This window comes from Rubricoccus marinus, from assembly GCF_002257665.1.
Classification (GTDB): domain Bacteria; phylum Bacteroidota; class Rhodothermia; order Rhodothermales; family Rubricoccaceae; genus Rubricoccus; species Rubricoccus marinus.
The window spans coordinates 1716478-1772207 of record NZ_MQWB01000001.1 but is presented as its reverse complement, the minus strand read 5'-3'; the positions used below and the strand labels follow the sequence as shown (position 1 = coordinate 1772207).

Below are 55730 nucleotides of genomic sequence, written 5' to 3'. Positions count from 1 at the left end.
CGGTGCCTCGGGTGCCCTGCCGCCGTCGAAATCGAAACGTCGGTACGTGATGTCGAACGTGGTCCCGTACTCGTGGCTGGAGCGGCCGCGAACGGCGTTGACGTTGGTGCCGCTCAGGTTGGCCTGATCCTCGCCGGACCGGAGCAGCGACGAGACGGTAAAGCGGAACTGCGGCAAACCGCGCGCCTCCAACTCGCGCCCGAACCGAGCCGAGATGGAATCCAGCGCGACCCCCACGCCGGGCGTGGCTCGGTAAATGGAGTGCGTGGCGTCTAGGAGATTCACGCTCGCGTTCGACGCCAGAGGCACGAGGCCGCCCGCGTCGGCGGAGTCGGCCAGGGCTGCGCGCTGGGTGACGGGCGGAATGCCGCGCGCCTGCGCCTCCTCCACGTGCGTCGCGTTGCGCGATCGGCGGAGGTCTGCGATCTCCTCGTCGCTGAGGTCGGTCACGCGCGAAAGCCTGGATTCGATCTCGCTCAAAAACGCCTCATGGGCGTCGGCTGCGTCGCTTACCAGCGCGGCCTGCTGCGTCGTAAATGCCACGATGCCCACGCCGACGAGAGCGAGAAACACAGCGGCCCATCGCTTCTTGAACCGGCGCCGAGAGGCCGCCTCTGGCGAGAGATCGTCGGGTGGTGCGGGAGGAGAGGCGCCAGAGGGTTCGGCGGGCGCCAAAGGCGCGCTAGTCGGAGTCGGGGTCGGATCGGTCGAGGTCACCAGGGATTCGATGCGTGACGTGAAAGACGGGCTGCTCGGCTTCGAGCAGGACCACCAAGCGTTCGTCGCGCTGCATGGAGCCCAGCGCGCGAGCGAGCGCGCCGTACAGGTGGTCCCAGCGGGAACGCGCGGCCTCCGTATAGGTGTCCACGAGCAACCGATTCGCCCGATCTAGATGCGGATCGGCAACGTCTACCGTGATGGAATCCTGAGGCGAAGACGCGTACGCATAGCGGAACGTTACGATGTCGACACTTGCGCCGTACTCGTGGGAGGACGTGCCCGAGGTCGCGTTGCGGTTGCGCCGGCCGAGGTCGGCCTGCAGGTCCGCTGTTCGCAGCGCGGACGACACGCTAAACCGATAGGGGGGGAGTCCAGACCGGGCGAGCTCAGCCTGGAAGCGCCGGCCCGCTTCGGCCAGGCTTTCGCGCAGTGCTGGGGTGGTAAATGGCTTGGAATGCTCCAGCGTGCGCACCACGTAGAACTCGGTGTCAACGAGCGGCACGAGCGCGCCAGAGGCCAGGTGACGCCCCAACTCAGCCTCGCTCGCCAGCGGCTGCACGCCGAGCGAGTCCGCCCAGCCGAGGTGCACGCGGTAGTTCGGCGTCCGTGGGCGGCGCAGGCTGTTCTCCTCCTCTGGCGAAGGCGGCGCGAGCCGCTCCAGCGCGCCACGAAGCCGAGCCGCGCGGGCATCCAGTGAGTCCAGCGCCGGGGAGTCCGCAGCCTCTGGCGGAGGCGGGGGAGGCACGCGCTGATCTCGCTGGTTCCAGCCCAGCGCGAATGCGAGGCCGCTGGCGAGAAGGAGAAGCAGGACGAAACCGAGCGTGCGCATCATCTCGTTGGAGTCAGGACGCCGCATCCGATCACCTCGCCGCCGCCAGAGGCCCACCCATCGTCCTGGCTGGCGCGGACGACGACGGCGCGGCCAACGGCGGACACGTACCCGTCCAGCGAAACGACGGGGTCGATCCGGTCGAACCGGCCGCGGCGGCGATCATCGCCCTTGATGTTGCCGAGGTCGCCCGCGTGGCGCCGGCCTGTCGTGGCATCGTACGGGCCGTGCGTCGCGCGTCCATCGCCGAGGTGACGCGCAGGGTCGAGGTCATCGCAGGAGCGCGCCGAGAGGATCTGCACGCCGTGGAAACGGTCGCGACCGAGACCGTCCAGGCTCATCAGGACGCGCGTGCCGCCGCCAACGCGCCGCAGCGTGACCGTCCCTGTCACGTCACCCTCTACCTGAGCCCGGGCCGCCGAGACCCCTTGCACGTCTACAGTATCGGCGCTGATCGCGCGAGGGGCGGACGCCTCTGGCGCCAGAGGCGTCGGGTCGTCTTGCGCGCAGGCAGCGAGGCCGAGAAGCAAGAAGGGGAGGAGGCGCACGGGGTCAGGTAGCTTAGCCCCATGAACGGAGAAACCCGCCCAAAGGTCCGTCTCAGAGGGCGAGACATCACGATGCACTACGGCTTCCGCGCGATCCTCCGCGGGATCTCGCTCGAGGTGCGCGAGGGTACGCCTCTGTCGGTGACAGGGCCGAACGGGTCGGGGAAGTCCACCTTGGTCAAGGTCTTGGCAGGCGTCCTCACCCCGACCGGCGGAAGCGTCGACCTCACGGTGGGTGAGACGCTCGTGAGCGCCGACGAGCGTGCGCACCGTGTCGGCCTCGTCACGCCGGACCTCGCGCTCTACCCCCAACTCAGCGCCCGCGAGACGCTGGACTTTCTCGCCCGCGTCCGAGGGCTCACGCCAGAGGCCGACGTGCTGAGCACGCTCGCCCGGGTCGGCCTGGGGGACCGCGCCGACGATTACGTGTCCACCTTCTCGACCGGCATGCGCCAGCGGCTCCGCATCGCCACGGCGCTGCTGCACGACCCGCCCGTTTTGCTCCTGGACGAGCCCGGCGCCACGCTCGACGCCAGCGGCCGGGATCTCGTGGCATCGCTCGTGCGCGAACCATCGCGCGCCGTTGTCCTCGCCACGAACGACCCGGAGGAGGCCGCGCTCTGTGCCGATCAGATCAGCGTGGTGTGAGGGTGTGAGATGGGTTGTCCCGCCAGAGGCCGCGTTCGCGCGCCCTAGCTCTGTCACCCTCTAGCCTCTGGCGCTGGGGCGGGCTCAGCGTTCTACCGACACACCCACCGCGCCCAATCCCTCGCGCTCTCTATCCGTCCGCCATCGCGAGGGCTGCAACCGTGACCTCCGCGCCGGCGTCAAGCAGCGGCTGCGCCGCCGCAAGAAGCGTCGCGCCCGTCGTCACCACGTCGTCCACGAGGAGGACGCGGACGCCCGCGAGAGGCCGAGCCTCTGGCGAGCGCGCGAACGCACCGGCGACGTTTTGCCACCGCTCGCTAAACGCGAGCGTGGTCTGCGTCCGCGTGCTGCGGGTGCGAACGAGCAGGTCCTCGGTCTCACACGCGAGCGCGTCGGCTGCGCCAGAGGCCAGCCCGGCGGACTGGTTGTAACCGCGCTCCAACTCGCGGATGGGCGCCAACGGGACCGGGCACACAACGTCCGGGGCCCAGCCTCTGGCGTGACGCTGCGTTGCGTCGCCTAGAAGGCGCCCCAAGGGGATCCCGAGGCTGGGGCGGCGCCCGTACTTGAGCGCATGCTGCACGCGCTGGACCGTCCCGCCGGGATCGAACCGCCACAGGGCGACGCTGCGGCGCGCCAGAGGCTCGGCGCAGTCCCGCGCGAGGAGTTGGCCGGCCAAAGCCTCGGGCGCCGGTCGCGGTAGCATCCGCACGCACGAAGCGCATATCGGCGCGGCGTCCGCCAGAGGCCCGCCGCAGCCCAGGCAGAGGCTCGGAAAGACGAGGCCGCTGGCGGCACGGACGGCAGAACGGAAGGCGCGGAACACGAACATCGCGAGGGTGCGGGAGGGAATATCTTCCGGCTCCCTCACGCATCCAACCCTCCTATGGCCGAACGTCGCGGCATGGTCGTCAAAAACGTCACCGAAGGCCCCCTCACGGTGCGCCTCGCCTCGCGCTCGTTCTCGCTGGAGTCGCAGGAAGAAACCGTCGTCAACGCCACCGAGGTGCGCGATGTCACCCTGCGCGACTGCTTGCAGCGTCGCACGCTCGCGGTCGTCCGCCCGGCCTCGGCCGAGGAGACGGAGGGGATCGGGGAGGACGCCAGTGGCGAATAGCCGGTGCGCGTCCTCGCGCTCGAACCCTGGCACGGCGGCTCTCACCGCCGGTTTCTAGACGATCTGGTGCGCCACAGCGCGCACGACGTGCGGCCGGTCACCATGGCCGCGCGCTATTGGAAGTGGCGGATGCAGGGCGGCGCCGTCACGCTCGCCGAAAAGGCCCGCGAGGCGTGCGCCGACGGCTGGACGCCAGAGGTCATCTTCGCCTCGGACATGGTCAACGTCCCGGCCTTTCTCGCGCTCACGCGCGACGTGTTCGCGGACGTGCCGGTGGTGCTGTACTTCCACGAGAACCAACTCACGTACCCGCTTCGCGAGGGAGAAGACCGGGACTACACCTACGCATACCTCAACATCCTGTCCGCTCTCGCGGCCGACCGTGTGGTCTTCAACTCCGAATTCCACCGCTCGGAGTTTTTCAGCGCGTTGCCGGACCTCTTGAGGCGCTTCCCAGATTACACGCACGTAGGCACGCTGCCGGCGCTGCGCGAGAAGTCGTCAGTCCTGCATCTGGGATTGGACCTTGCCGGGCTGGACGCCGCGCGGCCTCTGGCGGAGAAGCGGCGCGTGCTGGAGCCCGGCCCGCCGATCCTGCTCTGGAACCACCGCTGGGAGTACGACAAAGACCCCGAGGCCTTTTTCCGCGTCGTCAACCGATTGGACGACTCCGGCCACCGATTCCGGCTCATCCTGGCCGGGCAGTCGTTCGAGGAGACGCCGCCGGCGTTCGAGAAGGGGTTCCGGCGCTACGCCGAGCGCGTGATGCACTACGGCTACGCCGAAAGCTTCGAGGCCTACGCCTCGCTGCTGCACCGGGCGGATATCGTCGTGTCCACGTCGAAGCACGAGTTTTTCGGCATCGCCATGATGGAGGCGATCCACTGCGGGTGCCACCCGCTGTTGCCCAACCGCCTGACGTACCCTGAACTGATCCCCGCTCAGCTCCATTCGCCGTTATTGCACGCGCCCGTTCTCTACGAGGACGAGAACGACCTCTTCGAAACCCTCAAGCGCTTGCTTTCAGGCAGCGACAGGCGCCTCCCCGCCGAGGTGCTCCGCGAGATCCCTGCGCACCTCGCCTGGCGGGAGCACATCGCGCACTATGACGCGCTGTTCAGCGAGGCCGCTGGCGCCAGAGGCAGATCCTCTGGCGCGGCAACCGACGAGGGGTAAGGCCCGGGGCGGTCGCTACTGATCCTCGCCGAGAAGGCCGCCCAGGAGGCCGCCAGCGGCGAGCCCTCCCAGTGCGCCGAGGGCGCCGCCGTTGCCGCCCGTCTCACCCCGGTTGCTGAAAGACCGGCTCGCCGCCACAATCCGGTCTGCGAGGCGGGAGAACGGGAGGCTCTGGAGGTAGACCTTGCCGGGGCCCTGGATTTTGGCGAGGAACAGCCCTTCGCCGCCAAACAGCGCGTTTTTGAACCCGCCCTGGAACTCGATGTCGTAATCCACGCTCGTCTCGAAGGCGACGAGGCAGCCGGTGTCCACTCGGAGCGTTTCGCCTCTTGCGAGATCGCGTTCGATCACCGTCCCACCCGCGTGCGCGAACGCGAGGCCGTCGCCCGTCAGCTTCTGAAGGATGAAGCCCTCGCCGCCAAACAAGCCTGCGCCGATCTTCTTGGTGAACGCCACCTCTATTTCGATGCCCTGAGCCGCGCACAGGAACGTGTCCTTCTGGCAGAGGAACGTGCCGCCGAAATCGGACAACTCGATGGGGATCACTTTCCCTGGATACGGAGCGCTGAACGCGACGCGGGCCATGTCACGGCCGCCATTCGTGAACGAGGGGATAAAGAAGCTCTCGCCGGCGATCCGGCGCTTGAGTCCCTTCATGAACCCGCCGCCGGTGCCGGTGTCCATCTGGATCGGGCCATCCATGTACAACATCGCGCCCGCCTCGGCGCGTACGGCCTCGCCGGGATCGAGTTCGATCTCGACGATTTGCATGTCGTCGCCGTGGAGCGTGTAATCGATGTCGTGGGCCATGGGTGCGTGCAGGGGTGTGATCTCGGATACGGGAAACCGCCGCCGCCCCCGTCATGCGCGCGTGGCAGTGGCGCCTCTGGCGTGGCGGCGGCGCCAGAGGCTACCGCTGGGCTTCGAAGGCGCGGATCAGCCGCTTCGCCGCGGCCTCGTCGAAGGCCATCCCGCTGTTGGTTTCGCCCTCTTCCTCGAAGCTGAACGTCGGACCGTCGCCTTCGCCGTCGATGATCAGACGGCCGCTTTCGTAGCGCAAGGCCTGGACATCTTCGTGGGGCAGTTGCACCGTCGAGGCGAGCGCCTTGGCAATGACTCCGCCGGCGAGGCCCTTGACCATCTCGTCGATGCTGTCGTCGCCGCTTTCGGCTTCAAACCCTTCTTGGGCCTTGGCCTGGGCTTTCTTCGTAAAGCGGAAAAACACGACCTCGTCCGTGACGCCGACCTCCACCTTGCCGTCTGCACTCTGCTCAAGCGCAGCGATCTCGCCCCGGATAGGGTCGCTGAAGCCAACGTCCGCACCGGCAGAGTCTTCCGCTTCGCCCAAGGCCTCGGCTGGAGGCGCCTCTGGCGCACCCGCGTCGGTGTCGTAGTCGGAGCCGCAAGCAGAAAGGACGAGAAGGGTGAGGGAGAGGGCAGCGGTTCGCATGAGGGCGATTGTGTGGTGGTCGTGCGGCTACGCGGGCCTCTGGCGCATGGTTACGCCAGAGGCCCGCACGGAGAGGGGATGCGCCAGAGGCTAGCGGCCCGCTTCGGAGGCGCGGCGGGTTTCGGCAAACGCCTCGCTGGGTCGCCACTGGGGACGGAGGTCGCTTGTCGCGATGCCGTAGCCGATGCGGAAGGCGACGCGGGTTTGCTGGAGGATGCCGCCAAACGAGAGGTCGTCGGTCATCTCGTCCCCCGGCTGGTGGTAGCGCTTGCCGCGGTAGTCGGCGCGGACCTGGGCGGCGTAGTCGGCAGGGCGGCCGCGGTACGACTCACCCGTGTTGATAAAGACCGCCGGGACGCCGCCTCTGGCGAAGGCGAGTTGGTCGGAGCGGAAAAAGAGCCCCTGGTTGGGCGCCACGTCCATCGTAACGCGCAAGCCCTCGGCACGGGCGGCCTCGGTGAGGTAGCCGAACATCTCGCTCCGCTCGGCGCCGATGCCTACGATGTCGTCGGTCTCGCCGTAGAGGTTGCCGGAGTCCACGTTGACGTTCGCGATGATGTCGCGCAGCGGGACCGGCGAGTTGGCCGCGAAGTGGGCCGAGCCCAACAGGCCGGACTCCTCAGCCGAAACCGTCACGAAGTACACGCTGCGGCGCGGCGGCGGGCCAGAGGCCACGAACGCCTCGGCGATCTCCAGCAGCATCGCCACGCCAGAGGCGTTGTCGATCGCGCCGTTGTAAATCCCGTCCTCGCCGCGGGCCTCGGCTTCGCGGTCGATGCCGAGGTGGTCGTGGTGGGCGGTGTAGACCACGGCCTCTTGCGCTGCGTCGGCGCCGGGCAGCTTGCCGACGACGTTGGTGCCGGTCACGCCTTCAGCGTGCGCAAAGGCCATCGACGCTTCGAACGTGGCCGGGACGCTCACGGGCTGGAAGGACCGGCTTCCGGCCATCCGAAACCAGTCCTCGAGCGACATGCCGCCCATGCGTGCCAGGCCTCTGGCGGCCTGTTCGGAGATCCACCCGGCGAGCGCGAGCGCTCCTTCGGGGACCTCGACGTTTTTGTAGTGCTCGCCGTAGGCGTCGCCGTTCAGGACGGAGAACGGGTAGCCGGCCGTCGCCTCGGTGTGGACGAGGAGCATCCCCAAAGCGCCGCGGCGTCGCGCTTCCTCGTACTTGTAGGTCCACCGACCGTTGTACGTCAGCGTATCGGCCTGGAAAAGCGTGGGCTCCGAACTTGTCGCGGGCGGGTCGTTGACAAAGCTGACAACGATTTTGCCGCGCACGTCCGTGTCTTTGTAGTCGTCCCAGTCGTAGCCGGGGTTGGTGATTCCGTAGCCCACGAACACGATCTCGGCGCCCGCAAGGTCGAGGTTCGAGATCGTGCCGCCGGGTGTGCCGATGATGTCCGGGCCGTACGCCAGAGGCATCGGGGTGCCGCCCGCCTCTGGCGCGAAGGCGATGTTCTCGGCCTCGGTCGTGCGGACGCTTCGCAGCGGCACCGGCTGGCGGAAGGAGCCGTCTGGCATCCCGCCCTCCAGGCCGATCTCGCGCATCTGCGCGATGATGTAGTCCACAGTTTTGCGCTCGCCCGCCGTACCGGTCCCGCGCCCTTCGAAGGCGTCCGACGAGAGCGTGGCGGTGTGCGCGCGAAGGTCCACGCTATCGAGCGCGGCCAGGGCAGCCTCTGGCGGCTCGGGGAGCACGCGCGGCGCGGTGCTGCCGGCGTCTACCGTGGCCGGCGAGCCGGAGCACGCGGCAAAGGTGAGGCTGAGCGGAAGGACGAGGAGAAGTCGTGTCATGTCGGGAGATGGGAGCAGCAGGTGCAGGCGGAGCCTCTGGCGCCAGAGGCCGCTGGGGATCACGCGGGAACGAGGCGGAGCGTCCAAACGGGACGGCCGGGCAGGAACGGGAGCGGGCGGCCTTCGACCCAGGCGTCGTGGCCAGCGCCCCAATACGGGGACAGCGGGTGGCCGGCCTGCCCGCCGGGCATGTGTAGGATGCCCTCATCCTCGCGGCCGGGCGAGACCACCATGCGCTCGCTGGAGCCAAACGACGCGGCCGCGACCCGCGGCGTCCAGGCGTCGCCTGGGATCGGGTCCGCCGGCATCCGCAAAAGCCGCCCGACAAGCGGGAGCGCGTCCGCCAAAGGGTGCTCGATCTCGGCCTTGTTCTCCAGTCCCCAGGTTTGCGGCGTGGCGGCGGCGGCCTCATCCGCTGCACTGAGCAGGAGGGCTTCCCACGAGTCCCAGTCCGGCGGCAGGAGGTGGGCGGGGCGCTCGCTCGCGAGCTGCCAGATAGCGGCTTCGCTGAGCGCGCCCGGGTCGTCGTACATCGCCAGAGGCAGCGCCATCAGTGACGCCGCGATGCGGCTGCCCACCTCGGCGCGGAACCGCTTGACGACGCCGTAGCTGGGCGAGTCGGTCGAGGCGCGGCCGGTCCACCCATCCAGCCTCTGGCGCAGGGCCGAGCGGTCCACGCCGTCGCTCGCGTCGGTGACGATGCCGCTAAGCAGATCGCGCCAGCGGCTCATAAACACCGCCCGGTCGTCGAGTTGGATCGCGAGGAGGTCGGCGGGCACAATGGGCCGAGTCAGGGCGCGGAGCCCGTCGCGGATCTGCTGCGCGCGCGCGCCAGAGGCGTACCCGCCATCGCCGATGAGCCGGAGCGCGTCGCCGCTCACAACGCGGGCGTTGGCGGTCCACAGCTGCCCATCTGCCGGGTCCACGATGCGCGGCACGGCCTCTGGCGCCAGAAGCCCGGTCCACAGCGCGTCGGGATCGGTGGAGGCGGTGGGCTCCTGGCCGCTTCGGCCTACGCGCTCGGGGATGCGTCCCGCGATGGTCCAGCCGATCCGCCCACTCCGGTCGCCTGCCACGAAGTTCTGCGCCGGGATGCCCGAGCGGTTCGCGATGTCCAGTGCCTCGTCCAGTGACTGCGCCCCTTCGAGTTCGATCAGCCGCAGGTTGGTCGCCTCGGGGCGGTGCGCCGCCCATTGCACGGCGTAGCGGTCGCCACGGCCGTCCTCTAGCAACACGGGGCCCCATGGGCTGATCTCGACATCCAGCAAGACGGAGTCGGCGCCGGCCACGTACAGCGTCTCGCGCTGCGTGCTCAGCTCTACCGTGCCCGTGTCGGTCCGCACGAGGTTGGTCATCCCCGGCTCCATCTCCAGCCGGACGAGGTCCACGTAGTCCCCGTACGAGTTCGTAAAGCCCCACGCGACGCTCCCGTTGGAGCCCACGATGACGAGCGGCGTGCCGGGCAACGTGACACCCGAAACGGTCATCGCCGCGCCGGCCTCTGGCGTGACGGTCATCGACGCGCGGAACCAGATGTTCGGGAGGCTGATTCCGAGGTGCATGTCGTTGGCCACCATCGCAGCGCCGCTGGCAGTGCGCGCACCCGAGACGGCCCAGTTGTTGGAACCCACGCGAAGCGCGTCCCGCTGCAACTCCGAGAGAAAGCTGTCCTCAATGCCCGAGTCTCCGACGGGACTGGGAAGGAACCCGCCGAGCGAGTCGGCCTCTGGCGGCGGCGGCGGGGAGACGGCTTCTCCCGCCAGAGGCGCGTCCCACTGGTCGCCTCCGGGGTCGAGAAAGCGGGCTAGCGCCGGAGGGAGCACTTCGGTCCGGGCAAAGACCGCCAACTCGTCGTCCAGGTCCGACCGCTGGAGGTCGATGGTCATGGCGTACGCGGCCAGCAGCGCGTCCTCCGGACGCCAGGCGTCGGGCGATTGCCGGAGCACGAGGTATTCGAACGGACGCGCGCCGAGAGCATCGGTCCCGGCGTTGACGCCAGAGGCGTACGCGTCCAGAATCGCGCGGTGGTCGTTGGGCAAAGCGTCGTAGGCCGCCCGTGCGCGTTCGCGGAAGAGGTGCGGGCGGAGCACGCTGTCCGCGCTCAGGAGCGTGGGGCCGAGCAGTGCCGAGAGCTCGCCGCTGGCGGCACGGCGCAAAAGGTCCATTTGGAAGCGGCGCTCCTGCGCGTGGACGTATCCCAGTGCCCGCGCGGCATCGGCGCGGGTGGTGGCCTGGATGTGGACCACACCCAGGCTGTCACGGTCTACAACGACCTCACCCTGGAGTCCCGCCAGAGGCTCCTCGCCGTCCAAGTCTGGTAGGGACGCACGGACGGCCAGCCATGCGCCGAGGCAAACCAGGGCTACAACGACCAAGAGGACGGCGGCGAGACGAGCGAGCAGTTTCACAGATCACGAGGGGAAGGGCCAGAAGGTATCTCCGCCCTGCACCGCGCCCGTGGCGTCTCCAATTGGCCCGCGTGCGCCGCCGCGCTACTTTTGTCCTCCCCGCCTCTGCTCCCTATGTCCGATCACAACGTCTACCACATCGTCCCCCGCAACGGTCGCTGGGCGGCACGCCTGCAGGGCTCGCCTACGGTATCGCTTGAGGCCGACTCCCGCTCGGCTGCGCTGGAAGGCACTGAGGCGATCGTGCGCCAGTTGGGGGATGGGCGCATCGTGCTGCACGGCGAAGGGGGAGCCATCGAGTCCGTCCACACCTTCGAGCAAATCGTGGACAACCCAAATTCTAGCTGGACCGACGCGCTACGCTCGGCCCCGTTCTTGGTCGGCATGGCGGCCGTGTGCCTTGTTGGCGTCGGCTTCGCTCTCCGCGGGCGGCGGTAAAACGGATCCGCCAGAGGCCTGATCCGCCAGAGGCCTCTGGCGGCCACGAGAAAGCCCCGGCCTCACAGGGAGACCGGGGCTCGTGCGGCCGAAGCCGCGGGACCTACGGGGCGTTCTAGCGAACGACCGTGAGACGCTGCGTGGAGACGAACGTCTCGCCCTGCGCGCGGATCACGTACGGGCCAGCCTGGAGGCTGCTCGTGTTCACCGTAAACGTGGTCTCCTGACCAGAAGCCAGCGGGCCCTCGTGGAGGGTCGCGACGGCGCGGCCGAGGAGGTCGTACACGACGACGTTCACCGACTGCGAGGTCTCAACTTTGAGAGAGACCTGCGAAGCGCCAGAGGCCGGGTTCGGCTGCGGCGCGGTAAGCGCGAACTCCGCGTTGGGAGCGTTCTCGTTTGCCACGACTGGCGTGAGCGCCAGGTCGAACGAAACGGCGCCGGTGGCCGCGGTCGTAACGCCGAAGCCGGCGACGCGGATGAGGTACGTCGTGCCAGCCGTTACGGGGACGTCGCTGAGGAGCGAGGTGAGACCCGTTCCGCCGTCGTCGTTGCAGTCGATCTCCGTGCCGTCCGCCTGGTGGAAGGTGAGGATGGTGTCGAAATCCGAAGCGGAGAGGTCAATGGTGACCGTGCCGTCGGAACCCGGCGTGTACGCCCAGAAGATGGACGCGCCCTGGAGGCTCTGGCAGCTCGGCACTGGCTCATCGGTTTCCAGCGTCGCCAGAATGTTCGATCCGCTGTACGTCCCGTCCTCGCTGATGGGGGTAGCGTCCGCGATGTTGTCGTTGTCTGGAGCGGTTGCGGCAATCCCGGAGAGGGCGATGGTGCTGGGCGAGCTCGCGGCGTTGCTGGCGATCGTCACGCTTCCACCCTCGTCTCCTGCAGCCGTCGGGGAGTAGGAGATCTCGAACGTGGTTGAAGCGCTAGGCGCCACCGTCATGGAGGTGCCCGTCATGTCAACCGCGAACCCGTCGCCAGAGGCGTCGATGGATGAGATCACGAGGTCCGCACCGCCGTTGTTGGAAACGGTGATCGTCGTCGTTGCGGTGCTGCCGACCGGGACGATGCCGAAGTCAACGGCCTCGCTGCTCAGCGCGATGACGGAACCCGCAGGCGGCTGCTCCACAAACACGTCGTCGATCACGAAGGCGTCTCCGTCATCGTTGCTGAAGACGAACGCGATGTAGATGTCCATGCCCGCGTAAGCAGACAGGTCGTACGTCGTCGCGGTAGGACCTTCTGCGAGGGTGGGCAGGGTGGCCTCCGTAAACGTCGCGATCACGTCCGTGAAGTCGGCAGCCGAGGCGTTACCGGACGTGGACACTCGGATCTCGTAGGTGGAACCGTACTCTGCCGCGTACAGCTCGAACAGAGTGGCACGGAGCCGGTCGCCGTTGACGATCGAGACCTGAGGCGTCACGAGGTAGTCCACGGCGAGGCCGCTGGCGACGTCCTCGAAGAACACACCGGCGGCTTTGCCCAACGAGGGGTCATCGGCGCTGTACGGGAGCACTGCCCAGGTCTCGGCCGCGGCTGCGCCGGTTCCCGCCTCGAACTGCGTCCAGCCCTCCGGGAGACCACCGTTCTCGACGGCGTCGAAGTCTTCGGCGAGGGTCGCGCCCGAGCCTCCTGATTTGTGTGCGGGCAAAGCACGAACGTGCTGACCCTGGTACAGATCAACCTGAGGAGAGGCGACGGGCCCGCCTTCGCCCTTCGGGCTGAATGTTTTGGTCTGAGCGGACGCGCCGGCGGTAAAGCCGAGCGTCACACACAAAGCCAATAGGTGTGTAGAAAAGCGCATGGTGGTGAGGGGGTGGGGATGAAAACGCGGCTCGTATTTGCCGCGGCCCCATGATACTTAGAGCCTGTGTGAAATGTCAGGCTCTGCCTAACAAACGTGTAGGACAATCCCCTAACGGCCATGCATAAGTGAGCCCCCGGTGCCGTTAGCACCGGGGGCTCGAGTTCGTCGCCAGAGGCCTCTGGCGGGAACGGGGGGACGTCTACATGTTCTCGATCAGCGCGTCGCCAAACTCGCTGCACTTGAGCAGCGTCGCGCCGTCCATGAGGCGCTCGAAGTCGTAGGTGACCCGCTTCTGCGAGATGGTCGTTTCCATCGCGCGGATGATGGCGTCGGCGGCCTCGTTCCAGCCCATGTAACGGAACATCATCTCGCCGGAGAGGATAACCGAGGACGGGTTGACCTTGTCCTGGCCGGCGTACTTAGGCGCCGTGCCGTGCGTGGCCTCGAAGATGCTGACGCCGGTGTCGTAGTTGATGTTGGCGCCCGGCGCGATGCCGATGCCGCCGACTTCAGCCGCGAGGGCGTCGCTCACGTAGTCGCCGTTGAGGTTCAACGTTGCGATCACGCCGTAGTCCGCGGGGCGGGTGAGGATCTGCTGCAGGAAGGCGTCGGCGATCACGTCCTTGACGGTGATCGTGCGGCCGTCTACCTCGAAGGTGCGCCAGGGGCCGCCGTCCAACTCTTCGGCGCCGTACAGTTCTCCGGCCGTCTCGTAGCCCCAATCGCGGAAGGCGCCCTCGGTGAACTTCATGATGTTCCCCTTGTGCACGAGCGTGACGCTATCGCGGCCCTGAGCGACAGCGAAGTCCAGCGCGGCCTTGACGATGCGGCGCGTGCCCTCTTGCGAGACGGGCTTAATGCCGAAGCCAGCCGTATCTGGGAAGCGGACGTTCTGGAAGCGCGTCGGGAAGTGCTCCTTCATGAGCCGCTTAAACGTCTCGGCGTCCTCCGTCCCGTTCTCGAACTCAATGCCGGCGTAGATGTCCTCCGTGTTCTCGCGGAAGATGACCATATCCACCTTCTCGGGGTTCGTCACCGGGCTCGGGACGCCGTCGAAGTAGCGGACGGGGCGGACGCACGCGAAGAGGTCCAGCTTCTGGCGGAGCGCCACGTTGAGCGAGCGGATGCCGCCGCCGACGGGCGTCGTGAGCGGCCCCTTGATGCTAACGAGGTGCTCGTTGATGGCATCGAGGGTGTCCTGGGGCAGCCACTCGCCGAACTGGTCGTGGGCTTTCTGGCCGGCAAAGACCTCGAACCACTCGATCTTGCGGTCGTCGCCGTAGGCCTTCGCGACGGCGGCGTCCAGCACGCGGCTCGCGGCGGCCCAGATGTCGGGGCCGATGCCGTCGCCCTCGATAAACGGAATGATCGGGTTGTCAGGGACGTTCAGCCCGGCGTCCGACATCGTGATCGTGTCGCCAGAGGCAGGGGTCGTGAGGTGCGTGTAGTCAGCCATGGGGTGCGGTTTGGAAAGGAAGTCGGCGAAGGTACGGGAGGTGCCGCTGTGAGCGCCGCGCGGGCCTCTGGCGCCAGATGCCCGCACACTGCAGTTAGACGCGGTGCGAGCGCCAGATGGCGAGCAGCGCCACGAGCGCGAACACGGCGTGGGGGATCCAGGCGGCGGCCACGGGCGGGATGTCGCCGACGTATCCCAACGGCTCCATCGTCTTTTGCATCGCGAGGTACAAGAACGCGACGCCGAGACCGAGCACGAGCTGGGCGGCCTGCCCACCGCGCCGACGGCGCGACGCCAGAGGCACCGCGAGCAGCACGAGGATGAGGTTGGCGAGGGGGTAGGACAGCTTGCTCTGGAGCGAAACGATGGGGCGGCCTCGCTCCCGCACGCCGGCCCTACCCAGGGATTCGACGTATGCGCGCGCTTCGGGGATCGTCATGCGCTCCGCGTCGCGGTCACTTTGTGCGAGGTCGCGGGGCAGGACCGAAAAGGCGGTGTCCAGTTGGGTCGCCTGGCGGAGCGTCTCGCCGCCTCTGGCGTCGAAGGTGCGCGTGGTGACGGTCGTGAGGCGCCACGTCCGGAGCGTGTCGATCCACTCCATCTGAGGAGCGTCGATGCGTTGGAGGACGCCGGAGGGCAGGCCGCCAGAGGCGGTATCGAGTTGGAGGGCCGTGATGCGGATCGCGCGGCCTTCCTCGCGGTCGAAGTAGCCGACGGCGAGGATGGCGTCGGGCGCGAGCTGACGGACGATCTCCGAGCCGGTGCGCTCCTCGGGTGCCTCACGGTAGTACCGGTTCTGGAAGTCGTGGACGACGGCGTTCGCGCGGGGGACGACCCAGCCGTTGAAGGCAAACAGCGCAGCCGTTATTGCAAACCCTGCCAGCACAAACGGCCGCGCGTACCGCCACACGCTCACGCCCGCTGAGCGGAGCGCCGCGAGCTGCATCGACTGCGCCAGCCGCGCTGTGGTGTAAATCGCGCCCAGGAACACCGCCAGAGGCGAGACCAGCCGTACGATCTCGGGGATGTAGTGGAGGTAGTACGTGCTGAACACGTCCTTCTGCGTCGCCCCGCGGTCCAGGAAGTCGTCCACGTACTCCACGTAGTCCAGGACTACGAACGTCACGATGAGCAGCACCAGCAGCAGGCCGCTGGCGGCGAGAAAGCGGACGAGGACGTAGCGGTCGAAGCGGGTCAAACGGGAGGGCGGGGACGTCGGTGCAAGTTCAGGACAACGCGCGGGCCGCGCCTCTGGAGCGAGAGGCGTGGAAGGAGGCTGCGGATTCGGCTCCGCCAGAGGCCTCTGGCGAGGCCGGGGTCTGGCTGGGCGGCCTCTCAGTTAAGTGGTACAAAGCGTCAGGCGAACCCGCGCTACCGCGATGCTCTCCAGCGCCTCTGGCGCCAGAGGTCCCACCGGCTCACCTTCAGTCCCCAGTCCCCAGTCCCCAGTCCCCAGTCCCCAGTCCCCAGTCCCCAGTCCCCGCCAGAGGCACCGCTTTCCCTTACGCTCCACCCAACAGGCCTCGGGTGGGGGCTAAGTTTGTGCTTTCCCCTCCCAACCCGCCCTCCCGATGAAGGTCCACGAGTACCAGGCCAAAGAAATCCTCGACCAGTACGGCGTCGCCGTGCAGCGCGGCATCGTCGCCGACACGGTCGAGGAGGCCGTCGAAGCCGCCCAGACGATGGCCGCCGACGGCGTCACCCAGTTCGTCGTCAAGGCGCAGATCCACGCCGGAGGCCGCGGAAAGGGCGGAGGCGTCAAGTTCTGCCCCAGCATCGACGACGTGAAGCCCGCCGCGGAGAAGATCCTCGGCATGCAGCTCATCACGCCGCAGACCGGCGCTGAGGGCCAGCTCGTCCGCAAGGTGCTCGTCACCGCCGCCGAGGACATCGCGCACGAGTACTACCTCGGCGTGACGCTCGACCGCGCGACGGGCATGGACGTCATCATGGCCTCCACCGAGGGTGGCGTCGAGATCGAGGAGGTGGCCGAGGCCACGCCCGAGAAGATCGTCAAGGTCCACGTCGACCCCACGACCGGGCTCCGATCCTACCAGGCGCGCGAGATCGCGTTTCAGCTCGGACTCGAAGGCACCGCCTTCAAGGAGGGCGTCAAGTTTGTGATGGCGCTGTACAAGGCGTACCGCGCGTCCGACGCCACCATCGCGGAGATCAACCCGCTCGTCAAGACCGAGGACGGCCGGATCATCGCGCTCGACGCGAAGATGGATCTGGACGACAACGCGATGTTCCGCCACAAGGACCTCGCGGAGATGCGCGACGAGGCCGAGGAGGACCCGCTGGAGGTCGAGGCTGGCAAGCACAACCTCAACTACATCAAGCTGGACGGCAATGTTGGCTGCATGGTGAACGGCGCCGGGCTCGCGATGGGCACGATGGACCTCATCAAGCTCGCTGGCGGTGAACCAGCCAACTTCCTCGACGTGGGTGGAACGGCGTCCCCGGCGACGACTGAGGCGGGCTTCCGCATCATCCAGTCCGACCCGAACGTGAAGGCGATCCTCGTCAACATTTTCGGCGGCATCGTGCGCTGCGACCGCGTCGCCAAGGGCGTCGTGGAGGCCGCGAGCAACATGGAGCTCACCGTTCCGCTGATCGTGCGCCTGCAGGGCACCAATGCGGAGGAAGGCATGCAGATCCTCAAGGACAGCGGCCTGCCCATCCAGACGGCGATCCGCCTCCAGGAGGCCGCCGACAAGGTCACCGCAGCGCTCGACGCGTAGCGCATCTCTGGGCCTCTGGCGCGAGTTCCCGACTGGGGGGCGCCAGAGGCCCGTTTTGATCCCTCGGGGCACGGCACGCCGTGCCCCGACCTGTTTCCGCCCATGCGAGACACCGCCGCAGGCATCGAGATCGACGCCGTTACCAAGCTGTACGGCAGCGTGCGCGCCGTGGACGGCGTCTCGCTAAGCGTTCCGCCGGGCTCACTTGTGTCGCTGCTCGGCCCGTCAGGCTCGGGCAAGACAACGCTGCTCCGTTTGGTAGGCGGCTTCGAGACGCCAGAGGCTGGAAGCATCCACATCGCGGGGCGTGACGTGACGCCTCTGGCGCCGCAGAAGCGGCCCACGGCGACGGTGTTTCAGAGCTACGCGCTCTTCCCGTCGATGAGCGTGGGCGAAAACGTGGCGTACGGTTTGGACGCGAAGCTGCCGAAGGCGGAGCGCCAGAGGCGCGTGCAGGAATCGCTGGCACGTGTGGATATGGCCGTATTGGGGGAGCGTCCTGTTGCCGCGCTCTCCGGCGGGCAGCAGCAGCGCGTGGCGCTGGCTCGCGCCCTGGCCGTGGAGCCCGACGTGCTCCTGTTCGACGAGCCGCTGTCCAACCTCGACGCCGAGCTGCGCGTGCAGACGCGCGCCGAGATCCGCGCGCTCCAGCAGCGCCTCGGTATTACCGCCCTCTACGTCACGCACGATCAGGAAGAAGCCCTCGCGCTTTCGGATCAGATCGCGGTCCTGCGTACGGGGCAACTCGTCGCCACCGGTACGCCAGAGGCGCTCTACGCGCAGCCGCCGACGGCCTACGTCGCCAGCTTCCTCGGCGGCGCTAACGTCGTACGCGGGCCTCTAGCGGAGCGGCTGGGAGGCCGGCCTCTGGCGGATGAGCAGGCGCTCGCCGTGCGTCCTGAGGACCTCGCGCCCGAAACGGACTCCGCGTCGGGCGTGCCCGCCACGCTTCTCGCCCGGCAGTACCTCGGACGTGAGGCGGAGTGGGTGGTCGAAGCCGATGGCGTGCGCCTCGTGCTCCGCGTGGCGCCAGACCTGGCCCCGCCAGAGGCCCTGCGCCTGGCCGCCCGTCGCTCAACGGTCGTCCTCGACGACCTCTCTCAGAACCCGACACCGTCGCCTGAGTAGGCACGGCCCTTTCTACGCTCACATGCAGAACGCTGACATGCAGGACTCTGCCGACTTCGAGATCCGCGACACGCAAGAAGGCCTCACGCCCGGACGAATCGCGACGCTGTACCGGCGCGCGCCGCTCCTGCGGCAGACCGATGACGCTGACCGCCTGCGCGAGTCGTTCGAGCGGTCGCAGCTCGTGCTCTCGGCCTGGCAAGGGGACCGCCTCGTCGGCCTCGCGCGCGTTCTCACCGACGGCTACCAGGTGAGCTATCTCTGCGACCTCGCCGTGGAGCCCGACGTGCAGGGCACGGGGCTGGGCAAAAAGCTGATCGACACCGTTCTGGAGCGTTGCAAGGGGACGGAGCTCGTCCTGCGGGATTCCAACCTTTCGACGGGCTTTTACGCGCACCTGGGCTTCAAGCCCATCGAGAACGGCTGGGTCCGGAGGGCATGAGCGGGCTGACACAGAAGATGTTCGCCTCTGGCGAGAACTCGCTCGGGGCCGACCTCGGCCTGCTCGTGCTTCGCGTCAGCGTGGGCCTCGCGATGGCGTTCGGCCACGGGCTCGGTAAGCTCCCGCCGAGCGCCGGGTTTGTCTCGAAAACGGGAGAGCTCGGCTTTCCGGCGCCAGAGGTATTTGCGTGGTTGGCCGCTCTTTCGGAGTTCGGCGGCGGGCTCCTTCTCGCGCTCGGACTGCTCACGCGGCCTGCTGCCGCGGCCGTCCTCTTCACGATGGGCGTAGCCTTTTTCCTCGCGCACGCCGGCGACGCCTTTGGCGACCGCGAACTGTCCTACGCCTACGGGAGCGCCGCCATCGCGCTGCTTCTTGCAGGGGGCGGGCGCTACAGCCTGGACGCGATCGTAGGGCGCCGTTTGCGGCGTGCCTGAACATATCGACGCCTCCGGCGCCAGAGGCGCTTGGTGTCGGGCTACGCGTCGGCCAGCCGGAGGTGGTCCACGATGCGGGTAACGCCGGGCTGCCGCGCGATCAGGCCGAGGATAGCCTCGCGCTCGGCGCCGTCCGCGACGTTGCCGTACACGGCAACGGCCCCATGCTCGATGTAGAAGCTCAGGCCTCTGGCGGTGACCTGCTCGCGGGTCATAGCGTCCTTGAGGCGGAGCGCGAGAGACTTGTCGGCGGTGGTACGGGCGCGGCGCTCCTGGAACCCTTCAATAAGGGCTCGGAGCGGGCCGGGAAGGCCGTAGGCAGAAACGGGGGCGGAAGCAGCCACGGGGAAGGCGGTCGGTTGCTGGCACCTGTCTTCAAGAGCCGTGCCGCGCGCACGCAACGCCATACGCGCGCAAACGTCCACGCTTCGGCCGTTCAGACGCCACGATTCGGAACGCAGGCGTTCCCCTTCACCCCGATTGCCCGGAACGCGCGACGCGGCCTAGAGTAGCCTCTGGCGTGATCCAAACCCAGACGCTTCTTACCCTGCTCCCGGCTGAACGTGTACGCGTCGGCCTTCCCGCCGCGTCGAAACGAGAGCTATTGGAGACGATGTCGGCCCTGGCCGCGCACGGAACGGCCGCCGATGCCTCTGTCATCTTGGACGCGGTCCTTCAGCGCGAGGCGTTGATGTCTACGGGCGTGGGGCAGGGGCTCGCCCTCCCGCACGCGCGCACCCAGAGCGTGGACGACACGACGGCCGCGCTCGCCATCTTGGAGTCGGCCGTGGACTATGACTCGCTGGACGGTTCGCCCGTTCGCATCGTGCTTTTGCTCGCAGGACCGGAGCGCGAGCGGAGCGTGCATCTTCGGCTCCTGAGCCGCATTTCGCGCGTGATGGCGGACGCGGGTACGCGCCAGAGGCTGCTCGACGCCGAGTCAGTCCGCGATGTTCACCGCGCGCTGGCCGACGCAGAGGCCGCGCTGGGGTAGCGTCCGGCCAATGGGGCGGTGGCGCACCCGAGCAGGTCGCGGGGGATTCGTTTGACGCCAGAGGCCCGCGCGAGCAGTTTCCACGCTCCCGCTCCGCACGCCCCATGTTTAAGACCATCCGCGGCACGTTCGACGTGCTCCCCATCGCGCACGACTCCGGAGGGAGCGACATCCCCGGCACCCCCGCGTGGCGCCACGTCGAGGGCATCGTGCAGGACCAGATGCGGCGGTTCGGCTTCGACGAGATCCGCACGCCCGTTCTAGAGCCGGTCGATCTCGTCGCCAGAGGCGTCGGTGGGACGACGGACATCGTGCAAAAGGAGATGTTCACCGTGGAGCGCGGGCGCGAGACGTACGTGCTCCGACCCGAGGTGACGGCGCCAGTCGTGCGCGCGGCGTTGCAGCACAGCCTGCTCCAGCGCGGCGGCGCGCAGCGGCTGTTCTACATCGGGCCGTGCTTCCGCGCCGAGCGCCCGCAAAAGGGACGCTTCCGCCAGTTCCACCAGTTCGGCGTCGAACTTCTGGGCAGCGACCAGCCGCAGGCAGACGTGGAGGTCATCGCCAACCTCCGCGCGATCTACGCCGCCTTCGGAATCACGGACACACGGCTTCGTCTCAACACCATCGGCGACGCCGTCGATCGGCCGCGTTACCTCGACGCGTTGCGGACCTACTTCGCGCCGTTCGTGGATGAGTTGACGGAGACGAGCCGCCAGAGGCTGGACACGAACCCACTCCGCCTCCTCGACACCAAAGACCCGCGCGAGCGCGAGATTGTGGCCGACGCGCCCAAGCTGCCGGACTACGTCGGCGAGGACGCACGTGCGCACTACGAGGCGGTCAAGACGCACCTCGATGCGCTCGGTATCCCGTACGTAGAGGACCCGCTGCTCGTGCGCGGCATCGACTACTACACCCGGACCGTGTTCGAGTTGGAGAGCGACGCACTCGGCGCGCAGAGCGCGCTGGCCGCTGGCGGCCGGTATGACGGACTGGCGGAGGCGGTGGGCAGCAAAACGCCTGTTCCGGCGGTCGGCTACGCAGCCGGGATCGAGCGCCTGTTCCTCGCCCTCGCGGATGCAGGCACGGAGCTCCCCGGCCTCTCGCGCCCCGACGCGTTCCTCGTCGCGATGGACGACGACGCGCGCCCCTGGACACTCCAGACCGCCCAGGCGCTCCGCGCCAGAGGCCTCCGCGTCGAGTTCGACCTGCTGGGGCGCGCGTGGCGGAAGCAGCTGAAAGAGGCCTCACGTCAAGACGCCCGGTTCGCCGTCATCGTCGGCCCGGACGACCTGGCCTCTGGCGTTGCGCAGGTCAAGGACCTCGCCAGCGGCGAGCAAACCGCCACGCCGTTCGCCGATCTTGCCGGCGCCCTCGGAGCGGCGCCAGAGGCGTAGGTTCGGCGCACCCTCTTTCTCTGCTATGCGCACGCTCCTCTTTCTCGCTCTTCTCGCTAGCGGCTGTGCCTCCCAGAGCGCGCCAGAGTCGGGCAACGGCTCGGCCTCTGGCGACGTCGTATCGGGCACGGTCGCATCGGTGGACCTTACGCCCTGGACGTACGACGGCGACGGCGTAATCGTGATGACGACCGCCTCTGGCGAGAGCGTACGCGTGCTGATCCCGGCGCGGATGAACCTCTGCGAAGCCGAAGGGCTCGTAGACGTTAACGACTTGGGTGAAGGGGACCGTATCGAAGTCGTGGGTGCTACGGACGAGGCGGGGGCCGTCCGCCCCTGTGTGGAGCCGACGCACCGCGTGACGCGCCTCTAGCGGTGCCGGTCCTCACCGATGTCAAGAGGCTGTACACGTGCCCGCCAGAGGCCCGCGCCGACGATGTGGGTGAGATCGAGAGCGCGGCGATGGTGTGGCGCGAGGGTCGCGTGGAGTGGGTTGGGCGTGAGCAAGACCTCCCGGTTGCGTATGCGGATGAGCCGGAGGTCTCTGCCGCCGGCCTGACGGTCGTGCCAGGGTTGGTGGACTGCCACACGCACCTCGCCTTTGGGGGCGCGCGGGCCGATGAGTTCACCGAGCGCTTGAACGGAACGTCCTACCTCGACATCGCCGCAAGAGGCGGGGGCATTCTCTCGACGGTCCGCGCCACGCGCGAAGCGTCCGAAGAGTTGTTGCAGGTAAATGCGGACCTCCTGCTTTGCCGCATGTTGAGGCGCGGCGTCACGACGGTCGAGGCGAAAAGCGGGTACGGGCTTTCGCTGGCGGATGAGCTCAAGCAACTCCGCGTCTACAAGCGGCTCGCGCAGACCTCGCGCCAGAGGCTCATCCCGACGCTTCTCGCGGCCCACGCCGTCCCGCCAGAGTTCTCAGGCAACCGCGACGGGTACCTGGATCTGATCTGTAACGAGATTCTCCCGGCCGTTGCTGCGGAGCGTTTGGCGGTCTTTTGCGACGCCTTTGTCGAGACCGGCGCGTTCACACCGGACGAGGCGCGGCGGGTCTTCGCCGCCGCCAGAGGCCTCGGGCTCGTCCCCAAGCTGCACGCCGACCAACTCAGCGATACGGGGGGCGGAGCACTCGCGGCCGAGGTGGGCGCTGCGAGCGCGGACCATCTGGAGAACATCTCGGAGGCCAGCATCCGCGCGATGGCGCGCGCGGGAACGGTCGCGGTAAGCCTGCCTCTGGCGACGCTGGTGCTCGGCGTGGAGCCGCTGCCCGCTAGGGAGTTGATGGAGGCCGGAGTGCCTGTGGCCGTAGCAACCGACTTCAACCCCGGCAGCGCGCCCGTCGCGGACCTGCCTCTGGCGATGTGGGCCGCCTGCGTGCGCCAGAGGATGACGCCCGCGCAGGTGCTCCGCGGCGCTACGACCGTGGCCGCGCGGGCACTGCAATTGCACGGGTCAGTCGGGTCGCTTCTGCCCGGCTACCACGCGGACTTTGTCCTGATCAACAGCTCGTCGGTGGAGACGTGGATGTACTCGTTCGATCCCGACGCTATCTGGTACGCGTACATCGGCGGCGAGGTGGCATACGATTGGTCGGCCTAGCGTGAGCGGTCTTTCAGTCCCCTCAATTCTCGCGCCGCTGACTTCGCCAGAGGACCCGCGCCTCGGGCGGTGGCTCGCCGGCTCCCATAGCCGCGTGCCTGACGCGCGGGTGATCCTCGTCGGCTTCCCATCGGACGCTGGCGTCGCGCGCAACGGCGGCCGACCCGGAGCCTCTGGCGGCCCGGCGGCGATCCGCGATGCGCTCTACAAGATGACGCCGGACGCGCGTTCGCCAGAGGCGTTCGCGGCGCTCCTCGAACGGACGGTGGATGCGGGCGACATCGCGGTTTCTGGAGACGTGGAGGCCGACCAGCACGCCCTCGCGGATACGATCGCGCCATGGGTGGGGGAGAAGACCGTGATCGTGCTCGGGGGCGGCCACGAGACCGCTTACGGGCATCTCCTCGGCTACTGCCAGGCGCAACGCGATGTCCACGTCCTCAACTGGGACGCCCACGCCGATGTGCGCGAGGTCGGGGCCTCTGGCGCGCATTCTGGCTCGCCGTTCCGACAGGCGTTGGAGCACCCGTCCGGGCACGTCCGGTCGTACTCCGTAGCGGGCCTCCATCCCTGGCGCGTCGCCGCGGCGCATGCGGACTGGATCCGCGCCAGAGGTGGGCGCATCGCGTGGGGTGCCGATCTGGACCGCGCCGCCATCGACGCGTTTATCCATCCAACGCCTCGGCCGGCGATGGCGTCCTTCGACATCGACGCGGTGGCGGCGCCAGAGGCCCCGGGCGTGAGCGCACCGGGCGTGGGCGGGCTGTCCCCACGCCTGTGGCTGCACGCCGCGGAGGCCTGTGGCCGCGCCAGAGGCGTCGGCTCGTTCGAGGTGGTGGAGGCGAATCCCCGGCTGGACCAGGACGGGAGAACGGCGACGCTCGCCGCTCTCACCGTCTGGCACATTCTGCGCGGCCTCGCGGCGCGCTAGTCGTTGCCGCCGCGGCGGCTACGGCGCGAGCGCTCGTTGCGCTCTTCCTTCTCGGGCTCAGCCTCGCGGTTGTTCCGCTGGCGGCCCTGGCGGGTGTTCTCGCGCGACCGCTGGTTGGAGCGGTTCGCTTCCCGTTGGCGCTCGGAGCGCTGACGTGCTTCCCGCTCGCGGGTCTGCTTTTCCCGCGCCTCGCGCTGGCGCTCGGAGCGCTGCCGGGCCTCACGCTCCCGCGCTTCCCGCTGACGCTCCGTTCGCTGGCGTGCCTCCCGCTGGCGAGCGTCTCGCTCGCGCGATTGTCTCTGGGCCTCGCGCTGACGCTCAGAACGCTGACGGGCTTCCCGCTGCTGGGTAGCGCGCTGGCGAGCGTCCCGCTCACGCGATTGCCTCTGGCGGGCCTCACGCTGAGACCTCTGCTGCGCTGCTCGCTGCCGAGCCTCGCGCTGGCGATCTGCACGCTGACGCGCTTCCCGCTGCTGGGACGCACGCTCGCGTGCCTGACGCTCACGAGAGTCCCGAGCGCGATTCTGACGGCTGGCAGCCTCACGGGCCTGACGGGCGCGGTTGTCCTGACGGTTGCGGTCCACGTTGCGGTTGCGGTCGTCGCGGCGGGCGCGGCGTTCGCCGTCGTCGTACCGATCTCCGCGGTCCGCAGCACGCCGGCGCTCAACCGAACGCTTGTAGTTGGTGTGGTATCGGCCGACGCGGTAGTAGCGTTCGTGGCGGTCGCGGAACTGCTTGGAGCAGGAGCCGAAAAAGTCGCCGTGGTTAAGGTGGGCGTCCAGGTTTCTGCCCGAAAGCGTGACCGTGCGGCGGCCGTGGCACACGCGGTAGGTGTTCTGCCGAACGCGGGCGTAGGTGGGATAGGCACGGCCTCGGTAGTAGCCGTCTCGGTATCCATCGCGGTAGCCTTCGTCGTAGCCGCCGCCGTAGTCATAGCCGCCGTTTCCGTAAACGGGGACGTCGTCGTAGTACGGGTCGTTGTACCCGTCGTTGCCGTAGTAGCCGCCGCTGCGGTCGTTGCCGTACCCGTAGTTGTACGGAGAGCAGCCCGTCGCGACGAGCGATGCCATCGCGAGGACGGCGAAGAAAGGGAGTCGGTGCGCCATAAGAGGTGGAGGGAGGGTCGTACTGGGCCAGCCGCCGCTCGAACGGTCCAGGTCACACCGGCATTACATCTCCCGCACATTTAGGCCTCTGGCGCCAGAGGCCTCGGCGCTACAGCGCTCCTTCGAGCGCCGCGAGTTGCTTCACGTCGTAGCCGTAGGGGTCGTCGTGGAAGACGAGCGCGCCAGAGGCGTCGACCTCGGCGGTGAGGTAGACGAAGTGCGTCTGGATGGGCGACGAGAGGGGAACGCCCTGGCGCTGCGGCCCGTTTCGGTACGCCTGCTGCGCCCGCTCCTCCGTCCAGCCCTCGGCGCGCAGCAGATAGGCAGCGAGAGCCTCGGCATCGCCGGCATGGACGCATCCGCTAGAGACCGCCCCGCCGAAGTTGCGGCGGTTGGTGTCGTGGATGAGGATCGCGTACGGGTTCGTCATCGGGAATTTGGCGCGGCCGAGCGGGTTGCTGGGGCCTGGGCGCTGCACAAACCGGAACTGGCCGACCGAGACCGAGTCCCACGGCACAAGGCGGCTGTCTACCGGGGCGCCGTTCTGGTACACCTCAAAGCCAGAGCGGTACAGGCTGAGGCTGTCCGCACGCGCCATGGGAAAGACCTGCGCGGCAGCGAGCGAGCTTGGTACGTACCACGCCGGGCGGAAGACAACGCGCGTGATGGAGTCTGAGATCACGGGCGTGGTCCAACCCCGCGTTTGCGCGTTGCCGATGTTGACGGTCATCTCGATTCCGACCTCGCCGTCGGGCTCGCGCACCTCCAAATGGTAGGCGGGCATGTTGACCCACACGTAGCGCTCCCCGAAATCGTCGGGGAGGTGACGCCAGCGCTCGAGGTTGAGCGCGACGCGGTCCGCGAGGCTGTCTAAGTCCGTGTTAAGCGCGGCCGTTGTCGCGGCGTCCAGCGAGGAGTCGGGCGCGAGGCCTCTGGCGTCGCGGAAGCGCGCGAGCGCACGGCCGATCTCGGCATCGAGCAAATACGGCTCGGCGTCGTTCCAGCCGGTCTCTGGCGCATCAGCGCCGAGGTACCCGAGAGCGGCGAGGCGAGCGCGTACGTGGGGCACGCGGATGGACCGCTCGCCCATCGCCAGAGGCGAGCCGTCGGGAATAGGGGCGGCGTCGGCGTCGCGGAGGCGGCGGAGCGCGGCTCGAAGCTGCTGCGCTTGCGGGTGCTGCGGCTGAAGCTCATCGAGCGTGCGCAGCACGGCCTGCGCGTCGCCAGAGGCGACGGCATCGAGGACGCGGCCTCTGGCGAGCGAATCGCGGGAGTCGGGAAACCACGTGCCGGGGTGCAGCGCGGCGAGATCGATGCGCGAGCCGGCGAGCTTGTCGCCGAGCTGGAGCACAGCCTCGGTAAGGCGCACGTCCGCGCGGGCGAGCGCTTGGGGCCGCGGGTCGGGCGTGGCCTCCCGCGTCTCGTCGTCGAGCGCGGCCCACTCCTGGCGCGTGCCCTCCCACATCGCGAGGGCGTCTCGCGCGTCGTCGACGCCGATGGTCTCGGGCGCGATGCCGTCGCCAGAGGCCGCGCTGAGGCGGGCCATGAGCGCAGACCTTTCTTCCGAGCCCCACAGCGATACGTACTCGCGGGCGGCATACAGATCCCCGACCTCATCTGAGGCGGCCACAGCGAGGGCCTGGATTGACTCCTGCACGTCCGAGGCGGCGATCTGCTCGGGGCCCTTGTCTCCGAACAAACCGTCGAAAATGCCCCAACCAAGGGACCACGCGAGGACCGCGACGAGAACAGGGTGAACGACCAGACGGGACATCAGAGGGGGTGATGGGGAAGACGCCAAACGCGCGACGGCCGGAGAACGTACGCCAGAGGCTCGGCGGCGTGCGTTATGGTGCGGAAGCGATCTCGCCTCTGGCGGGAAGCTCCAGGCCCAGCGCTGCGGCGAGTTCGGCATCGCGGCCGTAGACATCCTCAAAGGTCTCCAGGGTCCCGTCCTCGCCAGGCCACGCGGTGAAATACACGATGTGGACCGGGAAGCGCTCGCGGAGCCGCACGCCCTGGGTGCGGGGTGCGCCTTCGATCAGGCCGCTGGCGCGACCGTCGGCCCACCCATTCGTGCGCGTGAGGATGGCGTCGGCGAGGGCGCCGGGGTCGGCGGCGCGGACGCAGCCGTGAGAGAGCGCCCGCTCGTCCGCGTCGAATTCTTCGGGCGTGTTCGTGTCGTGAATCAGAATCCAGTGCGGGTTGGGCATCACGAACTTCACGCGGCCCAACTCGCCGAGCGGGCCGCCGCGCTGCGTGATGCGGTACTGGCCGGCACGGGCGCGCTCCCAATCCACATCGCGCGGGTCCATTGTTCGGCCGCCGCGCGAGACAGTAAAGCCGCGCTCGTATAGGCTCTGGCCGCCGTCCAACCGCGCCTCTGGGATGATCTCGCGCCGCTGAATCGTGATCGTCGGCGTCCACGTGGGGAAAAACGAGACGGTGCGAATCGGGTCCGAGAGGACGGGGGTTTGCCACGCCGGCGCCGGCTGTCCGATGGTCGCGTCCATGGTCAGGACGGCCTCTGGCGCGCCGCCGTCGCCAGAGGTCTCGCGGAGCCACAGCGTGGTGGCGGGGACGTTGACGAGGACGTGAGCGTCTCCGAAGTCGTCCGGAAGCCAGCGCCAGCGCTCCAAGTTCAGGCGGAGCAGCGCGATCTTGGCGGCGTCTGGACGCTGGAGCGGGACCTCGGGGTACACCGCGGCCGAATCCGGAAGGCGGGCAGAGGCGGGCTGAACCACCGAAAGGTCGACGGCGAGCGCCTCGCGAAGCCTCTGGCGCAACGCGTGGTACTCGGCGTGGCGGGGTTGGAGCGCGTCGAGCGCGGCCAGGACGGCGCGCGCGGGCTCGTCGCTCGCCAGAGGCTCGCGGAAACGCGTGGCGGCAGGGGTGGCGCGACGGCGCTGTGCCTCTCGCGTCAGGAACCAGTGCCCTTCGTGGATCTGCTCGGGGTCTACGCGGCGGCCGAGAAGAACGTCGGCGAGGCGAAGCACGGCATCGGTGAGGAGCACGTCGCGGAGGGCACGGTCGGCGGCGTCGCCAGAGGCTCCGAGGGCGCGGAGCCGCTCGAGGTCGAGGTCGGCGGCGGTGAGGCCGTCAAAGCGGGCGTCCTCGAACCGCGCGAGGAGGAGGCGCGCGTCGCCCGGGGCTGTCCAGATCGGCGCGTGATCGCGCGAAGCGTACACCTCCTCGACGCCGGGGAAGACGTCCGTCCGTTCGAGCGCTCGCACGATCAGGTCGGCCTCTGGCGCGCCCTCCGGGGAGGATGCTGCAGACAGGCGAGACATTGACGTGTCCGCGGTCGCCAGAGGCCCCTGGGCGGCGGTCGCCAGAGGCAGGAGAAGGAAGGCGGCGAGGCGGAGGCGGGTCACGGCAGGCGTCCGAGTTCGACAGCGTACGGGCGAGAAGGGGTAGACTCGGGGCGCGGCCCCGGTCCGGCCAACAGGATAGCTTCTCTCATGCGTACAACTCCCCGCGTCCCTCCGATTGTGCCCTCCGTGGAGCCGATTTCTGTCCACGGACTGCTGGTCGCTTCCCGCGCTCCTACGGTTCTCGACTTCGACCCGGCCCGCGATGGCTTCTCGTTTACGAACTCATTCGTGTGGACGGACGCGGACCTAGGCGAACTCGCGCGGCGGCTCCGGCCGCTTTCGGCGCTCGCGCTCGCAGCCTCTGGCGCGGTTGGGGGGCGGCTTCTGGGCCGGCGCGCCTCTGGCGTAGGCGCGGTCGCGGGCGGCGCGGCTGGGGCGGCGGGCGGCGGCGACGTGCTCGTGCGCGGCATCGCGCAGCGGTGGCGCAGCTTCGGGTTATGCGGCGGTATGGCGCTCGCAGCGGCGGAGCGGTGGCACGCCAGAGGCTCCGTCCCGACGGCATCGCTGACGAAGGACGCGATGCGCTCGCTGCTGCGCCGGCGTCAGGCCGAAACGCTTCGCGCCTCGCTCCCGCGGTTTGTAGCGGCGTGGGCCCGCGCGCGGCTGGACGGATCGGCTCACCCGCCTCTGGCGGAAGCAATGGCGCGCGAGGTGGAGCACGCGGCGCGGAAGATCGAGTCCGGTCGGCTCGTCGTCCTCGGGCTTGTCGGCGACGCGCCGGACCCGACGCGGAACCACCAGGTCGTCGCCTTCGGCGTCGAGCGCGGGGAGGCCTCTGGCGAGGCGACGTTCCACGTCTACGATCCCAACGCGCCCGGCCAAACGCGCTTTATCCGCACCGCGCGGCTGGGCTCAGACCCCTCGCGTACGGACATCTCTACCGATATTCCGACCGGGCCGACCGCCAGAGGCTTCCGCATCTCGACGCGCCCGAACTGGCTGGCAACGATCCTGGTCGTGATGTAGACCTCTGGCGCCAGCGTCTACACCGCGCCGAGTTCTAGGCGCCAGAGGCCGTGATCCGGCCATCGTGCTGGACCGGGAGCACGTCCAGCGTGTCGATCTGGGCGCAGCGCGTAATGTCGTCGCCGAAGTCGAGGGCGATTAGCCTTCGGGCGTGCTCCGTGCTGCGGAGCGCGCGCTCGATGTCGTCGCGGCTGCCCTGGTAGAGGGCGTAGGCCATCTTGGACGAATCCGTGAGGCCGGAGGCCTGCGCGGCCGTTACGACGCGGCTCACGAGCAGTCCGGCGCACAGCGTGTCCTCAAGCGAGACCCGTCCGTGCCAGCCGGCGCAGAGGATCGTGCCCGGCTCGCCGCGCTCCAAACCCTCCGCGAGAAAGCGCGCCGCCCGCGCCGCGTTGACAAAGCCGCCAACAGCCACTTCGATGCCGGCCTTGGCTTTTGCGAGCGCTCGCGTCCCGTTCGTCGTGGTCAGCACGACGGTTTTGCCCTGCACCGCCTCGGGGCCGTACTCCGCCGGAGAGTTCCCCGCGCCGAAGCCGGCGACGGGTTTGCCGTCGCGCTCGCCGCCGAGCAGCGAGAAGTCTGGGTCCAGGTTGGCGGCCAACCGGCCGGCCTCGCCGGTGTCAGTCGCCGGGATGACCGCGCGGGCGCCAGAGGCCAGCGCCGTGGCGATCGTCGTGGAGGCGCGCAGAACGTCCACCATGACCACGCGGCGGCCCTTGAGCGCCTCTGGCGCGAGGACGGCGGGGGAGAGGACGACGTCGATATCCACGAGGACGAGGGCTAAGCAGGAAAAACCAGGGGCCGGATGGTACCGCCTATTTCTGCTTGTGGAAGGGCGGCTTCGCGACCGTCGCAGCCAATTCACGGCCTCGCACGCGGATGGCGAGGGCGCTTCCTGGGGCTGTGTACGCCGGGTCGTTCTCGACGAGCCCGAGTCCGATGCCCTGGGCTAGCACGGGTGACTGCGTGCCGCTCGTGACCGTCCCGATTACGCGGTCGCCAGAGGCGATCTCGTAGCCTTCGCGCGGGATCCCGCGGCCTTCCACGACGAGCCCGACGAGCTTGCGCGGCACGCCAGAGGCCTTTTGCTCACGCAGCGCCTCAGCGCCGACAAAATCTCCTGCGTCCAGCTTGACCACCCAGCCGACGCCCGCTTCCAGCGGAGTGATCTCGTCACTCAGTTCGTGGCCGTAGAGGCAGAATCCGGACTCCAAGCGCAGCGTGTCGCGCGCGCCCAGCCCGGCCGGCAAGAGGCCTCTGGCGGAGCCGGCTTCCATCAGCGCCTCCCAGACGCGCGGCGCCTCCTCGGGCGTGCAGTAGATCTCGACGCCCGCCTCGCCGGTGTAGCCGGTGTGCGAGACGATGGGCGACTCGCAACCCAGGAACGTTCCCGCCTCTGGCGCCACGAAGCGGTAGAACGGGAGGTCGGCCGGCACGGCGTCGGTGACCTCGCCGAGGATCTCGAACGCCAGAGGCCCCTGCAGCGCGATCAGCGCGGTCTGGTCCGAGAGGTCGGTCAGCGTGCAGTCCCAATCACCAGCCCCGTGCACGTCGCGCATGTGCGCGAGGTCCTTGTCGATGTTGCTCGCGTTGATGACGAGCATCCAGTCCTCGTGCGCGAGGCGGTAGACGAGCAGATCGTCCACGGCCGTACCGGACTCGTGGCACATGACCGTGTACTGCGCCTGCCCGTCCACAATCCGCGAGACGTCGTTGGTGACGAGGTGCTGGATAAACGCTTGCGCGTCCGGCCCTTGCACCGCCACCTCGCCCATGTGGCTCACGTCGAACAGGCCGGCCGCGTTGCGCACGGCGTGGTGCTCGTCCAAGATGCCGGAATACTGCACCGGCATGTCCCACCCCGCGAAGGGCATCATCTTGGCGCCAAGCGCGACGTGCTGGGCGTGGAGGGGCGTGGTCTTGAGGGCGTCAGACATGCAACGGGAGCAAGGTGGAGCCCGAAGCTACCCGAGCCTCTGCCACCCGCGTACCTTGCCTTCATGGATTCACCACGTCTGCCCGTGCGCGCGCTCCTTGTTGCCTTTCTGTTGACCCTCGCCTCTGGCGCCCACTCGCAAACCGCGTTTGTCGGCGCCAAGGTGATCCCGATTGCCGGGCCCGAGATCGCCGACGGCGTCGTCGTGGTCCAAGACGGACGGATTACCGCCGTTGGCGCCAGAGGCTCGGTCCGTGTGCCGTCGGGCGCGACGGTCGTGGACGTGAGCGGCAAGGTCCTCATGCCGGGCATCGTGGACACGCACTCCCACGTTGGCGACGGCGACGGCGGCGACTCCTCGGCGCCGATGCACCCCGACGTGCGCATTCTGGACGCGCTCGACCCCCGCGCCGATTCCTTCGAGCGCGCCCGCGCCGGAGGCATCACGACGGTCAACGTCATGCCGGGCTCCGGCCACCTCATGAGCGGCCAGACGGCCTACCTCAAGCTGCGCGATGCCAACGTGATCGAGGACATGCTCCTCTGCGACGATCCGCTGACCGACATCTGCGGCGGCATGAAAATGGCCAACGGTACCAACTCGCTCCGCGGCCGCAACGGCTTCCCGGACACGCGCGCCCGCGCCGTCGCCATCGTGCGCGAGGCGTTCTTGGAGGCCGAGGCGTTCCGCCAGAAGCGGGCCGCTGGCGACAGCGTCGGCCGCAACCTCCGTCTGGAGGGCCTGGCCGAAGTGCTCGAGGGCACGCGCACTGTCCACTTCCACACGCACCGGCACGACGACGTGCTGACCGCGCTCCGCATCGGCCGTGAGTTCGGTTTCACGCCCGTCCTGCACCACGTTAGCGAAGGCTGGCGCGTGGCGGACGAGATCGCCGCCGCTGGCGCCCCGGCCTCCATCATCGTGCTGGATTCGCCGGGCGGCAAGATGGAGGCGCGCGGCCTCTACTTCCGCACCGGCCGCGTGATGGAAGACGCCGGCGTTGACGTGGCCTACCACACCGACGACGGCATCACGGACAGCCGCCTGTTCCTCCGCTCCGCCGCCCTCGGCGTGCGCGCCGGCATGAGCCGCGAAAAGGCCCTGGAGGCCATGACGCTGGCCGGCGCCCGCATGCTCGGCATCGCCGACGAGGTCGGCTCGCTCGAAGCGGGCAAGAGCGCGGACCTCATCGTGCTCTCCGGCGATCCGCTCTCCATCTACACCCGCATCGAGCAGACCTGGGTGGACGGCACCAAAGTCTTCGACCTCGCCATACCCGAGGACGCGGCCTACTCCGTCGGCGGCTACGACGTCTACCGCGCCTTCTCTCAGCACGACCACGAATGAACAGCCTCTCTCTGCTTCTGACGCTTGTCGCCATCTCGGCCATCGCGCTCGCCGCGTGCGCGGGCTCTCCGCAGCCGCTCGTGCCAGACGCCAGCGGCCCGTACGCCGGGATTCCCGCGGCCGGTGGCGATGGCATGACCGCCGAGGCGAACCCCGTCGCCCCAACCGGCGACGACCGGCTGGACAGCTTCCTCGCGGACTTCGCCGCCTCGGTGGACCGGCACGACTGGTACGCGGTGGCCCGCGCGATGGAGCCCAGCGGCTTCGCTGAGCAGCGCGAGATGATCGAGACGGAACGCGCCGATGGCGCTGCGGCGCAGGTGATCGGCGAAACGCTCGGGCTCGGCGCGCTGGTGGACTACACCGGCGGGCGGCCGTGGAAAACCCTCAACACCATCGAGGTCATCACGCTCCGCAGCGTGACCTCCAACACGCCCGGCATCGTCGGCGGCGAGCCGTCCTACACCATCGACGGGGACGTGCGGACCGCCTCTGGCGAGACCCTCCCGCTCCGGTTCACGCTCGTCACCCGCGACGGCAACTACGTAATTCAGGTCCCCCTCGGATGATGACCCGTTTTCTACTCCTCGCCTCCCTTTTGTTCGCCGCCTCCGGCGCCAGAGGCCAGTCGCTCGTCGTCTACGCCGACACGCTGTACACGATGGCGGGTCCCGCGATTGTGGACGGCGCGGTCGTGATCCAGGACGGCACGATCGTGTCCGCCGGTCCCGCCAGAGGCGTCCGCGTGCCTGCCGGTGCGCGCGAGCTTCGCGGCTCCGTCGTGACGCCTGGCCTGGTAGACGTGCGCAGCACGGTCGGGCTCTCGGGCTTGCTTAACCAGCCGCAGGACCAGGACGCGCTCGATATGGGCGGTCCGCTCCAGCCGTCGCTTCGCGCGATGGACGCCTACAACGCCCGCGACGAGCTCGTCGGCTGGCTGCTGTCGCTCGGCATCACGACCGTCCACACGGGGCATTCCCCCGGCGCGCTCGCTGCGGGACAGACGACGATCATCAAAACGGCCTACGACACCATCGATGAGGCGCTCGTGGACTCCACGACCATGATGGCAATGACCGTCGGCCGCGGCGTCCGCTTCGACTCGCCTGGTACGCGTGCCCGTGTGATCGCGCAGATCCGCGCCGCGCTGTACAAAGGCCTCGCCCACGCGGAGAAGATGGACGCCTCTGGCGACGCGCCCTCGCGTGACCTCGACAACGAGGCGCTTGCGGCCGTGGCCACAGGCCAGATGCCTGCGCTGATCACGGCGCACCGCGCCAACGACATCCAGGCGGTCCTCCGTCTCGCCCGCGAGTTTCCGCAGATGAACGTGATTCTGGACGGCGCCTCGGAGGCCCCGCTCGTGCTGAAGGACATCCGCGAGTCAGGCGTCTCCGTGGTCCTGCACCCCACCATGTACCGGACCGGCGGGGAGACCGAGAGCCTCGCCTTCGATACCGCCTCCAAGCTCCGCGCCGCCGGGATCCCGTTCGCGTTCCAGAGCGGTTACGAAGCCTACGTGCCTAAAACACGCGTCGTGCTGTTCGAAGCCGCTGTCGCCGCAGCCTACGGCCTGGACCGCGTCCACGCGCTCGAAGCCGTCAGCATCGATGCCGCTCGCATCCTCGGCATCGCCGACCGCGTGGGCTCGCTGGAGCCCGGCAAGGACGCCGACCTGGTGATCTTCGACGGCGATCCGCTCGAGACGATCACGCACGTGTGCGCGGTCGTGGTGGATGGCGTGGTCGCGCGCGAGGAGTGCTTCTAGCCTCTAGCGGGCTGATTCGGGCCTCTGGCGCCAGAAGCCCCGCCGTGTGCGAGAAATGCCCGTCCGGCTGCCACACCCGCCGCGATGTCCCATCCCGGCACAACAGCTTCCAGTAGGGCCGGCGTAATGTCGGCATCAGCCGCGACGAGGGCGGCGAGTGCTTCTGGGTCCGGGTCGCCGACTAGCCCCAGGGCCTCTTGCGCGAACTCCGCTAGGAAGCCCGTGCCTTCCAGGCTGCACGCACGGATCAAGCCGACCGAGTCGAACCCGTCGGGCTTGGCGTACGGCGCGCGCCTCCACGTGGAACCGTCCCAGCCGTAGATGAACCCGATCCACTCGCCGCTTGGCGAGGGGTCCAAGTCTGCACTCCACCAGTCGGGGGCGCCTGCGAGCAAGTCGGTCTCCTCCTCGCCGAAATACTCCGCGGCGGCACCGAAGTAGGTTTCGGAATACTCGTGGTCGTGCCCGAAGAGCACAGCGCGAGAGGCGTCGTGGAAGCGCAACGTCGCCCAGTTGCCCCCGCCGTCGTGGTAGAGCCAGCGGTCGGGCAGCGCGCGGACGTCGGTCCAGCCTCTGCCGGCGTAGACGGCGGCGAGAGCGGCCCAGCCGCCGCGCAGTGCGTGGGGGCTAGGAAGGTCGAGGACGATCATGGGAGGAGGGGAATAGGCCTCTGGCGCCAGAGGCTAGCGCACCGCGGGCTCCAAGAGCGAGAGCGTGCCCCGGTCCGCGTCGATCTCCGCGAGCGCGCCGACCGGGACGGTCACCTTGTCCGTGATGTGCCCGATCGGCGCGCCGAGGTAGGTCGGCACCGCCAGAGGCTCGAAGTGGCGCCGCATGACCTCCTCCAGCGTGAACTGGCCCACGGCGTCGACTTCCGGCAGGCACCCGCGACAGCTGCCGAACGCGACGCCCGCGAGGCCGCCCAGCAAGCCCGCCTGCCCCAGTTGCGTCAGCATCCGGTCGATGCGGTAGACGCTTTCGCCGATGTCTTCCAGAAAGAGGATCTCGCCTTCGAAGCTGGGCATGTACGGCGTGCCCACCATCGCGCAGAGCACGGTCAGGTTGCCACCGACGAGTCGGCCTCTGGCGGTGCCGGCGGTCAGCGTCACGATGGGCTCGGGGTCGTCTTGAGCCAGCGGCGCCAGAGGCCCGGCCTCGGCGTCGAACACGAGCGCACGCAGGCTCGCGAGCGTGAACGGGCTAAACGTGGACGTTGCCACAGGCCCGTGAAAGCCGACCACGCCCGAGCGGGCGTAGGCCGCCATGAGGAGCGACGTGAGATCGCTGTAGCCGATTACCGCTTTCGGGTTCTCGCGGAGCGCCGTCCAGTCCACGAATGGGAGCATGCGGGCGCAGCCCCAGCCGCCACGGATGGCGAAAAGGGCGTCCACGTTCGGGTCCGTTATTGCACGATTGAAGTCTTCCGCCCGCGCCGCATCGGTCCCGGCGAGGTACCCGTGCCGATCCAGAACATGACGGCCCACCGTGTACTTCAGTCCCAGCATCTCCATCGAGCGCTTCGCCTCGTCCAGAAGCCTCGGGCGCACGGCACCAGCGGGCGCGATAAGGGCGACGGTATCGCCGGGGTTCAGACGCGGAGGGTGGAGCGGCGCGGGGGCGCCAGAGCGAGCCTCTGGCGCGGCGAGAGCGGGGCGCGCGAGTAGGGGCGCGGCAGCGAGAGCGGAGCCGGCGGCGAGAAAGCGGCGGCGGGAGAGGGGAGAAGCCATGCCGAAGTCTAGCGATTCCCGCCCGCCAGAGGCGCCGCAGTGTGACCGCGCGCCTCTGGCGCCCGTAGCTTGGGTCACGCTTCTCTCCTGCTATGTCGTTCCCGTTCGCCAATCGTCCCGTCCTCGTCACCGGCGGTGCCGGATTCATCGGCTCCCACGTCGCCGACGCGCTCGTCGCCAGAGGCGCTCAAGTCCACGTCCTGGACGACCTCTCGGGAGGCGTCCGTTCCAACGTGCCCGCTGAGGCCTCCTTCCATGAGATGGACCTCCGCGATGACGCCGTGCGCGATCTCTTCGCCGAGCACAAGTTCGCGGCCGTCGCGCACCTCGCGGCGCAGATGGACGTGCGCCGCAGCGTGAGCGACCCCGTCTTCGACGCCAGCGTCAATGTCCTCGGTCTGCTCAACCTGCTCGAAGCCGGGCGTCAGCACGGGCTCGAAAAGGTCGTATTCGCCTCCACCGGTGGCGCCATCTACGGCGAGCCACACCCGGACGTGAACGACGCCGGCCCGCAGCCGGAGACGCACCCGCAGCTCCCGATGTCGCCCTACGGCATCACCAAGCTGGTCAGCGAGCACTACCTCCGGTTCTACAACGAGACCTACGGCATCGATTCCGTCGCGCTCCGCTTCGCGAACGTTTACGGTCCGCGTCAGAACCCGCACGGTGAGGCCGGCGTGGTCGCCATCTTTACCCAGATGCTCCTTCGCGGCCAGCAGCCGACCATCAACGGTCCCGGCAAGCAGACGCGGGATTACGTGTTCGTCAAGGATGTCGTCCGCGCCATCATGGGCGCGATGGAGCACGAGGGCTCCGACATCTTCAACGTCGGCACGGGCATCGAGACCGACGTGAACCAGCTGTTTGGCCACCTCAACACCTTTACCGGCGCCGAGGCCCCGGAGAAGCACGGCGAGGCCAAGCCCGGCGAGCAGCAGCGCAGCGTGCTCGACACGTCGAAGATCCACAGCGCTTTCGGCTGGAGCCCCGAGACGGACCTCGCCAGCGGCCTGGAGGAAACCGTCGAGTGGTTCAAGCAGAAGGAGGCCGCCTAGCCCCGCCGCCAGAGGCCAGCCTCTGGCGTGATCCGGCCGCCTCTGGCGTCCGCCATCCCCCGCCATACCGTTGCACCGCGTCCACCTCAGCGAGTTCGAAGGGCCGCTGGACCTGTTGCTCTTCTTCATCCGGCGGGATGAGCTGGACATCCACGACATCCCGATCTCCCGGATCGCGGACGAGTACCTGGAGACGGTCCGCACGCTGAGCCACCTGGACCTGGACGACGCGGCCGAGTTCGTCTACACGGCGGCCCTCTTGATCCAGATCAAGGCGCGGATGCTGCTCCCGCGTCCGCCTGCCGTCGATGGCGAGGAGCCCGAAGACCCGCGCAAGGAACTCGTCGAGCGCCTGCTCGAATACGTCCAGTTCCGCGAGGCCGGCGAAAAGATGGGCCAGGCGTTCGAGGATCGCCAGCGGCGCTTTACGCGCGGCGCGGCGTCCGACGAGCGGCTGCGGCACGCGCCAGAGGCCGAAGAGGTCACGTACCGCGCGAGCCTGTTCGATCTGCTCGGCGCGCTCGCCAAAGCACTGGAACGCAGTGCCGACCTCGCCGACCCGTACCGCCACGCGGTCCTCCGCGAGAGCGTGGCCGTGGACGAGCAAAAGGAGTGGCTGCTTGACCGCCTGGCCTCTGGCGAGCGCGTTCGCTTTGCCGACCTGATGGAATCGCGCAGCAAGGCGTTCATCATCGCCACCTTTCTCGCGGTTCTCGACCTGCTCCAGCGCCAGAGGCTCCGCCTCACGCTCGGCGTCGGTGCCGAGGACTTCGCGCTCGTCGCCGTCCCGGAGCCGCCCGACGGTTCCGTCACCCCCACGCCAGAGGCCTCTGGCGCGACCGCAGACCCCCTCGCCGCCTGATGGAGCCCACCGTTCCCGCCGACCGCGTCTCTGACGATCACGACGCCCGCATCACGCAAGCCGTCGAAGCGCTCGTGTTCGCGTCCGACGTGCCGCTGCGCAACGACGACCTCGCGCGGGCCTACTCCGATGTGACCGGGTCCGACGTGACGCCAGAGGACATCTCGCGGGCCGTGGAGAGGTTAAACGCGGACTACCGCGCGGGTGGCCGGGCCTTCCGCGTGGAGGCGTTCGGCGGCGGCTACCGGCTGGCGACGGTCCCGGAACTGGCGCCGTTCGTGCGCTCGCTGTTCGAGCGCGAGGAAGAGCGGCGGCTCTCGCGATCACTGCTAGAGACGTTAGCCGTTATTGCATATAAACAACCAGCCACCAAACCCGAAGTCGAGCACGTACGCGGCGTATCGTCGGATTACGCGCTCCGTCAACTCTTGGAGCGCGGGTTTGTAGATGTCGTGGGTCGCGCGGACTCCATCGGCCGGCCGCTTCTCTACGGCACGACGGACCGCTTCCTGGACCAGTTCGGCCTCGCGACGCTAGAGGACCTCCCGAGCCCACGCGAAGTGGAGGAGATCTTGAGCGACCCACGGTTTTCGCGCGAACGCGCCCAACTCCTCGCCGAGTGGGCGGCCGACGCCCAAGCGGACGGCGCGCCCGGCGCCTCTGGCGATGACGACGGGTCTGGCGGAAGGGAAGAAGGAGGTCCGTCAGCGCCAGAGGCCTCTGGCGCTGAGGTAGCCGATGCCCTCCAGGCTCCGGAGCCGAGCCCAGAGGCGGTTTCATCCGAACCGATCAGCGCGCCCGCCCGCGCCGTCGTTTCTTCCGAAGACACTCCCGACGCCCCCTCCGATGGCTGAACGCCGACGCACCCCCGCCCAGCACACGAAGGGACGCAAGCGCGCCTCACGCGCCAACCGCCAGAGGCCCGAGCCGCAGGCCCCGGCCTCCATCACCGAGGAGGTCCGGCTCAACCGCTTCCTCGCCCGTGCGGGCGTCGCCAGCCGCCGCGGGGCGGACGACATCATCGCCGAGCGCCGCGTGCGCGTCAACGGCGAGATCGTGACCGAGATGGGCTCCAAGGTGAGCCCAACGGACCGTGTGGAGGTCGACGGCCGGCCCATCACGCCCGCCGGTCTGGTCTACATCCTGCTCAACAAGCCGACCGACACCATCACGACGGCGGACGACGAGAAGGGCCGCAAAACGGTGCTCGATCTCGTGGACCTCGAAGGGGGAGAGGGGGACGCGCTGTTCCCCGTCGGCCGTCTGGACCGCAACACGACGGGCGCGCTGCTGCTCACGACCGACGGCGACCTCGCGCACCGGCTTATGCACCCGCGTTACGGCGCGAACAAGCTGTACCTCGCCACAACTGAGCGCCCCGTCACGGCGCCCGAGATCGAAGCGCTCCGCGCCGGCGTCGAGCTCGAAGACGGCCTCGCCAAAGCCGACCAGGTCGGCTACGTAGACGAGGACAAGCGTAAAGTCGCCCTCGCGCTCCACGAAGGGCGCAACCGCCAGGTCCGCCGAATGCTGGAGCACCTCGGGCACGAGGTCAACGCCCTCGAACGTGTGGGCTACGCCGGGCTGGACCTCAGCGGTCTCCGCCGAGGCCGCTGGCGCCGTCTCCAGGCCCACGAGGTCAACATGCTCCGCCGCTCCGTCAAACTGAAAGCCATCGTGTTCTAGGTCTGGCGCCAGAGGCTGGCTAGGGCCTCTGGCGTTGTCCACACCCCCGAGTCTCCCGCCTCCATGTCCAAAATCGCATTCGAAGGGCTCACCTACGACGACGTGTTGCTCGTCCCGGCCCGCTCGTCCGTGATGCCGCGCGACGCGTCCACACAGAGCCGCATCACGCGCAACATCACGGTCAACATCCCGCTGGTCTCGGCCGCGATGGACACCGTGACGGAGGCCAACATGGCCATCGCGATGGCCCGCGCGGGCGGCATCGGCGTGCTGCACAAGAACGTGATTCCCGAGCAGCAGGCCGCGTTCGTGCGCCGCGTCAAGCGCTCCGAGAGCGGCATGATCCAGGATCCAATCGTGCTCCGCCCGGCGCACACGGTCGGCGACGCGCGCCAGAGGATGGCGCACTACCACATCGGAGGCATCCCCGTCGTGGACGACGAAGGGCACTTGGTAGGCATCGTGACAAACCGCGACCTCCGCTTCGAGCACAAGCACGAGCGGCCTCTGGCGGAGATCATGACCCGCACGCCGCTCGTGACCGCGCCGATGGGCACGACGCTGGACGAGGCCGAGGCGATCCTGCAGGAGCACAAGATAGAGAAGCTGCCCGTCGTGGACGGTGAGACGCACCTCCGGGGGCTCATCACGTTCAAGGACATCCAGAAAAAGAAGAAGCACCCGCACGCGTGCAAGGACGAGTTCGGCCGCTTGCGCGTCGGCGCCGCTGTCGGCGTCGGGGGCGACTCTATGGAGCGCGTCGCCGCGCTCGCTGATGCCGAGGTGGACTTCGTGGTGGTGGACACCGCGCACGGCCACTCCGAAGGCGTGCTCGGCGCCGTGGAGCGGATCAAGTCCGATCACCCCGGCCTGGACGTGATCGCGGGCAACGTCGCCACGCCAGAGGCCACCGAGGACCTCATCCTGGCCGGCGCCGACGCTGTGAAGGTGGGCATCGGTCCCGGCAGCATCTGCACCACACGCGTCGTAGCGGGAGTCGGCGTACCACAGTTGACCGCAGTCCTCCGCTGCGCCGAGGCTGCTGCGCGGTACGACGTGCCCGTAATCGCCGACGGTGGCGTGAAACAAACCGGCGACATTCCCAAGGCTCTGGCCGCTGGCGCGAGTACGGTCATGATCGGCGGCCTGTTTGCGGGCGTCGAGGAAAGCCCAGGCGACACGGTGCTGTACGAAGGCCGTCGCTACAAGAACTACCGGGGCATGGGATCGCTCGGCGCGATGGAGGCGGGGTCCAAGGACCGCTACTTCCAGGACGCCGAGGACGACCTCAAAAAGCTCGTGCCCGAGGGCATCGCGGGCCGCGTGCCGTACAAGGGGACGCTTGAGGAAGTGGTCTACCAGATGGTCGGCGGACTGCGCGCTGCGCTGGGCTACTGCGGCTGCGACAGCGTCGAGGCGTTGCGCGAGCGCGCACAGTTCGTGCGCATTACCGGCGCCGGTCTCCGCGAGAGCCACCCGCACGACATCACGATCACGCAAGAGGCTCCCAACTACTCCACGCGCTCGTGAGCTCACGCTTAGACGCCATCCGCGCCCGCGCCGAAGCCTCTGGCGCTGCGTCGGCCGTGGTCACGCACCTGGCTGACATCCGCTGGGCTGTCGGCTTTACGGGCTCCAATGGTGTGCTCGTGGTCACGCCAGAGGCGGCGCACTTTGTCACCGACGGCCGGTACAGTGTTCAGGCGCGGCGAGAGGTGACAAGCGCCGAGGTCCACGTTCCAGGGTATCAGCTCTGGGAGCACATCGCCGAGAGCGGGTGGCTCCGCTCGGCCTCTGGCGCCGCATTCCAGTCGGACCATATGACCGTGCAGCAGCGGCAGAAGCTGGACGGGTTGTTTGGAGACGTTCGGTGGGTGCCAGTGGCGGAGATGCTGGTGGAAGACGTCGCGGCTAAAACACCGGCGGAGGTAGAGGCTGTACGGCAGGCTCAGGCCCTAACATGTGAGGTCTTTGTATCCCTGCTTCCGTTATTGCAATCGGGCATTACAGAACAGGAGATCGCTACGCACATCATCACCGAGCACCTCAAAAGGGGAGCATCGCAGATGGCGTTCGAGCCCATCGTCGGGTCGGGCCCCAATGGAGCGCTTCCACACGCTAGGGCAGGCTCCCGAGCTCTTCAGGCAGGCGATCTCGTCGTGATTGACATGGGCGGCTACCTCGACGGCTACGCCTCGGATCTGACCCGCACAGTCGCGATCGGCGAGCCGGGCGAAGAAGCGCGAGCGGCTTACGCAGCCGTTCTCGCGGCGCAAGAGGCCGCCATCGCGGGCGCCTCCGCAGGGGTGACAGGCGCGGCGCTGGACGCCCTCGCCAGAGGCGTCTTGGACGACGCGGGGCTGGCGGAGTACTTCACGCACAGCCTCGGTCACGGCGTCGGCTTGGACGTGCACGAATGGCCCCGGCTCTCCAGCGCCGTGCAACACGTACTCCCCGAAGGCGCGACCGTCACGATCGAACCGGGGGTGTACGTTCCGGACCGCTTCGGCCTCCGGATCGAGGACATCATCGCGCTCACCTCTACCGGCTGTGACAACCTGACGCCTCTGGCGAAGGACCTGCTCGTTCTCTAGAACTCACATAGCGCGAGGTAGGGAGCGGGGGCGGGGTTACGTCCCGCCACGCCTTCCATGTGAGTAGTCTCCGGCGACCGCCAACGGCCAGCATGCGCATCACGTTTGTCCTGCCCACCCCGATCCGCATCCCAATGGGAGGGGCTAAGGTGGTGTACGAACATGCTCGGGGCCTCGCCGCAAGAGGCCACGTGGTCAAGGTGGTGGCGCCAAAGCAGGAGACGAGGTCGCCCATCGCGCTAGCGCGGCGTGCAGCCGTCGCGGTTCGGGACCGGATCCACGGCGTCGCCGGCGAGCACGCGTACAGCGCCTCAGGCGTCGAGACGATTGATCTCCCAAACCCTTCCGGCGCGTCGTTCCCAAAGGCCGACGTGACGATTGCGACGGGCGTCCAGACGGCTCCTTGGGTGGCGCGACTGCCGCCAGAGGCCGGTCGCTCCCTTTACTTCGTGCAGGGGGACGAGACGTTTGTACGCCCAGACGCCCGCGAATCCTGGCATCTAGGGATGCCGCTGATCACGTGTGCGTCGTGGCTCGCGCGCGAAATGGAAGCGGTGGGCCTGGAGCCTCTCGCGGTCATTCCCAACGCCATCGACCCCTCTGAGTTCAGCGTCGACGTTCCGCTCCACGCACGCCCGGCGCAGATCATCGCGCTCTACCATCGCCATCCGGTTAAGGGCCCCGACGTGCTGATCGGTGCGTTGGAGACCATTCGGCGCCAGAGGTCCGATGTGGGCGCCGACGTGTTTTGCGCCCGCCCTCCCTCGCACGCGCTTCCTGACTGGGTCTCCGTTCACGTCCGGCCCGCGCCGCGTCTGCTGCGCGCTCTGTACAACGGCGCGCCCGTTCTCCTCCACCCGAGCCGCAGCGAGGGGTGGCCGTTGGTGCCGATGGAGGCTGCAGCGTGCGGATGCGTCGTGGTCGCCTCGGCGAATCCAGGAGTGGGCGAGTACCTGGCCTCTGGCGAGTCGATGCTGACAGCAGGGATCGGAGACGGAGAGGGACTGGGCGAGGCTGCCTTGAACGTGATGTCCAACCCGACCCTCCGGTCCCGGCTTTCCCAGGCAGGACAGCAAGCGGTAGCCAACTACTTGTGGCGCGAGAGCACGGATCGCCTGGAAGCCGTGCTGCAGGACCTGGGATGACAATCGTTGTACCGGTCCTCAACGGCGAGCACGTATTACCGCTCACGACGGACGCTGTGTTGCGGCAACCCATCGAGCGCATCGTGTACGTCGACGATGGCTCCACAGATCGGACTCCGGCGCTCTTGCGCGATCTCGCGGCGCTGGATTCCCGCGTCGAGGTCATCACGTTCCCGTCGAACAGAGGCCGTGCCGCGGCGCGCAACGCCGGGGCCTCTGGCGCCAGAGGCCTCCTGCTGTTCCTGGATGCCGACGTCTCGCCCGGCTCAGGCTATGCCGAGTCGATGGCTGCGGCTGTCGAGAGCGACTGCGTGATCGCCGCTGTGGGCTCACTCCGCTTCCCTGCCCGCGAGGGCTCGGATCCTTACCACCGCTATCTCGCATCATCCCGGCGCGGGGTCGCGGCAGCGCCCGTGCGCGATGACGGGTCTGTCTCGTGGCGGTACTTCTTGGCCGGGATCGCTGCCGTGGAGGCGGCTGCGCTCCACCGCGCAGGAGGCTTCCCCGAATCGATCCGGTATGGGGAGGATCTCGCCCTCGCGTGCCTGCTCGCCCGAGACCATCCGCAGGGGCTCGCGCACGCGCCAGAGGCCACGGCCGACCTCTACGATGTGGGCACGCTGGAGACGGCTCGCACCAAGCTTGCCGCGTTCGCTTGCGATTTGGGAGCCGTACTGGACGTCTGTCCAGATGCCCTGACCGTTGCCGGTTTGGAGCGCCTCGCGAACCCGTCGGTCTTCAACCGTCTAGCGCTCAAGGCTGCTGCATGGCAACTCCCCGCAACGCTGTGCACCGCCGCAATCCACAGCCTACCCGGGAGCATTCAGCCTCTGGCGGTGCGATACCTTCTGGGCCACACTTTGGTCGCGAACGCCCGCCTGGATGGTCACCCTCGCACTTCCTAGCACGCCCGAGTCCGTGACGCGCGCCGTTGAGGCCGCCGAAGGCCTGAGCGTCCAGATCGGGCTCTCCGAGGAGACCACGTCGCGGGTCGGCCTTGCGGTGGCCGAGGCCGTTGCCAACGCGATCGAGCACGGCAACCGGGGGATCGAGTCCTCTGAGGTCCGGGTCCACTTGGCGCCAGAGGCCCGCGTGCTCCACGTCACGATCCAAGACGAGGGCCACGGTGTGGACTCCGAGCAACTGCGTGAGGCGTCCCTGCCGGACGACCCGTTGCAGACCGGAGGGAGGGGCCTGTTCCTGATTCGCGAACTCTCGGACCGCGCCGAGGCTGCGGGCACCCGCCTGAGCCTCTGGTTCTCGGATCGTTCGTGATGCGGCATATATCGGTAGGCGCGCTGGTCGCACTCACGGCTGCGATGGCGTGGACGGCCCGGACGCCAGAGGCCGGGGTTACGTGGCGTGTTGCCTTTGTCGTGTGCGCGCTGTTGGCTGTTCCGGCTATGCTCTGGGCGATCCACGAGGTGCGACCTCGGTTTCGGACCGTTCTGGGTGTAGCCCTGCTCCTACGTCTGCTCGCTTTGCCTCTGGCGCCGAGCCTCTCGGACGATGGGCATCGGTACCTCTTCGATGGGTACCTCACCCTTCAGGGAATCAGCCCGTACACGGACACGCCGCGCGAGCAGGTCGCCAGAGGCGTAGATGTCCCGGTCCGATTGCGAGACCTGAACTCACCGGATTACCACTCTGTGTACCCGCCGACCTCGCAGGCCTTTTTTGCCATTGCTGCGTGGGGCGGGGGGGAGGACCCCCGGCGGGCATGGTGGGGGTTCAAGATTCTGCTGGTCGCGGTCGAACTCGCTGGGGTGTGGGCGCTCGCTAAAGCGCTACCCCGTATGATGGTTGCGCTGTACGCGTGGCATCCGCTCGCCGTACTCGAGATCGCAGGTCAGGGGCATTCAGAGGGACTCGCGATCGGGTTCTTGTCTATTGGTCTTGCCGCGCTTGTGCGACGCAATGCTCTGGCCTCTGGCGGATGGTTGGCACTTGCGGGATGGTCTAAGCTGTGGCCGTTTGCCCTCCTCGCGATCTGGGCGCGCGCGCAACGCCGGGTACTCGTCAGCGCGCTGTTGATTTCAGTAGCGCTCATTGCGCCCATCCTCGCGCAGACCAGCGGGGCGATCACGTCGCTCGGCCTGTACGCGGGCACATTCGATTTCTACTCCGCACCCTACGCCGTGCTCAAGTCCGCGCTGTGGCCTCTTGCGGCGGAACGCTCCGGGCTGTTGGCCTCCCTAGCACTCGGATTGACGGCACTCGTAGCTAGTGCCGTTATTGCAATACGTTCTCATAGAGAGTTGGGTACGACACAGCTTACAGGATGGTTCATCTTTCCATTGATCCTGACATCTCCGACTCTACATCCCTGGCATCTGCTTCCCCTCCTTTGGTTTGCCGTCCTCATAGGGGAGGGGAGGGTCCTAAAGCCAGTTCTGTGGCTCGTTGCCTGGAGCCCAGCTACGTACCTGGTGTATGTCGGCCTACCGTCGCTCTACACGGCTGCGATAGTCATCGGGTGGACGGGTGCTGTCCTGCTCGCCTCTCTCAGCTTGATCCCACATATCCTTGAGCAGCGTGGGCGTCGCAAGTGGACTCGCATACAGCGTGCCCTGGGCTCGGGCGCCAGAAGCCGCTTGCTGGACTTTGGAGGCGCTGAAGGGTTCGTCGCGGCAGCGGCTCAGGCAGCAGGTCGTGAAGCCGTCATCGCGGACATCGAGGACGTGCGACGCGTAGAGATCCCCTTCTTGCGTGTCGTGGCGGATCGGGTAGAGGCTTCGCCAGGCGCTTTTGAGGACTCTTGTCTCGTCTTCGTGTTGCACCATGCTGATCGTCCCGGTGCTGTATTGGATGAGGCTCGGCGCGTAACGCGCGGGAGGATCATCGTGTGGGAAACAACACCGAGGCGCTGGTATCCAAAGCCGTTATTGCATCTTGTTGATCGGATCACTAACAGTCTGAGACCAACAGGACACGCGTTCCCATCCGCGAAACTGAGAACCCCACTTGAGTGGGAATCCATGTTCGAGCGGCATCAACTCCAAGTCTCCATGCGAACCGATTGGGGAGTGCTCCATCCCCAAACGTTCTGGCTGCTGACATCTGAACTGAATTCTCGCGGCGCGTCGTTCGCCAGAGGCTGATGTCGGATCAATACCTCGGGACAGACGGGTCTATCTCCTCGCTCCACGCGTCGATCCCACCCTCTAGGCTCAAAGCATCAAAGCCCCTCGACTGAAGCATCGAGACCGCGACGCCTGAACGGCCTCCGCTTTTGCAGTAGACCACGAGGGCTCGATCAGCGTAGGGATCCAGTTCGTCCCATCGGTTGGAAAGCTCGGGGAGGGGAATAATCGCGCCCCCGATGTCTGCAAACGCGTGTTCGTCCCGGCTGCGCACATCAAGCAGAAAGACGTCCTCTCCCGCGTCGAGTCGAGTTTTAAGGTCTTGAACGGTCAGTGTGGGAGTCGGCATCTGGGGTGTGCACGCGGCCGTGTCGAGGGTCGAAGCGTCGTCCAGCGATCGAATCGTTGGAGAGTGCCCACAGACAGGGCAGTCCGGATCGCGATCCACGAGGATGTCCCGAAATCGCATGGTCAGGAGGTCGGCAATGAGAAGTCGACCTTCAAGCGGATCTCCGACGCCGAGAATCCACTTGGTCGCCTCGGTCGCCTGGAGCATCCCCAGAACACCCGGAACGACGCCGAGGACGCCAGCCTCAGCACACGAGGGGGCGAGGGCCTCTGGCGGGGGTTCCGGATACAAGCAGCGGTAGCAGGGTCCGTTATTGGTTCGTATGAACAACTGACCACTGAACGATGAGACCGATGCAGACACGTTGACCGTCTCGTTAAGCACGCACGCGTCGTTGATCAGGTAGCGCGTGGCGAACGTATCCGTCCCATCGAGGACGACATCGTATCCGCTCACCAGGTGATCCGCATTGGAGGCATCAAAGCGCTCCGCATGCACCACGATGTCCACTTCGGGGTTCATGTCGCGCAAGCGGCGAGCTGCGGCCTCCGCCTTCCCGACGCCCACGTCAGACTCGCCATAGAGCACCTGCCGGTGGAGGTTGCTCCGGTCTACTGCATCATCGTCCACCAGTCCCAGCCGGCCCACGCCAGAGGCCGCCAGGTACAAGGCCGCTGGCGAACCCAACCCGCCGGCTCCAACGATCAGAACGGACGCCTCGCGCAGCGTTTGCTGGCCGCTGAGACCAATCTGAGGCAACCGGGTTTGCCGGCTATATCGCTCTAGCTCGCGGGCGCTGAACGTACTCATCGCGTGGTACGGGGTGAAGGCAGGAACAGCACGAGGCCAAACACACAGAGGACGTTGGTGACCACGAAGAAGATGGCTTCCTCTATGGGAAGGCTGAATATCTCGATGCCTGTCCTCGTCGCGTCCGTGATGTTCCAGATCCCGTCTAGGATCGCGAAACGGTCCGCAGCCCAGAGGTACAGGGATGGGATGGCAATGGAGATCGCTACACGAGCGCGCTCCTCCCAGATCTTATGGGCCCCGACCCAGCTCAAACCCGCGATCACAGGGGCCGCCCACGCGAGCACGAGTCCGAGGTACAGCGTATGCCCCCCAGTGATCAAGCACACTGCACCGGCGGCTGTGAGCGTCACAAACGCAGCCACGAGCGCAGCTCTAAAACCCTTCGGGCTTGCCTTTGGAGCGGAGTCGGTAATCCCACGGCCACGAAGCAAGAAGTAGAACAGGCCCGTTAAGACAGGCTGCAGGAGGAAAAACGCGTACTCCTCAACGGGCACGTACCCGATCGTCGCCAACACGCGCCCCGGGGGATACGTCCAGACTTCGTTTGCCACCAGGTAATTGTCCCAGGGCGTCGTGTAGACGAACGCGAGCGCGAGTACGGCGCCCATCCACTTCAGGGCCTCTGGCGCGCCGACTCCCGCCAGAGGCTTCTTCTGGGCAATCGCGAGAAGCGCGATCGGCGGCAGGACAAACACCAGGTGAAAGGTGAGGTAGGTCATGAGAGAGCTTTCAGGACGACACGAGCCGCGTTTCGGCCGCTGGCGCCCATAATCCCGCCGCCGGGGTGCGTGCTCGCGCCCGTCAGGAAGAGACCATCGACGGGGCCTTTGTACTGGGAGAGGTCCATCGTGGGACGAAGCGAGAACATCTGGTCGATCGACATCTCAACGTGCATCACGTTTCCGCGGCGCAATCCGAGCTCGCGCTCTAGCCACTCCGGGTGCTGAAACAACTGGCCCATGATGTTCTCGCGCGTGCCAGGTGCCACCTTTTCGAAGGCCGTCAAGATGGAATCGGCGACCCCCTCCTCAATGTCGGCCCATGAGCGGCCTCCTGAGAGCTCGTATGGGAAGTACTGTCCCCACAACCACAGTGCTTCGCCTCCTGCAGGCGCGAGGGAATCGTCGACGGCTGAAAAGCTCATCGCCACGATGGGCGGGTCCTTTGCCGGTTCGCCGCGGAGGTAGTCGGCATACGCGTCCATAATCTGCTGCCGGTCTCGACACACGAGTCCAAGCCCGATCCGGGCGTCGTCTCCGGGATGTGAGCTGTATCGCACGGGTTCGGACAGCGCGAGCCGCAGGATGGCGCCAAACCCGTTCCCTACGCGGACGCCCTTCAACGACTCTGGGCGGTATTCCGACGGCAGCAGGCGACCGACGCTCTCCAAGATGTGCGTGCCCGCGAGTACGCCTCTGGCGGTACTGATGTCGGTGCCTACGCGGACGCCAGAGGCCCGGCCGTCCTCGACAAGGATCTCGTCGACAGCGCTGCTCGTGAACACGTCACCGCCGTGGGCCTCGATGTGGCGGCGAAGTGCCTGTGTGAGCATCCCCGAGCCTCCTCGTGGCCGCGCGACTCCACCCTGGTGATAGAGAGGGTGCCAGAGCAGGAACGGAGCGGTAAGCGGTTCGGTGGGCGGAGGCCCCGACTGAGCCGCCATCCAGACCAAGGGGGCCTTGACCTTCTCCTCGGTGAAGTACTGATCTACGACGTCACCATAGGGCTGAAGGATGGCTTGCATCGCTCGCTGCCAGTCGATTTTCGCCGAGTCACCAAGCGCAAACGTTTTTCCGATCTCGAACGGGCTCGGCGAACGCAGGAACGTCTCCTTTACCGTGTTGGCGAAAGGCGTCCACTCGTCGATAAAACGCTTGTACGCGTCTCCTTCTCCTGGAAATCGCCGCTCAAGGTCGTCGGCCGTCTTGTCCACGTCTCTCCAGATAAACAGGTGGTCCCCGTCCTCGAATGGCGCGGAAAACAGCGGGTCTAGCTCGATGTAGTCCAGTCCGTACTGTTCAAGTCCCAACTCCTCGATGATCGGCGTTAGACGAATGAGGATGTGAGCGGAGCCCCCCAGGTCGAACTGATATCCTGGGACGATTTCGCGGGTGGAAACCGCTCCACCGACGATGTCGCGGCGCTCGAACACGGCCACGCGGTAGCCCGCTTGCGCGACGTACGCTGCGCTGATGAGGGCGTTATGCCCAGCACCAATGACAATGAGGTCGTAATCCGGTCGGGAGGAGAGGGGCACGCCAGAGGCTGGTTGGTCACACGGCGTAGCCTCTGGCGGCGCTACTCGTTCCCGCCGTTCTCACCAAGGTCGATGAAGTCTGCTGCGCTGTCCGCAAGCTTGTCCCGCTGGTGCACGTAGATCATCGTGGTCTCCAGGTTTTTATGCCGCGCGTGTGTCTGAACCTGTTGGACTGTCGCACCCGCTTCGATCGCGAGCGTGCACCCCGTATGGCGGAGCGTGTGAGCTCCAACGGTAGCCTGGATACCAGCTTTCCGAGCCGTCTTGTTTACGATGTCATAAATGGACGTTGTAGACAGCCTCCTCCCATAGCTGTTCGGGCTCAATGATCTCCAGACAGGGCCAGACGTGGCACCGTAGTAAGACGACAAGTCGTCCAGCTGATTGCGAACCAAATCAGGAAGCTTGACGAATTGATCGGCGCCGCCTTTTGTGCTGGGTAAGTCTAGGACCCAATGTCTCCCGACCGGGCGGACGTGTTCGAAGTTCATTGCGGCAGCCTCAGACCTTCTAAGTACGCAATGCAAGAGCGTATAGAGAAGCGCCCGATTCCGCACGCCAGAGGCATGGTCCATATCTACGGCCTCGATGAGTTGCCGGGACTGCTCCTTGGATAAAACCGTTATAGCGCGATCAGAGCCACCAGAGCGTTTTACACGCCGTATCACGTGCCGGTCAGCGGGGTTCGTGTCGAGCGCGCCTAATGCAATCAGCCATGCAAAGAATCCCCGTAATGAGGCTATACGCCTTCGGAGTGTTGCAGGTGCGTAGTCCGCATCTTCAAGCGCCTGGATGTATCCGTTTACCTGAACAAACGTGACCTGCCTGGCCTGATTAAGCGTTACGACCTCTGTGCCAAAGAAAGACTGTAAGTCCCGTTCATAGGAGCGGCGAGTGTTGGGCCGATCGTAGCGCAGCAGGAAAAGCCGGATGAGATCAGAATCGCCAGAGGCCAGGTCATACTCAGGCGGGGATGCGCCAGCAAAGATCGTTACATCAGAGTCCATGGGGCGACGAGACGAGTAGCTTCGAAGGGCTGATATACTCCATCGCGATAATAACTGTTATCGCAAGTAGGGTCAACCCGGCGGCCTCTATGTCGGAGGTTCGGGACGGTCAGCGTGAAATTCTGAACCCGCAGAGGCCCAGGTCCCCGTGCTGCGCTATGTGACGCCGGCCATGCGCCATGGCTCTGGACTCGACGGGCCTCTGGCGCTAAAAAGGAAATGGCCCTACAGCCGGGCTCGTGAGAGCCAGCCGTAGGGCCACGGGTAAACCGGAGTGAGTCGGTTACTCGACGCCTTCGATTTCAGCCTCCGCCTCAGCGCCAGCCTCCTCGACGGCGTTGGCCGCGTCGGCACCGGCCTCCTGCATGTTGTCGCCGGCCTCTTCGAGGGCAGCGTCGGTTTCGGCAGCGGCGTCCTGCATGTCGGCCTCGACCTCGTTGCCGATGTCGGCAGCGTCAGACTCGATGGCCGCTGGCGTTTCGAGATCGACGCCGGTGTCGTCCTCGCAGCCAGTCAGTGCGAACGTGAAAGCGAGCGCGACGAGCGCGCGGGTGAACAGTTTGGTCATGGGACCTTGGGTGTGGGTTGAACAATGTTGCCCGAGCGACCGGGCGGCGTTCTAACTACCACAACTCGCTTCGCGTATGCGAGCGGAAAAAATTCAGATACCGTGCGCGAGCGAGACGCCGCTGGCGGTATCGAACAGGTGCAGCTTCGTCGCGTCTGCGCTCAGGGACACGCTCGCACCGGGCTCGGGTAGCTCCTGAGGCTCCACGCGCGCCACAAGGCTGGTTCCTCCGCGGCTCGCGTACAGGACGATCTCATTCCCCATCGGCTCCAGCACGTCCACTGTAAACGCCCCGAGATCAACGAGTGACTTGGCCTCTGGCGCGACGCCATGCACGTAAAGGTCCTCTGGGCGGCACCCTAACGTGATGCCGGACGACGCGGTAGGCGCTCCCCTCAGCGCCAGAGGCTCCAAACCGGGAGACACGAAAACGGCGCCAGAGGCCGAGACTTCCACAGCACCCTCGATGAAATTCATGGACGGGCTGCCGATAAAGCCTGCGACGAAGATGTTCGCGGGGCGGTTGTACAGCTCTAGTGGCGGCGCGATCTGTTGCACGTGCCCGGCGTCCAGCACTACGATGCGGTCGCCCATCGTCATGGCTTCCACTTGGTCGTGCGTGACGTAGATCATCGTCGCATCCAGCTCTCGGTGCAGCTTGGAGATCTGCGTCCGGGTTTGAACGCGGAGCTTGGCGTCGAGGTTAGAAAGGGGCTCATCAAACAGGAAAACGGCCGGGTTTCGCACGATGGCGCGCCCAAGCGCCACACGCTGACGCTGCCCTCCGGAAAGAGCCTTCGGCTTGCGTTCGAGCTCATCGACAAGCCCCAGCTTTTCCGCCGCGTTCCGAACACGCTGATCGATCTCGGCCTTCGGCGTTTTGCGAAGCCGGAGCCCGAACGCCATGTTCTCGTAAACGTCGAGGTGAGGATAGAGCGCGTAGTTCTGAAACACCATCGCGATGTCGCGGTCCTTGGGCGCCACCTCGTTAACGACGCGCCCCCCAATAGAGAGCGTGCCACCCGATATATCCTCCAGCCCCGCGATCATGCGAAGCGTGGTACTCTTGCCGCATCCCGACGGACCGACGAGCACGATGAACTCCCCGTGCTCGATCTGAAACGTTGCGTCGTGGACCGCGACAAACCCATTGTCGTACTCCTTTTTGACGTGATCGAGGGTGACAGTAGCCATGGGGTGAGCAGGTGCAGATGCGCGAAGATAGAGGCGACAGCCTCTGGCGGGAAGCGCTTACATTTTCCCCATTACCCCGACGAATGACAGACTCCCTCCAGCCGATCCTGTGCATCGGCGCCCTCTACACCGGTTCTGAGCGCGGCCTCGCGTCCGACATCCTGGCCTCTCGCGCCAGAGGCTTTACGCCCGTGACGATCTGCACCGCGATTGTCGTCGCCTCGCACGATGCCGTGACCGATCTGACCGAGGTCCCGGTGGATACGGTGTACTCCCAGCTTGAACACGTCCACCAGGCGGTTGACATCGCAGGAGTCCGAATCGGGATCCTGGGCTCCGACCGGAATGCCAAAGCCGTTCTCGAATGGGCCTCTGGCGTCGATGTGCCCGTTGTGTTGGAGCTGGTGGCGTCTGGCCCCAGTGGCGAGACCGTGCTGCCTGCTCGTGGCATCGACGTTGTGGCGGAGCATCTCGCGGTCGCGGATCTGGTTCTCGTGTCTCGTCAGGACGCGGAACTGGTGACAGGCGGCGAGATCACCTCATTGGATGATGCGCAAGTGGCCGCTCAGCGGTTTTCGAACCGTGGTGCGAAAGGCGTCCTGATCGACTGTGGCGTCCTCCCTGCCCGTTTCTACGATGCCGCCGACGACCCAGGCGGCGACTCTGCGGCTTCGCCTCTGGCGTCGTACCTCTACTTCGACGGAGAGGACTTCGCTCTCTTTGAGGTCCCTTCGCAGGCTGCACCGATTGGTAGGGAGTCGTTGTTTGCAATAACAGCTGTAACGCGGTTGTCTCAAGGAGACTCAATCGAAGTGGCGCTTCAGGCCGCGGTTCGGGAAACGGTGGAGGCCACAAGGCACGCCACACCGATCGCTGGAGGCGAACCCGCGCTCAACTACGCCTGGCGTCTCCGCGAGGGCACCTCGGGTACGTAGCTTCGGTCTCACGTTCCGACGCCCGGCATGTCCCCCTCCTCTTCCCGGACGACGATCTACGACGTTGCGGACGCCGCTGGCGTCGCCATCTCGACCGTCTCTCGTGTCCTCAACAACTCCAGCGAGGTCTCTGACACGACGCGGCAACGTGTTCGCGATGCGATCGACCGGCTCCAGTTCCAGCCGCAACGCATGGCGCGCTCGCTGGCATCGAAGGAGTCGCCAGGCATTGCCGTCGCGATGCCCTCGTTTACCTCGCTGTTTTTCGTCGAGATCCTGAAGGGTATCAAGGACGTGCTGCGCGAGGTCGGAGATACGGACCTCATGCTTTGCAACCTCGGATCGGTAGATCCGGAGGCGTCACTGGAGCGCTTTCTTAGCCGGGGTGCCGTAGGCGGCCTCCTGCTGACGTCGTTGCCTCCAAGCACTGAGGTCCGCACGTCGCTCCAGAGGATGCAGGGTCCCGTAGTCCTGTTGGGCGCGAAAGACCCCGCCTTCGACTCGATCTGGTGGGACGACGCCAGAGGCGCACGCTTAGCGGTTGAGCACTTGATCGGGCTCGGTCACACGCGCATCGCGCTGATCTCAGCTCACCCTTGGAGCCAGGCCGCAGAACCCAGGCTGTCCGGATACACGGCGGCCCTTGAGGCTGCTGGCATCCCGTTCGACCCCTCGCTTGTCGTACGGGGGGCGACGCTCAAGCACGCCGGGTTCTCGGAAGAGGCCGGCGCTGAGGCGATGGCCAAGCTGATGGCGCTGGACAACCGGCCAACCGCCGTCTTCGCGGCATCAGACGTGCAGGCCTTTGGCGCGTGGTCCTACGCGCGAGACAACGGCATCCGCGTCCCGCGAGAGGTATCCATCATGGGCTACGACAACCTCAAGCTGAGCCGCTTTCTTGACTTGACCACGGTCGATCAGAAGATGCAGGACACCGGTCGCCGCGCAGCCGAGCGCCTCGTCGCGCGGATGGCCTCGTCTGGCTCGGGCGAGAAGCTGAACACCGAGATCGAACTCGAACTTGTCTCCCGCCGCTCCACGACGAAAGCCCCGTGACCGAGATCCCGCTACCTCCGCCTCTGGCGGAAACGCACCTCTCCATCGGAACGCGGCGCCAGGGCAAAGTCCGCGACACCTATCGCCTGAGCGATGGACGGATGATTCTCGTCACGACGGATCGCATCTCGGCGTTCGATCACGTGCTGCGCCAGGCGATCCCTCTCAAGGGACAGGTGCTCAACGGTCTCGCGGCTTATTTCTTTGAGCGCACGTCTGATGTAGCTCCCAATGCGCTGCTCTCCGTACCAGACCCCAACGTCACCGTCGCAATCGCCTGCGAGCCGCTCCCGATTGAGTTCGTGGTCCGCGGCTACCTCGCGGGGCACGCGGCCCGGGTGTACGCCTCTGGCGAACGGGTGCTCTGCGGAGAACGACTACCAGAAGGGCTCCGTGAGAGCGAGCGGTTGCCTACGCCGATCCTGACTCCGGCGACCAAAGCGGAAGAAGGCCACGACGAAGACATCTCGCGGCACGACATCGTCGCCAGAGGCCTCCTGGATACGGACACGCTTCAGCACGCGGCTGACCTCGCGCTGGCACTTTTCGACCGCGGTACGGAGATGGCCGCCGAACGCGGCCTGTTGCTCGTCGACACGAAGTACGAGTTTGGCCGAGCCCCAGACGGTCGGCTCCTCGTCATCGACGAGATCCACACGCCGGACTCATCCCGCTACTACTACGCCGACGGCTACGAGGACCGTTTGGCCTCTGGCGAGCCGCAGCGCCAGCTCTCGAAAGAGTTTGTGCGCGAGTGGCTAATGTCCAACGGCTTCCAGGGCAAAGACGGACAAACGCTGCCCGACATGACGCCGGAGTTTGTGCGCGACGTGAC

54 protein-coding genes and 1 pseudogene (2 of these 55 only partly in view) are annotated in these 55730 nt (G+C 67.3%); 30 read left to right on the top strand and 25 right to left on the bottom strand.

Translation table 11 applies throughout. From position 1 onward, the window contains the following. The 3 genes in view from BSZ36_RS07425 to BSZ36_RS07415 are tightly spaced (at most 7 nt apart) and all read right to left on the bottom strand, a layout consistent with a single transcriptional unit that may run on beyond the window. Window positions 1-675, bottom strand: the 5' portion of a protein-coding gene (locus tag BSZ36_RS07425; RefSeq protein WP_094547473.1) for a DUF5715 family protein. Its footprint begins 246 nt before the window's first position; 675 of the gene's 921 nt are visible here — the first part of the coding sequence; the start codon lies at window positions 673-675; its stop codon lies off the left edge, out of view. Between the two features lie 7 nt (window positions 676-682). Next, window positions 683-1552, bottom strand: coding sequence for a DUF5715 family protein (locus BSZ36_RS07420; protein ID WP_094547471.1), 870 nt, complete (start codon window positions 1550-1552; stop codon window positions 683-685). Then, window positions 1549-2097: a superoxide dismutase family protein gene (locus BSZ36_RS07415; RefSeq protein WP_179271077.1), complete on the bottom strand. Its 549-nt coding sequence runs from the start codon at window positions 2095-2097 to the stop codon at window positions 1549-1551. The genes BSZ36_RS07420 and BSZ36_RS07415 overlap by 4 nt, the downstream gene beginning before the upstream one ends. 108 nt (window positions 2098-2205) lie before the next feature. On the opposite strand from BSZ36_RS07415, the pseudogene BSZ36_RS07410 reads away from it, so the two are divergent. Then, window positions 2206-2745: pseudogene (locus BSZ36_RS07410) on the top strand (ATP-binding cassette domain-containing protein); the annotation flags it as partial. 130 nt (window positions 2746-2875) lie between these two features. Here the strand turns inward: BSZ36_RS07410 and BSZ36_RS07405 are convergent. Then, window positions 2876-3616, bottom strand: a complete 741-nt coding sequence (locus tag BSZ36_RS07405) for a ComF family protein (RefSeq protein WP_143536803.1) — start codon at window positions 3614-3616, stop codon at window positions 2876-2878. Window positions 3617-3631: 15 nt separating this feature from the next. Here BSZ36_RS07405 and BSZ36_RS07400 point away from each other — a divergent pair, with 15 nt between their 5' ends. Together BSZ36_RS07400 and BSZ36_RS07395 are read left to right on the top strand one after the other, a co-directional pair. Continuing rightward, the gene (locus tag BSZ36_RS07400) at window positions 3632-3862 is read left to right on the top strand and encodes a hypothetical protein (protein ID WP_094547463.1); all 231 of its coding nucleotides are present in this window, start codon (window positions 3632-3634) and stop codon (window positions 3860-3862) included. A 3-nt stretch (window positions 3863-3865) separates the two neighbouring features. Further along, complete coding sequence (locus BSZ36_RS07395; RefSeq protein ID WP_094547461.1) at window positions 3866-5038, top strand: tRNA-queuosine alpha-mannosyltransferase domain-containing protein; 1173 nt, start codon at window positions 3866-3868, stop codon at window positions 5036-5038. A gap of 15 nt (window positions 5039-5053) precedes the next feature. Here the strand turns inward: BSZ36_RS07395 and BSZ36_RS07390 are convergent, their stop codons facing one another. The 4 genes from BSZ36_RS07390 to BSZ36_RS07375 all read right to left on the bottom strand — a co-directional run bounded on the left by BSZ36_RS07390 (window position 5054) and on the right by BSZ36_RS07375 (window position 10693). Beyond that, entirely contained in the window at window positions 5054-5848 is a 795-nt protein-coding gene (locus BSZ36_RS07390; RefSeq protein ID WP_094547459.1) for a TIGR00266 family protein, read from the bottom strand. 100 nt (window positions 5849-5948) lie between these two features. Continuing rightward, window positions 5949-6488: a hypothetical protein gene (locus BSZ36_RS07385; RefSeq protein ID WP_094547457.1), complete on the bottom strand. Its 540-nt coding sequence runs from the start codon at window positions 6486-6488 to the stop codon at window positions 5949-5951. Window positions 6489-6578: 90 nt separating this feature from the next. Next, a complete protein-coding gene (locus BSZ36_RS07380; RefSeq protein WP_143536802.1) occupies window positions 6579-8285 on the bottom strand; it encodes a M20/M25/M40 family metallo-hydrolase in 1707 nt (568 codons plus the stop codon). A 59-nt stretch (window positions 8286-8344) separates the two neighbouring features. Continuing rightward, window positions 8345-10693, bottom strand: coding sequence for a penicillin acylase family protein (locus BSZ36_RS07375; protein ID WP_094547453.1), 2349 nt, complete (start codon window positions 10691-10693; stop codon window positions 8345-8347). A gap of 114 nt (window positions 10694-10807) precedes the next feature. On the opposite strand from BSZ36_RS07375, the gene BSZ36_RS07370 reads away from it, so the two are divergent. Continuing rightward, window positions 10808-11131, top strand: a complete 324-nt coding sequence (locus tag BSZ36_RS07370; RefSeq protein WP_094547451.1) for a DUF2188 domain-containing protein — start codon at window positions 10808-10810, stop codon at window positions 11129-11131. A 115-nt stretch (window positions 11132-11246) separates the two neighbouring features. Here BSZ36_RS07370 and BSZ36_RS07365 read toward each other — a convergent pair whose 3' ends face one another. The 3 genes from BSZ36_RS07365 to BSZ36_RS07355 all read right to left on the bottom strand — a co-directional run bounded on the left by BSZ36_RS07365 (window position 11247) and on the right by BSZ36_RS07355 (window position 15592). Continuing rightward, complete coding sequence (locus tag BSZ36_RS07365) at window positions 11247-12782, bottom strand: choice-of-anchor D domain-containing protein (protein ID WP_179271076.1); 1536 nt, start codon at window positions 12780-12782, stop codon at window positions 11247-11249. A gap of 355 nt (window positions 12783-13137) precedes the next feature. Further along, window positions 13138-14394 carry an NADP-dependent isocitrate dehydrogenase gene (icd, locus tag BSZ36_RS07360; RefSeq protein WP_094547447.1) on the bottom strand — a complete coding sequence of 419 codons (1257 nt, stop codon included), beginning with the start codon at window positions 14392-14394 and terminating at the stop codon, window positions 13138-13140. 94 nt (window positions 14395-14488) lie between these two features. Continuing rightward, window positions 14489-15592 (bottom strand): LptF/LptG family permease, encoded by a 1104-nt coding sequence (locus tag BSZ36_RS07355; RefSeq protein ID WP_179271075.1) that lies wholly within the window; start codon window positions 15590-15592, stop codon window positions 14489-14491. 373 nt (window positions 15593-15965) lie between these two features. On the opposite strand from BSZ36_RS07355, the gene sucC reads away from it, so the two are divergent. The 4 genes from sucC (at window position 15966) to BSZ36_RS07330 (ending at window position 19142) form a co-directional block, all read left to right on the top strand. Then, window positions 15966-17138: an ADP-forming succinate--CoA ligase subunit beta gene (gene sucC, locus BSZ36_RS07350; protein ID WP_094547443.1), complete on the top strand. Its 1173-nt coding sequence runs from the start codon at window positions 15966-15968 to the stop codon at window positions 17136-17138. 102 nt (window positions 17139-17240) lie between these two features. After that, complete coding sequence (locus BSZ36_RS07345; protein ID WP_179271074.1) at window positions 17241-18266, top strand: ABC transporter ATP-binding protein; 1026 nt, start codon at window positions 17241-17243, stop codon at window positions 18264-18266. Between the two features lie 37 nt (window positions 18267-18303). Next, the gene (locus tag BSZ36_RS07335; protein WP_218827602.1) at window positions 18304-18708 is read left to right on the top strand and encodes a GNAT family N-acetyltransferase; all 405 of its coding nucleotides are present in this window, start codon (window positions 18304-18306) and stop codon (window positions 18706-18708) included. Beyond that, window positions 18705-19142 carry a DoxX family protein gene (locus BSZ36_RS07330; protein WP_218827601.1) on the top strand — a complete coding sequence of 146 codons (438 nt, stop codon included), beginning with the start codon at window positions 18705-18707 and terminating at the stop codon, window positions 19140-19142. The genes BSZ36_RS07335 and BSZ36_RS07330 overlap by 4 nt, the downstream gene beginning before the upstream one ends. A gap of 41 nt (window positions 19143-19183) precedes the next feature. Here BSZ36_RS07330 and BSZ36_RS07325 read toward each other — a convergent pair whose 3' ends face one another. After that, on the bottom strand, window positions 19184-19486 hold the full coding sequence (locus tag BSZ36_RS07325; protein ID WP_179271073.1) for a BON domain-containing protein: 303 nt from the start codon (window positions 19484-19486) through the stop codon (window positions 19184-19186). Window positions 19487-19662: 176 nt separating this feature from the next. On the opposite strand from BSZ36_RS07325, the gene BSZ36_RS07320 reads away from it, so the two are divergent. The 5 genes from BSZ36_RS07320 to BSZ36_RS07300 all read left to right on the top strand — a co-directional run bounded on the left by BSZ36_RS07320 (window position 19663) and on the right by BSZ36_RS07300 (window position 24066). Beyond that, on the top strand, window positions 19663-20136 hold the full coding sequence (locus BSZ36_RS07320; protein ID WP_179271072.1) for a PTS sugar transporter subunit IIA: 474 nt from the start codon (window positions 19663-19665) through the stop codon (window positions 20134-20136). A gap of 104 nt (window positions 20137-20240) precedes the next feature. Further along, entirely contained in the window at window positions 20241-21533 is a 1293-nt protein-coding gene (gene hisS, locus BSZ36_RS07315; protein ID WP_094547432.1) for a histidine--tRNA ligase, read from the top strand. A 25-nt stretch (window positions 21534-21558) separates the two neighbouring features. Next, window positions 21559-21906 (top strand): hypothetical protein, encoded by a 348-nt coding sequence (locus tag BSZ36_RS07310; RefSeq protein WP_094547430.1) that lies wholly within the window; start codon window positions 21559-21561, stop codon window positions 21904-21906. Between the two features lie 2 nt (window positions 21907-21908). Further along, window positions 21909-23135 carry an imidazolonepropionase gene (gene hutI, locus BSZ36_RS07305; RefSeq protein ID WP_094547428.1) on the top strand — a complete coding sequence of 409 codons (1227 nt, stop codon included), beginning with the start codon at window positions 21909-21911 and terminating at the stop codon, window positions 23133-23135. 1 nt (window position 23136) lies between these two features. Next, window positions 23137-24066, top strand: a complete 930-nt coding sequence (locus tag BSZ36_RS07300; RefSeq protein WP_179271071.1) for a formimidoylglutamase — start codon at window positions 23137-23139, stop codon at window positions 24064-24066. Here BSZ36_RS07300 and BSZ36_RS07295 read toward each other — a convergent pair. The 3 genes from BSZ36_RS07295 to BSZ36_RS07285 form a co-directional block, all read right to left on the bottom strand. Continuing rightward, window positions 24063-25172 carry a hypothetical protein gene (locus BSZ36_RS07295; protein WP_094547423.1) on the bottom strand — a complete coding sequence of 370 codons (1110 nt, stop codon included), beginning with the start codon at window positions 25170-25172 and terminating at the stop codon, window positions 24063-24065. The genes BSZ36_RS07300 and BSZ36_RS07295 overlap by 4 nt on opposite strands. Window positions 25173-25281: 109 nt before the next feature. Then, complete coding sequence (locus BSZ36_RS07290; protein WP_179271070.1) at window positions 25282-26946, bottom strand: L,D-transpeptidase family protein; 1665 nt, start codon at window positions 26944-26946, stop codon at window positions 25282-25284. A 73-nt stretch (window positions 26947-27019) separates the two neighbouring features. Continuing rightward, on the bottom strand, window positions 27020-28546 hold the full coding sequence (locus tag BSZ36_RS07285; protein ID WP_094547419.1) for a L,D-transpeptidase scaffold domain-containing protein: 1527 nt from the start codon (window positions 28544-28546) through the stop codon (window positions 27020-27022). Window positions 28547-28633: 87 nt separating this feature from the next. On the opposite strand from BSZ36_RS07285, the gene BSZ36_RS07280 reads away from it, so the two are divergent. Further along, window positions 28634-29512, top strand: a complete 879-nt coding sequence (locus BSZ36_RS07280; protein ID WP_143536800.1) for a hypothetical protein — start codon at window positions 28634-28636, stop codon at window positions 29510-29512. Window positions 29513-29546: 34 nt separating this feature from the next. On the opposite strand, the gene BSZ36_RS07275 is transcribed toward BSZ36_RS07280, so the two are convergent. After that, entirely contained in the window at window positions 29547-30281 is a 735-nt protein-coding gene (locus BSZ36_RS07275; protein ID WP_094547415.1) for a 2-phosphosulfolactate phosphatase, read from the bottom strand. Between the two features lie 46 nt (window positions 30282-30327). Further along, window positions 30328-31449: a glycine cleavage system aminomethyltransferase GcvT gene (gene gcvT / locus BSZ36_RS07270; RefSeq protein WP_094547413.1), complete on the bottom strand. Its 1122-nt coding sequence runs from the start codon at window positions 31447-31449 to the stop codon at window positions 30328-30330. Window positions 31450-31533: 84 nt separating this feature from the next. Here gcvT and BSZ36_RS07265 point away from each other — a divergent pair, with 84 nt between their 5' ends. From BSZ36_RS07265 to BSZ36_RS07255, 3 genes are read left to right on the top strand one after another with little or no spacing between them, the layout of a single operon-like run. Continuing rightward, entirely contained in the window at window positions 31534-32796 is a 1263-nt protein-coding gene (locus BSZ36_RS07265) for an amidohydrolase family protein (protein ID WP_218827600.1), read from the top strand. Continuing rightward, the gene (locus BSZ36_RS07260; protein ID WP_094547409.1) at window positions 32793-33365 is read left to right on the top strand and encodes a hypothetical protein; all 573 of its coding nucleotides are present in this window, start codon (window positions 32793-32795) and stop codon (window positions 33363-33365) included. Before BSZ36_RS07265 ends, BSZ36_RS07260 begins: the two co-directional genes overlap by 4 nt. Continuing rightward, window positions 33365-34564 (top strand): amidohydrolase family protein, encoded by a 1200-nt coding sequence (locus BSZ36_RS07255; protein WP_218827599.1) that lies wholly within the window; start codon window positions 33365-33367, stop codon window positions 34562-34564. The genes BSZ36_RS07260 and BSZ36_RS07255 overlap by 1 nt, the downstream gene beginning before the upstream one ends. Here the strand turns inward: BSZ36_RS07255 and BSZ36_RS07250 are convergent. Together BSZ36_RS07250 and BSZ36_RS07245 are read right to left on the bottom strand one after the other, a co-directional pair. Next, a complete protein-coding gene (locus tag BSZ36_RS07250; RefSeq protein ID WP_094547405.1) occupies window positions 34561-35214 on the bottom strand; it encodes a hypothetical protein in 654 nt (217 codons plus the stop codon). The two genes, BSZ36_RS07255 and BSZ36_RS07250, sit on opposite strands and share 4 nt — an antisense overlap. 33 nt (window positions 35215-35247) lie before the next feature. After that, entirely contained in the window at window positions 35248-36291 is a 1044-nt protein-coding gene (locus tag BSZ36_RS07245) for a S66 peptidase family protein (RefSeq protein WP_094547403.1), read from the bottom strand. Window positions 36292-36383: 92 nt separating this feature from the next. Here BSZ36_RS07245 and BSZ36_RS07240 point away from each other — a divergent pair, with 92 nt between their 5' ends. The 10 genes from BSZ36_RS07240 (at window position 36384) to BSZ36_RS18880 (ending at window position 46734) form a co-directional block, all read left to right on the top strand. Then, window positions 36384-37346, top strand: coding sequence for an NAD-dependent epimerase/dehydratase family protein (locus BSZ36_RS07240; protein ID WP_094547401.1), 963 nt, complete (start codon window positions 36384-36386; stop codon window positions 37344-37346). 70 nt (window positions 37347-37416) lie between these two features. Continuing rightward, a complete protein-coding gene (locus BSZ36_RS07235) occupies window positions 37417-38208 on the top strand; it encodes a segregation and condensation protein A (protein ID WP_094547398.1) in 792 nt (263 codons plus the stop codon). Next, window positions 38208-39062, top strand: coding sequence for an SMC-Scp complex subunit ScpB (gene scpB, locus BSZ36_RS07230; protein ID WP_094547396.1), 855 nt, complete (start codon window positions 38208-38210; stop codon window positions 39060-39062). Before BSZ36_RS07235 ends, scpB begins: the two co-directional genes overlap by 1 nt. Then, a complete protein-coding gene (locus BSZ36_RS07225) occupies window positions 39055-39894 on the top strand; it encodes a pseudouridine synthase (protein WP_094547394.1) in 840 nt (279 codons plus the stop codon). Before scpB ends, BSZ36_RS07225 begins: the two co-directional genes overlap by 8 nt. 63 nt (window positions 39895-39957) lie before the next feature. Beyond that, window positions 39958-41424 carry an IMP dehydrogenase gene (gene guaB, locus BSZ36_RS07220; protein ID WP_094547392.1) on the top strand — a complete coding sequence of 489 codons (1467 nt, stop codon included), beginning with the start codon at window positions 39958-39960 and terminating at the stop codon, window positions 41422-41424. Continuing rightward, window positions 41421-42488, top strand: a complete 1068-nt coding sequence (locus BSZ36_RS07215) for a M24 family metallopeptidase (protein WP_094547390.1) — start codon at window positions 41421-41423, stop codon at window positions 42486-42488. Before guaB ends, BSZ36_RS07215 begins: the two co-directional genes overlap by 4 nt. A 92-nt stretch (window positions 42489-42580) precedes the next feature. Then, a complete protein-coding gene (locus tag BSZ36_RS07210) occupies window positions 42581-43633 on the top strand; it encodes a glycosyltransferase family 4 protein (RefSeq protein WP_094547388.1) in 1053 nt (350 codons plus the stop codon). Further along, window positions 43630-44538, top strand: coding sequence for a glycosyltransferase family 2 protein (locus tag BSZ36_RS07205; protein ID WP_094547386.1), 909 nt, complete (start codon window positions 43630-43632; stop codon window positions 44536-44538). The genes BSZ36_RS07210 and BSZ36_RS07205 overlap by 4 nt, the downstream gene beginning before the upstream one ends. A 13-nt stretch (window positions 44539-44551) precedes the next feature. Then, window positions 44552-44908 (top strand): ATP-binding protein, encoded by a 357-nt coding sequence (locus BSZ36_RS07200; RefSeq protein WP_179271068.1) that lies wholly within the window; start codon window positions 44552-44554, stop codon window positions 44906-44908. Beyond that, the gene (locus BSZ36_RS18880; RefSeq protein ID WP_483880255.1) at window positions 44908-46734 is read left to right on the top strand and encodes an MptA/MptB family glycosyltransferase; all 1827 of its coding nucleotides are present in this window, start codon (window positions 44908-44910) and stop codon (window positions 46732-46734) included. The genes BSZ36_RS07200 and BSZ36_RS18880 overlap by 1 nt, the downstream gene beginning before the upstream one ends. 7 nt (window positions 46735-46741) lie before the next feature. Here the strand turns inward: BSZ36_RS18880 and moeB are convergent, their stop codons facing one another. The 6 genes from moeB to BSZ36_RS07165 form a co-directional block, all read right to left on the bottom strand. After that, window positions 46742-47875: a molybdopterin-synthase adenylyltransferase MoeB gene (gene moeB / locus BSZ36_RS07190; protein WP_094547380.1), complete on the bottom strand. Its 1134-nt coding sequence runs from the start codon at window positions 47873-47875 to the stop codon at window positions 46742-46744. Next, a complete protein-coding gene (locus BSZ36_RS07185; protein WP_094547378.1) occupies window positions 47872-48597 on the bottom strand; it encodes a lycopene cyclase domain-containing protein in 726 nt (241 codons plus the stop codon). Before BSZ36_RS07185 ends, moeB begins: the two co-directional genes overlap by 4 nt. Next, on the bottom strand, window positions 48594-50135 hold the full coding sequence (locus BSZ36_RS07180; protein ID WP_094547377.1) for a phytoene desaturase family protein: 1542 nt from the start codon (window positions 50133-50135) through the stop codon (window positions 48594-48596). The genes BSZ36_RS07185 and BSZ36_RS07180 overlap by 4 nt, the downstream gene beginning before the upstream one ends. Window positions 50136-50176: 41 nt before the next feature. Then, entirely contained in the window at window positions 50177-51142 is a 966-nt protein-coding gene (locus BSZ36_RS07175; RefSeq protein ID WP_094547375.1) for a tyrosine-type recombinase/integrase, read from the bottom strand. Window positions 51143-51425: 283 nt separating this feature from the next. Further along, window positions 51426-51710: a hypothetical protein gene (locus BSZ36_RS07170; protein ID WP_094547373.1), complete on the bottom strand. Its 285-nt coding sequence runs from the start codon at window positions 51708-51710 to the stop codon at window positions 51426-51428. Between the two features lie 93 nt (window positions 51711-51803). Continuing rightward, on the bottom strand, window positions 51804-52904 hold the full coding sequence (locus BSZ36_RS07165) for an ABC transporter ATP-binding protein (protein ID WP_094547371.1): 1101 nt from the start codon (window positions 52902-52904) through the stop codon (window positions 51804-51806). Window positions 52905-52987: 83 nt separating this feature from the next. Between BSZ36_RS07165 and BSZ36_RS07160 the strand changes: the two genes are divergently transcribed. The 3 genes in view from BSZ36_RS07160 to BSZ36_RS07150 are tightly spaced (at most 27 nt apart) and all read left to right on the top strand, a layout consistent with a single transcriptional unit that may run on beyond the window. Then, entirely contained in the window at window positions 52988-53839 is an 852-nt protein-coding gene (locus BSZ36_RS07160) for a bifunctional hydroxymethylpyrimidine kinase/phosphomethylpyrimidine kinase (protein ID WP_179271066.1), read from the top strand. 27 nt (window positions 53840-53866) lie between these two features. After that, the gene (locus tag BSZ36_RS07155) at window positions 53867-54895 is read left to right on the top strand and encodes a LacI family DNA-binding transcriptional regulator (protein WP_094547367.1); all 1029 of its coding nucleotides are present in this window, start codon (window positions 53867-53869) and stop codon (window positions 54893-54895) included. Between the two features lie 5 nt (window positions 54896-54900). Then, window positions 54901-55730 carry the 5' portion of a phosphoribosylaminoimidazolesuccinocarboxamide synthase gene (locus tag BSZ36_RS07150; RefSeq protein ID WP_179271248.1) on the top strand. Its footprint extends 109 nt past the window's final position, so only the first 830 of its 939 coding nucleotides appear in the window; it begins with the start codon at window positions 54901-54903; its stop codon lies off the right edge, out of view.

Bases quoted from the DNA above. Each gene is read 5' to 3' on its own strand.
- BSZ36_RS07420 (WP_094547471.1), bottom strand. From the start codon at position 1,552: ATGATGCGCACGCTCGGTTTCGTCCTGCTTCTCCTTCTCGCCAGCGGC.
- BSZ36_RS07400 (WP_094547463.1), top strand. From the start codon at position 3,632: ATGGCCGAACGTCGCGGCATGGTCGTCAAAAACGTCACCGAAGGCCCC.
- BSZ36_RS07390 (WP_094547459.1), bottom strand. From the start codon at position 5,848: ATGGCCCACGACATCGATTACACGCTCCACGGCGACGACATGCAAATC.
- BSZ36_RS07385 (WP_094547457.1), bottom strand. From the start codon at position 6,488: ATGCGAACCGCTGCCCTCTCCCTCACCCTTCTCGTCCTTTCTGCTTGC.
- BSZ36_RS07380 (WP_143536802.1), bottom strand. From the start codon at position 8,285: ATGACACGACTTCTCCTCGTCCTTCCGCTCAGCCTCACCTTTGCCGCG.
- BSZ36_RS07370 (WP_094547451.1), top strand. From the start codon at position 10,808: ATGTCCGATCACAACGTCTACCACATCGTCCCCCGCAACGGTCGCTGG.
- icd (WP_094547447.1), bottom strand. From the start codon at position 14,394: ATGGCTGACTACACGCACCTCACGACCCCTGCCTCTGGCGACACGATC.
- sucC (WP_094547443.1), top strand. From the start codon at position 15,966: ATGAAGGTCCACGAGTACCAGGCCAAAGAAATCCTCGACCAGTACGGC.
- BSZ36_RS07345 (WP_179271074.1), top strand. From the start codon at position 17,241: ATGCGAGACACCGCCGCAGGCATCGAGATCGACGCCGTTACCAAGCTG.
- BSZ36_RS07335 (WP_218827602.1), top strand. From the start codon at position 18,304: ATGCAGGACTCTGCCGACTTCGAGATCCGCGACACGCAAGAAGGCCTC.
- BSZ36_RS07330 (WP_218827601.1), top strand. From the start codon at position 18,705: ATGAGCGGGCTGACACAGAAGATGTTCGCCTCTGGCGAGAACTCGCTC.
- hisS (WP_094547432.1), top strand. From the start codon at position 20,241: ATGTTTAAGACCATCCGCGGCACGTTCGACGTGCTCCCCATCGCGCAC.
- BSZ36_RS07310 (WP_094547430.1), top strand. From the start codon at position 21,559: ATGCGCACGCTCCTCTTTCTCGCTCTTCTCGCTAGCGGCTGTGCCTCC.
- BSZ36_RS07295 (WP_094547423.1), bottom strand. From the start codon at position 25,172: ATGGCGCACCGACTCCCTTTCTTCGCCGTCCTCGCGATGGCATCGCTC.
- BSZ36_RS07290 (WP_179271070.1), bottom strand. From the start codon at position 26,946: ATGTCCCGTCTGGTCGTTCACCCTGTTCTCGTCGCGGTCCTCGCGTGG.
- BSZ36_RS07280 (WP_143536800.1), top strand. From the start codon at position 28,634: ATGCGTACAACTCCCCGCGTCCCTCCGATTGTGCCCTCCGTGGAGCCG.
- gcvT (WP_094547413.1), bottom strand. From the start codon at position 31,449: ATGTCTGACGCCCTCAAGACCACGCCCCTCCACGCCCAGCACGTCGCG.
- BSZ36_RS07260 (WP_094547409.1), top strand. From the start codon at position 32,793: ATGAACAGCCTCTCTCTGCTTCTGACGCTTGTCGCCATCTCGGCCATC.
- BSZ36_RS07255 (WP_218827599.1), top strand. From the start codon at position 33,365: ATGACCCGTTTTCTACTCCTCGCCTCCCTTTTGTTCGCCGCCTCCGGC.
- BSZ36_RS07250 (WP_094547405.1), bottom strand. From the start codon at position 35,214: ATGATCGTCCTCGACCTTCCTAGCCCCCACGCACTGCGCGGCGGCTGG.
- BSZ36_RS07245 (WP_094547403.1), bottom strand. From the start codon at position 36,291: ATGGCTTCTCCCCTCTCCCGCCGCCGCTTTCTCGCCGCCGGCTCCGCT.
- BSZ36_RS07240 (WP_094547401.1), top strand. From the start codon at position 36,384: ATGTCGTTCCCGTTCGCCAATCGTCCCGTCCTCGTCACCGGCGGTGCC.
- scpB (WP_094547396.1), top strand. From the start codon at position 38,208: ATGGAGCCCACCGTTCCCGCCGACCGCGTCTCTGACGATCACGACGCC.
- BSZ36_RS07225 (WP_094547394.1), top strand. From the start codon at position 39,055: ATGGCTGAACGCCGACGCACCCCCGCCCAGCACACGAAGGGACGCAAG.
- guaB (WP_094547392.1), top strand. From the start codon at position 39,958: ATGTCCAAAATCGCATTCGAAGGGCTCACCTACGACGACGTGTTGCTC.
- BSZ36_RS07210 (WP_094547388.1), top strand. From the start codon at position 42,581: ATGCGCATCACGTTTGTCCTGCCCACCCCGATCCGCATCCCAATGGGA.
- BSZ36_RS07205 (WP_094547386.1), top strand. From the start codon at position 43,630: ATGACAATCGTTGTACCGGTCCTCAACGGCGAGCACGTATTACCGCTC.
- BSZ36_RS18880 (WP_483880255.1), top strand. From the start codon at position 44,908: ATGCGGCATATATCGGTAGGCGCGCTGGTCGCACTCACGGCTGCGATG.
- moeB (WP_094547380.1), bottom strand. From the start codon at position 47,875: ATGAGTACGTTCAGCGCCCGCGAGCTAGAGCGATATAGCCGGCAAACC.
- BSZ36_RS07185 (WP_094547378.1), bottom strand. From the start codon at position 48,597: ATGACCTACCTCACCTTTCACCTGGTGTTTGTCCTGCCGCCGATCGCG.
- BSZ36_RS07175 (WP_094547375.1), bottom strand. From the start codon at position 51,142: ATGGACTCTGATGTAACGATCTTTGCTGGCGCATCCCCGCCTGAGTAT.
- BSZ36_RS07170 (WP_094547373.1), bottom strand. From the start codon at position 51,710: ATGACCAAACTGTTCACCCGCGCGCTCGTCGCGCTCGCTTTCACGTTC.
- BSZ36_RS07165 (WP_094547371.1), bottom strand. From the start codon at position 52,904: ATGGCTACTGTCACCCTCGATCACGTCAAAAAGGAGTACGACAATGGG.
- BSZ36_RS07160 (WP_179271066.1), top strand. From the start codon at position 52,988: ATGACAGACTCCCTCCAGCCGATCCTGTGCATCGGCGCCCTCTACACC.
- BSZ36_RS07155 (WP_094547367.1), top strand. From the start codon at position 53,867: ATGTCCCCCTCCTCTTCCCGGACGACGATCTACGACGTTGCGGACGCC.